The organism is Oceanospirillum linum (genome assembly GCF_001995095.2).
In the GTDB taxonomy this organism is placed as follows: Bacteria; Pseudomonadota; Gammaproteobacteria; order Pseudomonadales; family Halomonadaceae; genus Oceanospirillum; species Oceanospirillum linum.
In genome coordinates, this window is the sequence record NZ_MTSD02000001.1 from 865,072 (window position 1) to 922,742 (window position 57,671).

Below are 57,671 nucleotides of genomic sequence, written 5' to 3' on the forward strand. Positions count from 1 at the left end.
GATTGTGACGGGTTGAAAGACCTTCATTACGGAAGTTACGGTTGATCTCGAAAACCTTCTCAAAACCACCGACAACCAGACGCTTCAGGTATAACTCTGGTGCGATACGCAGGAACATATCACGATCCAGTGCATTGTGATGGGTAATAAACGGACGTGCCGTTGCACCACCCGGAATCACCTGCAGCATCGGAGTTTCTGCTTCCATATAACCACGCTGACTCAGGTAGTTACGGATACCACTAACCACTTTAGCGCGAATCTCAAACGCCTTGCGGGACTCCTGATTCATAATCAGGTCAACATAACGCTGACGGTAACGCATCTCCTGATCGGTCAGGCCATGGAATTTATCCGGCAGTGGGCGCAGAGACTTAGTCAGCAGCTCACACTTTTCAATGTAAACATACAGATCGCCTTTACCGGATTTATGAACCGGGCCGGATGCACCAACGATGTCACCAAAGTCCCAGCTCTTGATATCCGCACGAACCTCTTCCGGCAGATTCTTCTTATCCACATACAGCTGAATCTGGCTGCTCATATCCTGAATGACGATAAAAGGCCCACGCATACGCATAATGCGACCGGCAACAGACGCCTTACGGTTCAGCTCTTCAAGCTCACCCTTGTCCTTATCCCCCAGCTCAGCCTGTAGTTCAGATGCCAGAGCATCACGGCGAAAGGTATTCGGGAAGGCGTTGCCTTTCTCGCGACGCTCAGCCAGTTTGGCACGACGCTCTGCGATCAGCTTATTTTCTTCAGCTGCCGCTGCTGCGCTATCTAAGGGAGTGTCTTGCTGCTGTTCTGTAGCCATGGGTCTTTATCATCCAAAACATAGGTCAATCGAATTATGCAGCACCGGCAGAGCGGTGCTCTCATCTTTTGCGGCAAAGGCTGTAACCCGTGTTACAGTCCCTGCTTCAGGCTCGCTTCGATAAAGCGATCCAGGTCACCATCAAGAACGGCCTGAGTATTACGGTTTTCAACACCAGTACGCAGATCCTTAATGCGGGAATCATCCAATACATAGGAGCGAATCTGGCTGCCCCAGCCAATATCAGACTTGGTATCTTCCAGAGCCTGCTTCTCAGCATTACGCTTCTGCATCTCCAGCTCATACAGTTTTGCCTTCAGCTGCTTCATCGCACGGTCTTTGTTCGCGTGCTGTGAGCGTTCAGTCTGACAGGACACCACGACATTGGTGGGCTCATGGGTGATACGTACGGCTGAATCAGTGGTGTTAACATGCTGGCCACCGGCACCGGAGGAGCGGTAGGTATCGATCCGCAGATCTGCCGGATTGATATCGACTTCAAAACTGTCATCAATTTCCGGCGCCACAAACACTGAAGAGAAAGAGGTATGACGGCGGCCACCGGAATCAAACGGTGATTTACGAACCAGGCGATGCACACCGGTTTCCGTACGTAACCAGCCATAAGCGTATTCACCTTCAAAGCGCACCGTTGCACTCTTAATACCTGCAACTTCTCCGGCAGACACTTCAATCAGCTCAGTCTTAAAACCATGGGCATCACCCCAACGCAGGAACATACGCAGCATCATATTGGCCCAGTCCTGGGCTTCAGTACCGCCTGAACCGGACTGGATATCCAGATATGCGTTGCTTTCATCCATCTCACCGGAGAACATTCGGCGAAACTCTAATTTTTCGAGCTGAGCCTTCAGGTCGTCCAGCTCACTCTGAACCTCTTCTGCGGTAGCTTCATCATCCTCTTCAACCGCCATATCCAGCAAATCACGGGCATCCACAAGCCCTGTATCCAGATTATCGATCGTCTCAACCACCAACTCCAGACCTGCCCGCTCTTTACCCAAAGCCTGAGCCCGTTCCGGCTCATTCCAGACTTCTGGCTGCTCCAGCTCGCGGTTTACCTCTTCTAAACGGTCTTTCTTCTCAGCGTAGTCAAAGATACCCCCTAAGAACATCTGTCCGCTCAGACAGGTCCTTAATGAGATTATTGATCGGGTTGATTTCTAACATAGTACTTAAAATCCGCAAATAGATACGCGCAGTGAAAACAGGGCGCGTTGAAAACTGTGTGTTAAAAAAACAAGGGCGTAATTCTAACGAATCCCCCTCTGACCTACCAGTAATACCCTCCCCGATACGCGCAGGCACTTGTAAATTGCCAAAATTCACCATTAATTTGCGGCCGATAAAGCGAATAAAACACCCGCACAACACAGAACACCGTTACGAAGAGTGCAGAAATGATAAGATGCCCTTAAGATGAAGTGATTAGCAGATGCATGTCTGGCTATCTCCATGGCAAAATAAGTCCAACGACTCAGCGGTAGGAAGAAACAGATGCAGATCAAGGTGAAACCTGTGTCCGGACACAGATTAGAGATTCAGCTGGCAGAAAGTCAGTTACTCCTCTCGGAACAATTCTGTCAGGAAATGCGTGACGCCCTGGTGGCCCAGGTTGAACAGTTTGCCCTGCACCCAAAATCGCGCTGGGAGGAAGCTCGTGCTCAGTTCCAAAAACTGCAGCCTGCTTTAGCCCATCTTGAGCAGTTCAACGACAACGAGCTTGCACTGCTTTTGCGGGAGTTTGACTTCACTCTGCTTTATCGTGTGGCCCAAAATAAACACATGGACAGCTTGCTGACTAAGCTTGAAAGCGCCCTGGGGCGCAGAGAGATTGACCGTCTGACCCAGAGTGCTGAAAAGCTGCCGCTGAAGCCCCTATGGGAAGTCAACGAGCGAATTGAGGGGTTAATACGTACGATCGAGCGTATGGCCGATGAGGGTGAGATCCGCCCTCCACGCATGAATATCAAGGATAACGCTGATGAGGCACCTGCAGCACTTCCTTCAAGTACCGATGCCGCCTTTATCCGCCAGCTCCTGAAAAAACTGGACAGTTTTCCTGAAAAAGCGTTGTTCGCCGTCTTTAAGCAAGTTCCTCCCCGTCAGCTGGCTAAGCTCTGGTTTATATGTGAAGAGATGTCTGAAACCAACCTGCTGACTAAATTTAATAAGTTAGTGCCTGCGCCTATGCGGGAAAAACTAAAGCCTGCCAAACCGCAACAGATTACGCCTGCCGATGCACGTAAAACAGCTCAACTGGTCATCGAAGTGGTCAAAGCACTGCAGAAAAAGAAGACCTCTGCACCCACAAAAACCTCTGGCCCAATCCTTGTTTAATTGAGCTGTACTGGTTTTATCAGGAGTAACCGCATGAGTTTTGAAGTATTCACACTGGGTGAACATCGCTATAAAGTCAGTAAAGATTTCTACTCTGTTCAGCTGGAACTGATCCATGCTATAGAACTGATTTCCAAACTGGATGAACAACTGGGTCTGAATCCGCCCCAGTCACAGGGTGAGCCGAACTTTATCCACCTTGGCCGAAAACTTCTGTCCACGCTAACCCATATGGATAGCAAAAGTATGCAAATGCTGATGCATACTGCCTCACGTGATCAATTAGTGGATATTATGCGTACAGTTAAGGGCAGCAAACTGGAAAACCGCCTGATGACTCATACCACCAAGCGCAACCGACAGGCAATCCAAACTGACGTACTCTACAACCAGCCCATCAAACCGGTAGAAGCCCTGCGCGCTTATACTGATTTCTTTGCACTGGTGGAACGCCTGATTGAAGCGGAGCAAATCACTCTGGTTGATCCTGATGGCGAATATTACTGAGTTTAAAGCTGAGGCTAAAAATAACCCCTAATACTGGATATCCAATGATTAGGGGTCTCTCGGAAATTACCTTTTCCCAGCTACAAACACGTACCTTTTCTTACCGCACGAACACGTAAAGTATCAGCGACGGCTCTTACGTTCGGTACGTGCTTCTTTTGTCAGATTCAACTGACGATCTTTCGCTTTCTGACGATCATCCTTATCGCTGTTATCGTAAGGGTTGTGGCCTGAACGGAACTCAAAACGAATCGGCGTCCCTTTAACCTTTAAAACCTTACGGAAAGTGTTGGTCAGATAACGCTTATAACTTTCAGGGATAGAGTCCGTCTGGCTACCATGCACAACAATAATTGGCGGGTTTTTGCCACCCTGGTGCGCATAACGCAACTTGATACGACGACCACGAACAATCGGGGGCTGATGCTCCTTAACCACATCTTCCAAAATTGTGGTCAGACGATTAGTCTGCCAGTGGCTCATGGCAGATTTAAAGGCGTTATTGATCGACTTATACAGATGTCCAACACCAGTACCGTGCAATGCTGAGATAAAGTGCACATCAGCATAGTTCACAAAACCAAGACGACGATCTACATCCTCTTTGATTTTGTCTTTTACATCGACGTCCAGACCGTCCCACTTATTCACCGCAATGACCAGAGCCCGTCCACTTTGCAGCACAAAGTCCAGCAAATGCAGGTCCTGCTCCACAATCCCGGTACGGGCATCAATGACCATTACAGCGACATTACACTCCCGAACAGCTTCCAATGTCTTGATAATAGAAAATTTTTCAGCTATCTCGGTCACATTTTTACGGCGCCGGATACCCGCTGTATCAATAAGAGTATATTCCTGCCCATCCCTTTCGAACGGGATAGAGATCGCATCCCGTGTTGTTCCAGGCTGGTCATAAACAACCACCCGTTCCTCACCCAGAATGCGATTAACCAATGTCGATTTACCTACATTCGGGCGACCAATCACCCCAATGCGCACACCTTTATGTTTAAGCTGATCATGCAGCTCATCCTCTTCCTCATTTGGCTCGGGGAAGGGTTCAAGAATATGCTGGATCATTGCTGTGACGTTACGACCATGGGCCGCTGCAATTGCAATCGGACTGCGCTCCATTCCCAGAGCATAGAACTCAGCAACAATTACATCAGGGTCAGCACCATCGGTCTTGTTGACGATCAGCCAGGCGTCCTTACCCTTTTCACGTAAATGCTGCGCGATCATCTGGTCTGCAACGGTTAAGCCCGCGCGTCCATCCACCAGAAACAAGACGATATCGGCCTCTTCAATCGCCAGTAAGGACTGACCGGCCATCGCCGAGTCGATACCATTTTCATCGCCACTGATACCGCCTGTATCAATTACAATATAAGGCTTACCACCGACTTTACCCTCACCATATTTGCGGTCACGGGTCAGGCCTGCAAAGTCAGCAACCAGTGCATCACGGCTACGGGTCAGACGGTTAAACAGTGTTGATTTGCCCACATTAGGGCGGCCCACCAGGGCAATAACAGGATTCATTCAGGTATCTTCAGTTCTTCAACAAGTGTGCCAGGCACACAAAAAATGTCACGCTGCTGCGCTATAAGCCACAGCCAGGGAAGGCCCGAAGCCTCCCGTTTTTACTGGCGTTCAATCGCCATAAGGCGACCGTTAACCGCTACAGCGTATAATGTTTTTTCTGTGGCAACCAGAGGCTGCTCAATACCGCTGGCATCGGCCGCAATACGCCCGACTACATGACCTTTTGTCAGGGAGATAAGATGAATATAGCCATCATAATCTCCTACAGCCAGGGTATCCCCCCAGATGACAGGCGCTGTCAGTCTGCGGCCACTCAGCGCATCCTGATTCCAAAGTACACCACCAGTACGTGCGTCCAGTGCGACAATATTACTGCCTTCATCAACATAGAGAACATTACCAAAGCCCTCTACGGCCGGATAAAAGCTTGAGTCTTTCCGCTCCCAGATGCCGCGACCACTGGACGGATCCAGTGCAATCAGACGCCCCTGGTAGCTGGTCACCACCAACATTCCCTTACTTGTCAGCAGTGGCTGAGCATCAACATCAACCAGGCGTTCAATATCGGTGCGCCCGGTTGGCACTGCCGCCCGAACATCCCAGGCTAACTGGCCATTGCGATTATCCAGTGCGACAACACGCCCATTTGCGAAACCCGCAAACGTTGCGGAAGGCACAACTAAAGGGGTCGCTGTACCATGGAGCGTCAGCAGGGGTTCCGAGCTTTCGTAGTTCCAAAGAATACGCCCTGTCAGCTCATCCAAAGCTGAAACCTTGCCACCGGCGGTCTGAACAATCAGTTGTCGGCTGGCGTTATTCACCTGCGGCGGTGTCATAATCTGCGTAGTAAGGCGAGTACGCCACAATACCTCACCGCCACTAGCCGAAAGTGCAATGACCTCACCATTCTGAGTGCCAAAATAAAGCTGCCCCTGATTGTAACTCAGACCAGAGCTGGCCCCCGCATCAAGGTCTGCGGCCCAAAGGAGTGTTCCTGTCTCAGCCTCCCAGGCCTTAAGGTTACCCTCACGGTCAATCGCATAAATATTTCCACCGGAAACAACAGGTGGCAGCATATAACCCAGCTCACCGGGCCCCTTCCCCGCAAAGTCTTGCCAGACAATATCCAGCTCAACCTGCTCATCAAAATCAGTCAGATCCTTAGGTGGGTACTGAGGCTCAGGCAAACTGCCGCAAGCAGTCAGGAGTAAAGCCAGAACCGGTGTCAGCCAGCGCAACATATCAGGCTCCCAGATCTGCCAGTTTCATATCAATAACCGGGCGTGCAACACCAGATGCATTGAAAGCAGCTTTAGCTTTCTCATAAGCAATCCGGGCCGCATCTTTGTCATCCATTTCGGTCAGAATATCGCCTTTCAACTCTTCAGCATTACCCGTATAAGCCTCTGTTTTCAGCGTGCTCAGAAGATCCAGGGCTTGCTGGTTTTCGCCTTGCTGCCAAAGAACCTGGGCCTGGCGAACACCTGAGATTTCCTTAATCAGCACACTTTCAGTTTCAGTATTCAGCTTTCTCAATACAGCCGCTGCCGCATCATACTGCTGATCATCAACCAGAATTTTGGCTTCAAAAAGAGCCGCGTAATCAGCATACAGAGAGCCATCATGTTCTGCCTGCAGAGTGACAGCCAAATGCTTAGCAGTGGCACGCTCCTCATCTGTCATTTCAGGCTTGTTCATCACATCAATCAACTGTTCATAGGCAGAAGATGCAGCCTCAGCTTTTGACTGCTGATCCGCTTGCCACCACTTCCAGCCACCAACTACTGCAACGGCCAGAACCAGGCCGGCAATGAGGGATTTTCCATTATCCGCCCACCATCTTTTCATCAATTCAATCTGTTCTTCTTCGGTACGTAATTCAGACACCGGATATCTCCTGTGACAATGTCATCCTGAAATCAACTCCAAACCCAACGGGTTCAGACTAGGTCGAAAATTATTAGCAGGGAATTACAGCCCGGCTCCCTGCAAAAACTCAATCAGACCTGAAAGGCTAACGGTTTCCTGATCCCGGGCTTCGCGCATAAACTTAACAGCCACTTCGCCGTTGGCAACCTCACTCTCACCAAGAATCAGTGCAATCACGGCGCCGCTCTTGTCTGCTTTTTTGATTTGACTCTTAAAGCTACCACCACCGCAGTGCATCTGGGTGCGATAGCCCGTTTTTTCCCGCAGCATTTCACCCAACAGAAGACCGTGAGTTGCCATGCCTTCCCCAACAGCCGCAATAAAGATCTGTGGCTGACTACTGACATGATCCGGGATTACATCCAGAGTCTGCAACATCAGAATCAGACGCTCGATACCCATGGCGAAACCAACTGCAGGGGTCGCACGACCACCCAGCTGTTCAACCAAACCATCGTAACGCCCACCTGCACAGACAGTACCCTGCGAGCCCAGTTCCGTTGTTGTCCATTCAAATACGGTTTTACAGTAGTAATCCAGGCCACGAACCAGACGTGGGTTCAGCTTATATTCAATGCCTGCGGCATTCAGCATGCTACAGAGCTGCTCAAAATGTTCTTTCGATTCCTGATCGATGTAATCATCGAATACAGGCGCACCATTCAATAACTCCTGGGTATTTGGATCTTTACTATCCAAAATACGCATCGGATTGCTTTCCAGGCGACGCTGACTATCATCATCCAGCTGGTCTTTACGGGCTGACAGGAACTCAACCAGCGCAGCCCGGTACTCCGAGCGGGCCTCGGCAGACCCCAGAGAGTTCAGCTCCAGGGTTACTGAGTCATAGATACCCAGCTCTTTCCACAAGCGGGCACTGAGAATAATCAGTTCAGCATCAATATCGGGGCCTGCCATACCAAAGGTTTCCACACCGACCTGATGAAACTGACGATAACGGCCTTTTTGCGGACGCTCATGCCTGAACATCGGCCCTTGATACCAAAGACGTTGTATCTGGTTATACAGCAAGCCATGCTCTTCCCCGGCCCGCACACAACTAGCCGTACCTTCGGGGCGAAGCGTCAGACTGTCGCCATTTCGGTCATCAAAGGTATACATCTCCTTTTCGACAATATCTGTTACTTCACCGATGGAACGTTTAAACAGAGCCGTTTGCTCAACAATCGGCATACGGATCTCCTGATAGCTATAACGCTTCAGGAGACTCTCGACGGTGGATTCCAGATACTGCCAGATGGCACTTTGCTCCGGCAGAATGTCATTCATCCCACGGATAGCCTGAATTTTCTTAGCCAAAATCGTTTCCTAAATACTGTCTTTTATCTTTAAAAGGGTCTGACAACGTGTTGAATCAGAGACTACGTCATCAGGATATTGGTTTGCTCTCCCAGAGCATTTCTTTAGCTGATGCCAAAAGAGGCTACGTACACAACTTAAACTCTCATTCAGACAGAAATCAGCTTTTGGCGATCAGCTGCGCATCGGCCTCTTCTTTGAGGCGGGCCTGCTCACGAATCATCTGTTCAAGCTCAGCCGCAAGATTATCATTACTTAATTTCTGCGCAGGTTTACCATCGATATAAACCAGGTTTGGCGAGCCGCCGGTCAGCCCCAGGGATACTTCTTTGGCTTCACCCGGGCCATTAACCACACAACCAATCACCGCAACATCAATCGGAGTTCGTACATCTTCCAGCCGGGTTTCCAGTTCGTTCATTACGCCAATCACATCAAAGTTCTGGCGGGAACAGCTCGGGCAGGCGATAAAGTTAATGCCATTGCTGCGCAGTTTAAGACTTTTCAGAATATCAAAGCCGACTTTAATCTCTTCAACAGGGTCCGCTGCCAGAGAAACACGCACAGTATCTCCGATACCATCCATCAGCAGCATCCCCAAACCAACGGAAGACTTGACAGTTCCCGACCGCAAACCACCAGCCTCAGTAATCCCCAGGTGCAATGGCTGCTCAATCTGGCTGGCAATTTTACGATATGCGGCCACGGTCATAAAGACATCGGAAGCTTTCAGGCTCAGTTTAAACTCCTGAAAGTTAAGCCGATCCAGAATATCAATATGGCGCATAGCCGATTCCACCAACGCATCCGGTGTTGGCTCACCGTATTTTTTCTGCAGCTCTTTCTCCAAAGACCCGGCATTCACACCAATGCGGATTGGAATGCCATGATGACGGGCAGCATCAACCACCTGGCGAACACGGTCATCGCTGCCAATATTGCCCGGATTAATTCGTAGGCAATCTACTCCCAGTTCAGCTACTTTTAGCGCAATACGGTAGTCAAAATGGATATCTGCCACCAAAGGCAAATTAACCTGTTGACGGATTTTACCGAAGGCCTCTGCTGCCTCCATCGAGGGTACAGAGACACGCACAATATCTGCACCAGCCTCTTCAAGGCGACGAATTTGTCCGACAGTAGCGTTCACATCACAGGTTTCTGTGTTCGTCATACTCTGAACGGAGATCGGTGCATCACCACCAACGGGGACATTACCCACCATAATCTGGCGGGACTTACGGCGCTTGATCGGGGATTCAAAATGCACGAAATTGCCTCTCTCTTTAACAAATGGCCGTACTCAATACTCTAAGCCGCACTCAACACTCTATACTGCCTTACAAAACGGATAAGGCCTGCTCTACAAACAGCAAAGCTCCGGCCAATAAATTGACCAGAGCCTGACCGGAAAAGGAGCACAAGTGCCCCTATTTTAGATCTGATATCGCTCGTTCTGCACTCAGCATTTACTCGCCTAAGGTGAAACGCGCAATATTGTTGCGATTGGTGTGAGGTTTAAGATCAACCTCTTCACCCTGGTAACTCACCACAGCACCGGTAGCATTGCCGATCATCAGTTTAAACGGCGGAACCCCTTCAACCAGGGATTCATCACCAGCCTGTTTGAGATTTGAAACAACCTGAATACCTCGGCCATCAGTTATCTCAACCCAGCACTCTTCCGTATAAGTGATCATCAGCCGCGCCTGAACTGAAACAGCCTGACCAATTTCCTCTGGCGTTGGTTCGACGGAAACAGCCTCGGGCTCAGGCTCAGAAACACCACCGTCAGTAACTGATTCCTGAGTCAAAGGAAGCTCTTCAGCTGTCTCTTCAGCTGTATTTTCAGTGATAACCGGAGCCTCTTCCGATATAGCCCCATCGCTTGTATCACCCGGTTCTTCTGTCAGCCCTTCATCCTCGGTATCTGACAGATCCATCTGGGCAATAATCGTTTCTCCCTCGGACGTCTCAACTGTGACCGTATCACTCTGCACCAGACTCAGCGGTTCAGAACCATTTCGGCTTTGCCACCAAATAATTGACAGGGCAATCAGTGCAGCGACAACCGCGATGGTCGTATATTTAATCAGAGGGTCAGATGAGCTTCTCTGAGGTTTAATAACCTCAACTGGCTTATAACGCTCCTCAGGCTTAGGCTCTTCATTGAAATGTGTATTATAAATATCTATCAGAGCCTCAGCGTCAACCCCAACCAGTTTTGCGTATGCACGCAGATAACCGCGAATAAAGGTTGTACCAGGTAAAGCGCTGTAATTGTCTTCTTCAATCTGAGTAACAAAGGAGTGCTTCAGATTAAGTTTTTCAGATACTTCACGGGTTGTGAGCTGCATACGCTCACGGCCTTTTTTTAGCTGTTCTCCGGGCATATTCTCCGGAAGCTGGGCATCAGACTGAGTATCATCATGAGTGGCAACGGTATCGGTCATGATCGGATAAGTTCCTTGCGGTCTCGGTTCTGTATCGGTGTTTTAGCGTTTTGGTCTTTTAGTCCGCTTCTTTCAGCCGGGATAACTCAAGTAAAAAACGGCTGTGTTCTGCGCTTTCGCCCAACTGCTCGGCCAGTCGGATGCCTAACATTAAACTCCGCCCAGATGCTTTGGCAACTTTCAAATGTTGCTTTAAGTAACCCCAAGCACCTTGTGGGTGATTTTGCATCTCTTTAATAGATGCTAACTCTAACAGGGCTCGCGCGGAGTTACGATCTAATTGCAGAGCTCTTTTAAAAGAAGTTTCCGCTTGAGTGACCTGATTCAGCTGAAGCTGGCACAACCCCAGATTCTCAAATGCCAATCGCCGTTTTACATACAGGGTATCTTCTACGGTGATTTCAAGCTGATGACAGGCTTCAGAATAACGCTGTTGGCTGTAAAGAAAAGCCGCATAGTTATTCCTCGCCACTGAAAACGAGCCACCCGCCCTTAATGCCGTTTTAAAATACTCTTCAGCCAGCTCAAATTCACCTTCCTTCTGATAGATAAGCGCCATTCCATGCACCGCATCATAGGCTTTATCATCAAAGTTAAGGGCTTTTAAAAAAGCGCGCTTGGATCGCTCAATATTGTCACGTTCAAGATAAGCAAAGCCAAGCTGGGTATAAGAATAGACACTTTGCTGAATAGCAGATGGACTCGATCTGGGCTGTTCCGGTTGCGCGGAACAGCCCTGCAATGACCACATAAATATCATCATCCAATAAGCAGAAAAACAAACTCTGCTCTTTAGCTTCAGCACAAACTGCAATGCCATGGCCTTCCCTATGCCTGCCAATGATAGAGCCTAAAACAGTCCAAATTTCACACAAAACTCAATACTAGCTGAATATATGTTCAAATCTATCAGACAGCGTCCTGATTCTGACCCGCGTCAACAATCTGGACCGAATCAATCAGATTTTCTGCATATTTCGCACTACGGCGCGTTCTATCCATCACCTGCCCAACCAGCTGACCACAGGCAGCGTCAATATCATCACCACGGGTACTGCGCACAGTGACCACATAGCCGGAATCGATCAGGGCATCCCGAAAACGCATGATAGCATTGCGACTTGGGCGCATATAATCGTTGTTAGGGAAAGGGTTAAATGGGATCAGATTGATTTTGCAGTCCAGCTTACGCAGCACTTTGGCTAACTGAGCCGCCTGCTGCGGCTGATCATTAACACCGGCAATCAGAGTGTACTCAATCGTTATAGACCGGTTATCCCCCAGGGTATCCAGATAGCGCTGACAGGTATCCAGCAGCATATGAATCGGATACTTTTTGTTGATGGGCACCAGTTCGTTACGCAGCTCGTCATTTGGCGCATGCAGTGAAATGGCCAAGGCAACATCAATTTGACCGATCATCTTCTCCAGCTGAGGCACCACACCGGAGGTACTTAACGTCACACGACGCTTAGACAGGCCGTAACCCATATCATCAAGCATCAGGCGCATAGAGGACATTACCGGCTCAAAATTCATCAGCGGTTCGCCCATGCCCATCATCACAACATTCGTCACAGGGCGCTGTTTAGTGTCGGTCCGTGGGCCGAAGGAGCGCTGGGCCACCCAAACCTGGCCAATAATTTCTGCCGGAGTCAAATTTCGTTGAAAGCCCTGCTTACCGGTAGAGCAAAAACTACAATCCAAAGAGCAGCCTACCTGGGAAGAGACACACAAAGTACGGCGTTTCTCATCCATTGGAATCAGCACAGTTTCAATGCAGCTGCCACCATCAACCTTCAGAACCCATTTCCGGGTGCCATCATCAGAGAAGTCCTGGTAAACAATTTCCGGTCCACGCACTTCTGCAACATCTTTCAGCTTTGCCCGCAGGGCTTTGCTCAAATTAGTCATCTCATCAAAGTTATCCACACCGTAATGGTGAATCCACTTCATCACCTGAGCGGTACGGAAACGCTTCTCACCGATAGAATCGAAAAAAGCCTCCATCTGAGGTGTTGTTAAACCCAGTAGATTGGTTTTTGTTTGCTCGCTCATATCGTTATACCGGTAAAAAAAGAGAAGGGGTTATCTGGCGAAGGTTTCTGTCAGTTACTCATCAGTATAACTAGCAGCAAACATCACAGAAAAACCTGAAAGACGTTAAAATTCCTTTGTAAACAATGACCTGAAACACCGAATACAAAACCACAAACAGCCACTCTAGGTGGCTGTTTGTGTTTGGCCTGATCTGCACGGCAACACCGCTCAGTTCAGTCCCGCATCAGAAATTAACCCCGTGGGCAGATTTCATCAGCGTTGAAGAAGTAAGCTACTTCACGCTCTGCAGAAGCTGCAGAATCAGAACCGTGAACGGCGTTCGCATCGATAGACTCAGCGAAGTCACGACGGATAGTGCCTTCAGCCGCTTCTTTAGGGTTAGTTGCACCCATCAGGTCACGGTTAGTCAGAATTGCGTTTTCACCTTCCAGAACCTGTACAACAACAGGGCCAGAAGTCATAAATGCAACCAGGTCGCCGAAGAAAGGACGCTCTTTATGCTCAGCATAGAAGCCCTCAGCCTGCTCTTGAGACAGGTGAACCATTTTAGCTGCAACAACCTGCAGACCTGCGTTTTCAAAACGTGCAATGATCTGACCAACAACATTCTTAGCGACTGCATCAGGCTTGATAATAGAAAGAGTACGTTCAACTGCCATTGGATATTTCTCCAGCATATGTTCTGTGAAAAGTGTGAACAGTGAAAAAAGTGAACATTACTACGTAAGACATTTTTCATGTTCTGCCATAAAAACCCGCGAAGTATACGCAGATTGTTGGCAAATTAGTATGTCAAGCCGTGATTTTCTGGCAAAAAAACGTAAAAAAACCAACGTATATTTTAACACTGATCAAATCGACAATGATTCATCAACCCCACACGGGCAAACATGTCATCAGACATTAAAGCTTTCGCCACAACCACACTCATCTTTCACATTTGGGTTGTTAAAACGGAAAAAACTGTTCAGACCCTGAGTGACATAATCAACCTCACTGCCATCCAGAATATCGAGCGCCTCAGCATCGACAATCACCTTTACATCATGCTGCTCGAATACATGATCTTCAGAGGCCACTTCATCGGCAAAATCCAGTACATAAGAGTAACCGGAGCAACCGCTTGGTTTTACCTTAACCCGAAGGCCTTCGCCTTTGCCACGATCAGCCAGGCACTTACGAATATGACCCGCTGCTGATTCTGTAATTGTAACCGCCATAACGGACTCCTTAATAATCACCTCTGCCTTACGACAGAAACAGGTTCATAAATTTCAAAAAAATAACACTCTGTCTGCTTAACCGCCAAAATATCCACAACCACCTAAGGCTTGGACAAGGCTCAGGCCAACAGGTTCTGTCTCGCCACAGCCTTACCTATCATACCTAACTGCGCAGCGCTGAAACCGCACGTTTAACACTGGTCACCGCCTGTCCGATCTCATCCAAAGTGCTAAAGCGCCCCCAGCTAAATCGCAGAGAACTCAGTGCCAGATTCCGGCTTAACCCTATACCACTCAACACATAGGAAGGGTCAACACTGGCTGAGTTACAGGCAGAACCCGTAGATACCGCCACATCTTTTAAAGCCATTAGCAGTGACTCACCATCGACACCAGAAAAACAAACATTGAGAATACCTGGGTAACCGGACTCCAGGTCGCCATTAACCGAAACACCATCCAGTTCAGATATCCCCTGCCAGAACTGCAAACGAAGACGGGTCAAATGCTCATGGTCCTTTTCCAAACGATCAACGGCAATCTTCATCGCTTCTGCCATACCGATAATCTGATGAGTCGGCAGAGTACCTGACCGCATACCTCTTTCATGCCCACCGCCATGCATCTGCGCAGCAACTTTCAGCGCCGGATCACGCCGGACATAAAGAGCCCCCATTCCTTTCGGGCCATAAAACTTATGCGCACTGAAAGAGATCAGGTCTATCGGCATGTGAGCAAGATCCATTGCTATTTTCCCGCCCGCCTGGGCTGCATCAACATGAAATATTACGCCGTTTTCACGCAGCAGACTGCCGATCTCCAGCACCGGATTAATACTTCCCAGTTCATTATTCACCCACATAAAAGAAGCCAGGATCGTATCATCACGCAGGGCATCAGCAACCTGACCAACAGAGATCACCCCCTTGCTGTCCGGCTTAAGGTAGGTTACGTCAAAGCCCTGAGTTTCAAGCCAGCCACAGGTATCCAGTACAGCTTTATGCTCAATGGCAGAGGTAATAATATGACGCCCCTGAGACTGACGCGCCTCAGCGACCCCTTTCAGTGCCAGATTGTTCGACTCCGTAGCACCAGATGTCCAGACAATCTCTCTCAGATCACAACCAATCGACTTAGCAATAACCTGCCGCGCCTCTTCAACGGCCTGCTCTGCAAACCAACCCAGCATATGCGCGCGGGAGGCCGGATTGGCAAAACAACCGTCAGGGGTCAGATACTGCATCATTTTTTCTGCAACAAGAGGGTCAACCGGTGTGGTTGCAGCATAATCCATATATAAGGTTTGCATTGTTTCGATACCAGTTCATGCCACGACAGCAGTGGCTGATTAGCAACAAAAAAGAGAGAAAGGCTTATGTAAGCTGAGCTGTCGAAGACCCGCATTATATAGCGCTCAGACGACAAAGCCAGACCGAGGTCTGGCTTATCAGGCGCGGCCTCAATGCCGGATTACATCATCGCAATCTGGATTTTATTGCTGTCCTCTTCACCTTTAAGGCCACAAGCCTCACGCCCGGAATCTTCATGCTGACGCACCAGCTCACCCAGGCTGATACCATTCAGGAAGTTGTGGATCTGATCACTCAGCTGGCACCACAAATGATGGGTCAGACACTCGCGACCATCTTTACAGTCACCCTGTCCCTGACAGCGGGTTGCATCGACCGATTCATTAACAGCATCAATTACCTGAGCAACGAAGATATCATCACTTGCGCGACTTAACTGATAACCGCCACCCGGACCCCGAACACTACTGACCAGCTCATTACGGCGCAACTTGGCAAAAAGCTGTTCAAGATAGGAAAGTGAAATTTCCTGCCGCTTTGAAATATCAGCCAGGCTCACCGGCCCCTCAGTAGCATGTAACGCCAGATCCAGCATCGCTGTTACTGCATAACGCCCTTTGGTCGTTAGCCGCATTGTGTTATCCCCAATAGTTCAGATAAGTCCCAGGCAACTGCAGCCTGCTATCCGACATCAAACAAACCCTGACATCAAACAAATAAATCAGCAGTAAAGACTTTAGTTTACCCTTGTTGTTCAGGCATTATGATAACACCTACTGTTTTGGTCAAGTATTGAACAGTAAAAGCAGACCGATCTCAGCCAGAGCCTGAAACAAGCTTGATAAGCGACCTGATCATCCGATGCTATTTTTTCTGTTGCAGTCCGGCTGCTTTTTCTGTTGCCGTCAGAATGCCACGCAGAATATTCAGCTCTGTCTGATCCAGCCGGGCACGCTGATAAAGCCTGCGTAAACGCTGCATCAGATTACGGGGATTATCCGGGTCATAGAAATCCAGACCCATCAGAACCTGTTCCAGATGAAGATAGAAACGCTCAACATCGGCTGCATCTGCCCAGTCCACATCCCAGTCATCCCTCCAGTCAGGTAAGGTTTTGTTCTGCAGCTCAAGCCATTTAACTCTTAACTCGTAAACTAAAACCTGAACCGCCGCTGCAACATTCAATGAACTAAAGCTCTCATCTGTCGGGATATTGACATGAAAGTGGCAAAGAGCCAGTTCTTCATTGGTTAAGCCTCGATCCTCCCGCCCAAATACCAGAGCGATCTGTGCGCCCGGTTGCGTGATAACGGCCTGAGCCACTTCATCTGCCATCTGCCTTGGAGTGATCAGTGGCCAGCATAGATTACGCTGGCGAGCACTGGTTCCAATCACTAACTGGCACCCCGAGATTGCCGACTCCAGATTCTCAAAGGTAACGGCCTGATCCAGAATCTCATCAGCCCGGGAGCTTCGGGCATAGGCATCTTCATCAGGTTGTTTTTTTGGTGCGACCAGTGCCAGGTTCGATAATCCCATATTTTTCATCGCACGGGCTGCGGCACCAATATTGCCGGTATGAGTGGTATTGACCAATACAATACGAACATTCTGCAACAGCCCCTGAACACCTTCTGCCAGATCATTTACATTTGTCGGCATGACTCCAATCATCTCCATTATTTCAATTATCCGGACCCTGTTGACACCCAGCTCCGATCGAAGCTGACGACAAAGGTGCTACCGCTAAAACAGGAAAGCGTAAAAATTTCATTCCAGAATCATGCGGCCCATTTGTTGGGAGGGGTACTCTGCAAAGGAGCAACATCCGGCGAATATTTTACTTTAAACTCAATAAACTAGGGCTACCTTATCATCTGTTTAAAGCTGACAACATCTCCCCTCTGTGAGCCAGGCATAAGACTGACACAACCCTGCCTCCCTTGCTCTAAAGAAAACAGCCCTCGATTTCCGCTTTTTTTCTGGTATCATGCGCGCCTTCGTTCTTTAACAATGTTTCATCTGACGGTAATCGCATGCATCCAATGGTTCAATTGGCGCTGCGCACTGCGCGTAGTGCTGTGCAAAATTTTCAGCGTATCAACGAGCGTCTTGAATTTGCTCGTGAAGACAACAAAATCGAACAACTCCTTGATGATACAGCCCGCTCTGTAGAAGGCTACATCATCAATCAACTGCGTCGAGCTCATCCCGAACACAGCTTCAAAGGCCAATATGAACGGCTAAGCTCCGGTGAAGGAGAGGGAAAAGACGTACTTTGGAATGTACAGCCGACTCACGGATGGAACAACCTGGCTCGCTCTATCCCTCAGAGTGCGGTCTCTATCAGTATTGAAATCAAAGAAAAAATTGAGCACGTGGTTGTTATCAACCCGTTTACCGGTGATGAGTTCTACGCATCCCGTGGACGCGGTGCTCAGTTAAATGGCCGCCGTATGCGCGCCAGCAACCAGCGCTCCCTTGATGCCGGAAAATACGCACTACCTCTTCCGGGTCTGAGCACGCGCGCACGCAATTTCCCTATTTACATGGCGATGACACAACAGCTGGGCCAGGTAGCTGAAAGCTTCCACGCCAGTGGCTGTGTCTTACTTGACCTGCTAAGCACTGTGTCCGGCCACACTGATGCCTGTGTTGCCTTTGGTGCTAAAGATCAGGAGATGCGCATCGCAGCCGTCTTCGCAAAAGAAGCAGGCTCACTCATTGGAGCCATTGACGGCAGCCCTAACCTGCCGCAGGATGGTAACCTTATCGTTGCCAATCCTAAGATGTATAAGGTTCTGTTGCAGATTACTAAAGCACACCTGTAACCGCACTCTCATCACGGTTTAGCTTTCTTTCTCTACGAAAGCCAACGCCCCGGCCTGATAAGGCCGGGGCGTTTTTTATTGCCCTGCATTCTATTGAGCTATTGAGGAAAACTTCTCCTCCGGGAAAACCTCACTCATTGCACAGAAACCAAAAAACCGGCCACTTCACTCATTTAAGAAAAGTGCCGGCTTACAAAACAAAGACCCGGAAGCGGTGCTAGCTAAGGGCGATCATCCTCAACTTCACCTTCTTTCTCCGGCGCCATGAGATCTTCGCGGTCAACCTTCAAGGCCAGCAGTACATTCGCCGCGACATAGATCGATGAGTAGGTACCGACCAGCACGCCAGCGAGTAAAGCGATGGCAAAATTGTGGATCAACTCACCACCAAAGAAAAAGAGTGCAAGCAGCACTAACAAGGTAGTCAAAGAGGTGATCAGGGTACGGCCTAGCGTCTGATTCAGAGAAACATTGACGATATCCTCCGGTGTGCCCGTACGCAAACGGCGGAAATTCTCACGAATACGATCCGAAACCACAATCGTATCATTCAGGGAATAACCAATTACAGCCAGGACAGCAGCCAGAACAGTCAGGTCAAAATCCAGCTGAAGAATAGAAAACAATCCCAGCATAATGATCACATCATGCGCCAGCGCCGTAACCGAAGCGACAGAGAACTTCAGCTGGAAACGAAACGCAACGTAAACCATTACCAGTCCCAGCGCCAACAACATGCCAAGACCGCCCTGATCGCGTAGCTCTTCACCCACCTGCGCACCAACAAACTCTGCACGCTTCAGCTCCACATCGTAAGATGAATTGCTTTGAATAGCGGCCAGAACATCATTCCCGACAGTAGGGGAGAAACCCTGCGCCAGCCTGACCAAAATATCCAGATCGCTACCGAAGTTCTGTACGGTAACATCCTCAAAGCCAGCATTTTCCAGCTCACTGCGCAGATCATTCAGTACAGGCGGTTGCTGAAAGCTGACTTCCACCAATGTACCACCAGTAAAGTCCAAGCCCAGTTTGAGTTGATTTACTGCCAACGATGCCAACGACAGCAGCACCAGTGCAACAGAGATAAATCCAGCAATTTTACGCTTGGCCATAAAATCGATGGAGCGATTGATCCGTGACATACGTATTCCCACTTTATAGGGTTTTCCACTTTATCAGGCGGCGAATACCGCCCGACACGATCAGAGACTTCTGATACAACAAAAGACGCTCAAATCGTCAGATCGATAACTTTTTCACCTGGCGGCCACCATAAACAATATTCACCAGCGCACGGGTCACCATAATTGCGGTAAACATAGAGGTGATGATCCCCAGTGACAGCGTCACTGCAAAGCCTTTAACCGGGCCAGTCCCGACGGCAAACAGAATGACCGCTACCAGTAGCGTTGTCAGATTGGCATCAAAAATGGTGACAAAGGCACGCTCAAAACCTGCATGAATCGCCATCTGAGGCGAGGCGCCATTCTGCATCTCTTCTTTAATACGTGAGAAGATCAACACATTAGCATCCACAGCCATCCCGAGAGTCAGGACGATACCTGCAATACCCGGCAAGGTCAGCGTAGCAGACATCAACGACATCAGGGCAGCCAATAAAACCAGGTTCGCCGTTAACGCCACATTAGCGATAAGACCAAATACCCGATAGAACGCCAGCATAAAGATTACAACCATCGCCATACCAATCTGGACAGAAGTAACCCCTAACTCGATATTTTCTTTACCCAGGCTCGGGCCGATAGTGCGTTCTTCGACAAAGTAGATAGGCGCTGCCAAAGAACCCGCACGCAGCAGCAGTGCCAGCTCAGAGGATTCACTGGGTGAGTCCAGACCGGTAATACGGAAGCTGTTACCCAGTGCGCTCTGAATAGTCGCAAGCGAGATAATATGCTTTTCAACAAAAGGCACACGTTTCTCGATCCTTTCGCCCTCGGCCTCAACGATATGCGTCTTAACCTTATGCTCCACAAACAACACAGCCATACGGCGACGGATGTTGTTACGGGTTGCACGATTCATCAGCTTACCGCCCTGGGTATCCAGATCGATATTTACCTGAGGACGACCGTTCTCATCAAAAGCAGACTGCGCATTAGAAACACTGTTACCTGTGATAATGATGTCACGCTCAAGTGTTGCCCGACGGGCCTCATTATCACGGAACGGATACTCTTCGGTATCGAGAACGCCAGCATCTGAACTCGCTTCCAGACGAAATTCAAGATTCGCGGTTGCCCCCAGAATACGTTTGGCTGCAGCGGTGTCCTGAACACCCGGCAACTCAATCACAATACGGTTACGCCCCTGGCGCTGAACCAGAGGCTCAGAGACACCCAGCTCATTCACACGATTACGCAGCGTTGTTAAGTTCTGTTTAACAGCATAATCTTCAATATCACGGGCTGCTTGCTCCGACAATGTCAGGTCAAGAAACAGATCATCGCCTTCCGAGCGCTCTGTCTGAACAAAATCAACAAACTCTTTTCGCAAAAGAGATTTTGCTTTATCCAGGTACTCGTCATTAGTAAAACGAATACTGATCACACCCTCATCACGGGTGATACGGCGATAACGCAAACGCTCACTACGCAGCAAGGTTTTCATTTCGCTGATATAAACTTCATTACGCTGAGCCAGTGCTTCTTTCATATCCACTTCCATCAGGAAGTGCACACCACCGCGCAGATCCAGCCCAAGTTTCATAGGGCCAGCCCCCAGATCCATCAGCCATTGCGGTGTGGTCGGGGCAAGATTCAAAGCAACAACAAAGTCCTGACCCAGAGTACCCTGAATCAAAGTCTTCGCTTTCAGCTGATCTTCATCATGTTTAAAACGAATGATACCGTTATTGTTCTCAATCTCTTCACCAAAGTATTCGATACCCGCTTTATCAAGAGCACGGGTAACCTGGCTAAGATGTCGTTCGCTAACCTGTACTGAGCCGCGTTGGGGCGTCAGCTGCACTGCAGGATCATCCGGATACAGGTTTGGCAACGCGTAAACAACGCCCATTGCCACAACCACAAGAATCAGCAGATATTTCCAGAGAGGATATTTATTGATCATGAGCTGTTACGTTCCTTAAAACACCCGCTCGCAAAACCAACACTGCCGGCAAATGCCGGCAGTATCTGGATCTACTTAGATGGACTTGATGGTGCCTTTAGGCAATACCGCTACGACAGAGGCTTTCTGTACGTTAACTTCGGTGCCTTCTGCGATTTCCATCACAACAAACTCATCAGCGACTTTTGTGATACGGCCCACCAGGCCACCACCAACAACAACTTCATCACCTTTTGAGATACCTGCTACCAGTTCACGATGCTCTTTGGCACGCTTACTTTGCGGACGCCATAACATAAAGTAGAAAATGACAACAAAACCGACCAGAAGGAAAATCTGGCTCATTGCGCTTGGATCAGCGGCTGCGCCACCTTCAGCAAAAGCTGGAGAGATAAAAAAGCTCATTGATGAGTCCTCTATTATTTTTTCAAATGTTTAGAATTGCTAACGTTCAGATTACTAACGTTTTCAAACTGTTTACAGGCAACTGACTGGTAATATCCACATACTTGCAAGAGATGCGGTCAATTTCAGCAATTACAAGGGAATGCCCTTACCACCGCTACGGGCCGCATGCCGGGTATACCAAACTGCGACCTTGCCAGATGAAATACCAACATAGCTAATATAAAGTACCAACATATGGCTCAACCGGTATCGGACACGACACTTGACGACGAGTTCCTGCAGACTTGCCGTCACCAGAGAATTACTCTGCTAATTCAGGTACTTCCCGCCCCAAACGGGCATAGAAGTCACTGACAAAGTCGTCCAATTTACCCTGTTCAATAGCATCGCGCAAACCGGCCATCAGGCGCTGATAATAGCGAAGGTTATGGATCGTATTCAGCTGAGCGCCCAACATCTCCTTACACTTATCCAGGTGATGCAGATAGCTACGGCTAAAATTCTGACAGGTGTAACAATCACACTCTTTTTCCAGCGGGCCATCATCGTGACGGTGCACCGCATTACGAATCTTGATCACACCATCTGCAGTAAACAGATGGCCATTGCGGGCATTACGGGTTGGCATTACGCAATCAAACATATCCACACCCCGGCGCACACCTTCCACCAGATCTTCCGGCTTACCAACACCCATCAGATAGCGTGGGCGATCTTCCGGCATCATCGCCGGCAGGTAGTCCAGTACCTGGATCATTTCATCTTTTGGCTCACCAACCGACAGCCCACCAATGGCGTAACCATCAAAGCCGATGTCCGTTAAACCTTTCAGAGAAACATCACGTAAGTCTTTAAACATGCCACCCTGAATAATCCCAAACAATGCGGAAGGGTTATCGCCATGGGCATCCTTAGAGCGTTTCGCCCAGCGCAGTGACATCTCCATGGATTCTTTAGCCTCTTTGTGAGTCGCCGGGTATGGCGTACACTCATCAAAGATCATCACAACATCAGACCCCAGATCCCGCTGCACCTGCATGGAACGCTCAGGATCGATAAAAACTTTCTCACCATTGACCGGTGAGCGGAATTCCACGCCCTTCTCCGTAATCTTACGCATCGCACCTAAACTGAATACCTGAAAACCGCCGGAATCCGTCAGGATTGGCCCCTTCCACTGGATAAAGTCATGCAGGTCACCATGCTTTTTCACCACTTCGGTGCCCGGGCGCAGCATCAGGTGAAAAGTATTACCCAAAATAATCTCAGCACCGATCTCTTCTATATCACGGGGCAACATACCTTTCACTGTGCCATAGGTGCCTACCGGCATAAATGCGGGAGTCTGAACCTTACCGCGCGGAAAAGTCAGTTCGCCACGGCGCGCCTTGCCGTCAGTAGCTTTCAGCTCGTATTTCATAAAACATTCGCGGGACATAAAAAATCCAAGGGGCGTCACGCCCATCTGTTACTGGGTGTCCGGCTGGTTTTAAACACCAACCGCAAAGCGCTGGCTTAGCTGCTATGTCACCTCGCAGAAAGCCAGTCGCAGCTAAAATTTGCTACGCAACACAATCAACCTTACCGCTTAAGCAGCACTTGGCGGCAGATCGGGCTGAGTATTTTGAGAAATAAACATAGCATCGCCATAACTAAAAAAACGATACTCCTGTTCCACAGCTTCTTTATAAGCCTGCATCATAGTGCTATAGCCAGCTAAGGCACTGACCAGCATCAAAAGCGTGGATTCCGGCAAATGAAAGTTCGTCAGCAGTGAATCAACCACCTGAAAACGATAACCCGGATAAATAAAAATATTAGTATCAGTCTGAACCGGCTCAATCTCACCGGGTATACTGCTTAACTTCGCTGCAGTTTCCAGGCAACGGACACTGGTTGTGCCCACAGCAATCACTCGATTACCACGCGCCTTAGTCTCTTTAACCTGCTGGCAAACAGCAGCACTCACCTGCACAAATTCCGAGTGCATGTGATGTTCGAAAATATTGTCAGCCTTTACCGGCTGAAACGTACCGGCACCAACGTGTAGTGTCACAAAGGCCGTTTTGACCCCTTTATCTGCCAGAGACTGCAGTAACGCTTCATCAAAGTGTAAACCAGCCGTTGGGGCTGCCACAGCTCCAGCATTTTTGCCATAAACCGTCTGATAACGTTCACGGTCTTCCAGCTCATCTTCCCGGTCTATATAAGGAGGCAACGGCATATGACCAATTTTCTCCAACAGCTCCAGTAGATCAGCCTGCGGATCAAATTGAATCTCAAACAAAGCATCCTGGCGACCCAGCACTTCAACCTCAGAGTCATCCTGCAGAATCAGTTTTGCTCCCGCTTTGGGCGAACGACTGGATCTTATATGCGCCAACGCCCTGTTATCTTCCTGCAGGCGCTCCAGCAGAATTTCTATTTTTCCACCGGACTCCTTACGACCAAACAAGCGCGCCGGTATCACACGGGTATCATTAAACACCATGAGATCTCCCGGCTGAACCAGATCCAGAATATCGGTAAACTGACCATGGCTTAGGACACCGGACTCACCATCAACCTGTAGTAAACGACTGGCAGTGCGTTCTTTTGTGGGGTAACGGGCGATCAGGGATTCGGGCAGATTAAAAGTAAAATCAGTTCGTAGCATTGGGAGTCTTAGGTTATCTGCAGGGAAAAGAAGACAGGAATATTATCGGAAACTAGCAATGAAGTCATTGACGGCGCAGGAGATTCTTTTATAATGCGCCTCACGTTTGTACAGATACTTCTACACACGAGTGTGTCACCTGTATTACAAACTGTGCCAGTGTGGTGAAATTGGTAGACACGTCGGATTCAAAATCCGATTCCTTCGGGAGTGCCGGTTCGATTCCGGCCACTGGTACCACTTATTCTTTCAACAAAAGCTCACAGAGATGTGGGCTTTTGTTGTTTTTACCTCTCATAAATGCTCTCTCCCTGATCTCCTGTCTATTTCCGGGTCATCTGTGCCTTTTTTGTGCGCATTGATATCCTTAAATCCGGTACTAATATCCAGAACTCTCAAAGACTTAACTCATCAACACAGCATTGCCAGCAGACCGGAAACTCCGGTTTTCCGGGTCGTCTCCGTGTCGTTTCCTGATTTTTAGGGTGTACCGAAGCTGAATGCGTCAACTTGCATTAGCAATAAGAAGTGTTAATAAGTTAGAATTAAACTGGTAATTTTAAGGTGAGACATGGAAGGTCGAACTCTTCTTACAAAGGGACTAAATCACTCCCCCTCTATAGAAGTTCGCTTTCCCTTGCTGGCATCGTGTTTATGACATCAGGGCTGAACAATGGATAGTGACAAACGCTTTACAAAGATCTCTTCAGGTATTGTTTCCGACAATCAAACTGGTCTGCAGTGGACAACATTTGTTATCGGCCAAAAGAAAAATGAGTCAGGTGTCTTTTCTGGTGATGCAAAAGCCTTCTCTTGGCGGCAACTTAATGCACTACTTAAAAAGCTCAATACCGAAAAAGGATATGCAGGCTACCAAGACTGGCGTATTCCCTCTGCTAAAGAAGTTCAAGAACTGTTTACAGCGGACTGTAACTCGGAGGTAATCTCTAGTGATGATGATTCAGTATTCTGGACGTCCACCCGTGACAGCGAAGGCATGGCCTTCTCCGCCCAAAAGTCTTTGGTAAGAATTCAAAGTATGCCGTCTACGGAAAAGTTAGCCGTTAGACTCGTCAGGTTGCAGCAAAGTAAAACTGCAGATTCAAATAATGTTAGGATTCCGCAAGTTGAAGGGACAGATGTTATTTCGAGTCTAAAGAGCAATGTAAATCAGGCTATCAAACAAACGGCAGTTGATGCAGAAGCACTTCGCGATAGAGGAGTCGCGAAGTTTAAAGAAGCAGGGCTGGATCAAAAGTTACAGAAGGCTCGGGATAAGGTCGATGAGTTAGCCCCTAAAGGGCAGAAAATCCTTAAAGACAAGATCGCACAGCTTACAGAGGATACCGAGGAACAATCAGGGTTTCTTGCGCGATACGATAAAAAAACGAAGCGGATACTTTACTTATATCTCGCGATGGTTTTCCTGTCTGGTTTCTTCTTTATCTATATCTTACAGATCATCCTCTACATCATAAGCTTGTTCAGTGACAGTTCTCAGGGCATGAGTTTCTTCGGCACAGTATTCCCCTTCTTTGACTGGGAATACTACAAAGCCTCGTATTACACGACCCTGTTCCTAACACCTGTCATCCTGCTTGGTTCTCTTTTTGCTTGGTTCCGTAACTCAAACGGTCGTGCTGTAGCAAAAGCCTTTAATGGCAAGGAGTTAATACCAGGTCACATCAAGAACAAGAAGCTCCAAAAACTTGATCTGATGGTTGAGAAAATGGCAAAGCAGGCCAATATACGAAAACCCGCTGTGTTCATCATTAAAGACTCTTCAGTAAATGCCTTTGCAGCAGGGAAGTCTGAAGATGACTCTATCATTGGTGTTACAACAGGACTGCTTCAACGATTTGATCAGCAAGAAATTCAAGCTGTCGTTGCCCATGAGTTCGGTCATATCATCAACAAAGACGTCAAAATTAGTATGCTTGCTATGGCTGCCGTATTTGGCTTTTCATCAATCGCTGTTGTTGCCTTAGCAATTTGGATGTCTCGTAACCTATTATCCGATGGCAGTACACAAGCCCGAGCACAACTTGCATTATGGTTTGGGGTGCTAGCACTTCTTGTTCTTCTAGTGGGAGGCATCATGGCTCTCTGTGGGTTCTTAATGCAGAAAGCAATTTCTAGGCAGCGTGAATTTTTTGCAGATGCAGAGTCTGTAAAGCTTACAGGGTCGAATAAGGGCTTAATATCAGCATTAGAGAAAATAAGGGATAACACCTACCCAACAGCAGTCGAAAATAAGATGAGCCTACAGTTTTCACATGCCTTCATTTTCGGCAGTAAGATTTTCAATCTGCTTGATACTCACCCTCCGCTTGATGAGCGAATTGAAAGGCTCAAGTCTGAAGATGCCCAAAACGACTTATAGATAATCCCGTAACTAACCGCTTTTCAAACATACATTATTTCTCTGATATCCATTCTGTCGGAGAAGGAGTATGAAAAAACGGTTTCGTTTCACCAATGACAAAATTCGCGCCTTACCCCCGAACCCGCCGGATGCCCGTGGTACGGATTTGGAGTTCTCGGACACCGACGTCATGGGGCTGAAGTGTCTGGTGGGCAAGTCGGGTAACAAGCGTTGGTTGCTGCGCTATCGAAGTCCATCTGGTAAACGTCGAAGCATTGCTTTAGGTCGGTTCCCGGATATGGATGTGGCGTTAGTGCGTAAAGCCACCCGAAAGTTATCTTCCTATGTCAGCTCTTTTATGCTTCCGATTACAGATAATCCTCCCTCACCTTTACCCTACTCATCCAGCGGACAGCCCCCAGAAGCAAGCGGCCACGTCGCCCGTTGAGTGCAGCGTATGGGAGGAGGCTGCAGGTGCTGTGCTGCGAATAAGTGGTATGAAATCTTCTTAAAAGATTTACCGGTATGCACCCCAATCTAATGATCATGATGTCAGCTGCCTGCACAACGGTAATCCTAGATATTTTGGATCGCCAAAATACGACAAAATTGTTTTTCGGCTAAAATAACCACTGTTAGACTGTTAGTTATGTTGAAATTCCATCTGTACCTTAAGGTTCTCTAAAATGGCTATAGCAAATATTAATACAGAAATGCTGATTTGGGCGCGTGAGCGCTCAGGCTTCTCTGTATCTGAGTTCGCTAGGAAGTGCCAGGTTACAGAGGAAAAGCTTGTAGAGTGGGAGTCTGGTGCAAAAGAGATTACATTTAATCAGGCTATGACGTATGCCAACAAAGCTCATATTCCCTTTGGCTACCTCTTTCTGGATAAACCACCTATCGAAGAGCTGCCAATACCGGATTTACGCACCGTCGAAAGCCGGGCACTTGATAAAGCAAGTCCAGAGTTGATCGAAGTGACAAAACTAATGTTGCAAAGGCAAGAGTGGTACAAGGAGTATCTCAGGCAACATTTCTCTGCCCCATGTCAGGTTGTAGGGCGCTTTTCTGTTGAAGATAGTGTTATGAAGATCGTTTCTGATATGAGAAGTAAACTTTCAGTCGGAGCCCATCCTGATAGAGGGACATGGGAAGATTACTATCGTGATTTAGTAAAGCGCATAGAAGAGAATGGGATTCTTGTTATGCGCCAAGCAGATCTTGGGCATCATACCAGACCGTTAAAAGTGGAAGAGTTCAGAGGTTTCGCAATTGTAGATGAACTGGCTCCAATTATTTTTGTTAACCATGCTGACTCCCCTGGAGCCAGGCTTTTTACATTAATACACGAACTATGTCACATCTGGATTGGACAGTCTGGTATTTCTGACGGAAATCCATCTACTCACAGGAAAGAAGAAGTGCTCTGCAATAGTGTCGCGGCAGAGTTTCTGGTCCCTGAAGCTGAGTTCAGTGATTTGTGGTCACATGCTGTTGATGACTGGACTGAAAATTTAGTGATTTTGGAAGGGCACTTCCATGTTAGCCGATGGGTTCTCGCTCGCAGAGCATTAACTCTCAGCTATATCCATAGTGATGAGTATGCAAGCTTTATTGCAGAAGAAAAAGCCAGGTATACAAAGCAGACTGGCAACGGTGGGCCCACATATTACAAAACAAAAAAGTCTCAAATTAGCCAGCTCTTCTCAAAAGCAGTTGTCAGTCAAGCTATGGCTGGACAGCTCCTCTTACGTGAAGCAGGCCAGTTATTGGGTGGAATGAAGCCGGGAAACATCGCTAACTTTGCTGAGGAGCTGGGCATTTGAGATATTTGTTGGATGCAAATACTTATATTCAGGCAAAAAACCAGTATTACGGTATGGATATCTGTCCCGCATATTGGGAGTGGTTAGATCAGCAGTGTGATGCCGGTATTGTTGGTAGTGTGGACATGATTGGCCGAGAACTGAAAGACGGAAATGATGAGCTTGCACAGTGGGCCAAAGACCGCTCGCAGCACTTTATAGAAAATGATGATCAGGCGACCCAAGCAGAGTTTATGAATATTCTTCAGTTTGTAATGGCTGGAGATTATAACCAAAAGAACAGGGATGATTTTCTCGCCAAGGCCGATCCTTGGATTATTGCTAAAGCAAAAACCATTGGTGCAACAGTTGTTACTCATGAGGCATTACTCGCTCCTCAAACCAGAAAAGTGAAAGTTCCCAATATCTGCAATCGATTCGGAGTTCCGTGTATAGATACCTTCAGCTTTTTGAGAAAACTAAAAGCGAAGTTTGTTCTATCCGCTGGGATCTGAATAAATTATGCGGGTTTTAGCTATCAGGCTATCCAACAACAACCAAAGCTCTACAGCACAAACCAAGACCAAAAAAGAATCAATACCTGTATATTCAAAGAGTTACCAATGATAGCCACCACCCTTCCAAAGATTCAGAATCCGATTCCTTCGGGAGTGCCGGTTCGATTCCGGCTGGCACCAACGAAAAAAGCCGGAAACAGACATATCCATTTCCGGCTTGCAGTTTTTTTCTTAACCCTGGCTTAGTGTTGTTCAATCATAAAATGATCGAAGAACTTAGCCAGTTCATCATGGGCGGTGACCGGCAGGATGGTGGCGACATGCTGGTCAGGGCGCACCACGACTACACAGCCATTTTTACGATCTACGCCGCGCAGATCAAAAATGTCATTGCCAACCTGAGACTGAAAAACTTTCTCGTAATCGTGCAGGCCATACTTGCCTTTAGCCGGCCACAAGTATGGGTGCAGGTCGTGCATGGACAGATCCTGCTGCTGGAAGACAGCATAGGTATCAATGACAGAATCAATATCGGTGCCTTTTGGGGTGTATCTCTGCACCGGGGAGGCGGCATCATTGGCCAGAAAATCGATCAGTTTATAAACATCTGATGATGCCTCGGCGGGGTTTTGCTCTCCGCCAAAGACAAACAGTCGCCAACGGCCATCGGCTTTGACCAGATGCCCCAGGTGCTGAATACGGCCATCAGCTGTGCGCTGAGCCTCAGCAGAGTGAAAGCGCTGACCAATTTTAAAGCCCGGAGCCAGACTCTGATGCACCTGTCCCGTACAGATATAGGATGGGAAATATTCAATTGCAGTACCTGATACAAAGCCGCTCTGTCGCTTCATAAAGGCTTCAATCTTAGCGGTATCGACCCGAGCCTGATCAGAGCTATCCTCTGTAGCAGGACGTGTTGCCACCAGTTTCGACAGTTCGCGATCAGCATCAATCAGCTGCTGAGCAACTTTACGGCGCTCTGTTTCATAGGTGTGCAACAGCTTAGGATCGGACTTGCCTTGCAGAACAGAAGCCAGCTTCCAACCCAGATTAAAGGTATCCGGCAGAGAGGTATTCAGCCCCCAACCACCTTTCGGGCTATGGGTATGGCAGGCATCACCGGCGACAAAAGCCCGAGGGATCACACTCTCAGGACTGCCTGCAGGTCGATTATCAAAGCGTTCAGCGATACGTTGACCTACTTCGTAGATTGACCACCAGGCCACTTCTTTAACATCCAGTGTGTAGGGATGGAAAATCTGTTGCGCTTTAGCCACAAGGTCTTTTTCGGTCAGTTTGACATCTCTGGCACGTTTATCTTTAGCCAGCTGATCCAGTTCAACATAAAAACGGCACAGATAACCGCCTTCACGGGGAATGGTCATAACGGCGCCATGATCTTTGGATTGAATAAAGCTCTTCACGCGGATATCAGGAAAATCAGTGTTGAGCAGAATATCCATGACACCCCAGGCCTTATTCGCAGAGTCGCCCTGCAGCTCAATCCCCATGCTTTTTCGTACGCGACTGCGGCCACCATCACAACCCACCACATAGCGGGCTTTAACGGTTTCAACCTTGCCGTTGCCCTCATCATCTGAGCGCTTAAAGGTCGCCGTAATCGGGTAAGCAGCCGGGTCCTGCGTCAGGTTGTCATCGATTTCAAGATCGACCAACTCACGGCTGTAGTGGGGTTCGAGATTGGTGATCGAATGTCTCATGCCATCGATCAGTAGCTCATGCAGACGTGCCTGATTGACAATACTATGGGTAAACTCTGACAGCCCACCACGGGCATCCGATATTTTCTCTGTCCGCTTGATGTTTTGCGGGTTATCCGCATCAGGTTCCCAGAAGGTGTTCTGCTTCAGCTGGTAGGCTTCTTTCACGACCATCTCACCGCTATTGAACGCCTCCATAATTTCTATCGTGCGGCAGGAGATACCGTCAGCACGACCAAAAAGCAGCGGACCCGGGGCCATGTCAACAATACAGGTTTTAATATCATCGAACTCGGACATTTGCCGCGCCATGGTCAAACCTGCGGGGCCTGTACCAATGATCAGGACATCAACCTGAGTGGGCAGATCCAAAACAGGAGGGTTCGGATAAGGTTTCCGTGCCGCGTCAGGAATCTGATAGTTACCGGGCTTAAAGCCATTGAGGTGATATTGCACGATATGCTCCTTTTAGAGGCACTTGATCGGTATTATTATTTTAAAGTAGTTAACATGTTAATTTGATTCAAGTCAACCAGGTTAAGATCTATGCCCTGGCGAAGCGCCAGCTATCGCGGATACAGCAGAAGAACCGCCAACCTATAAGTTTTCCTCATAGATTAATGAATTATTACCATTTTTTTTCATTAATGAATCTCAGTATAACTGCACCTGTTATCAACTTAATTCCACTTCGCCTCTGGCACCCGGCACCCGGAAGATGCGAAGTACACCCAAAAAATAGCCTGACTGAAGGCGTCTGATAAGAGCATCGACCGCTCCGGACAAAACCAAATATTCAGATCATCTTTCAACGCATTCGGATACCAGACTGACATGAACAACGTATTCAAATTTGATATCAACAGAATTACTTTCGACGAGAATTATCACCCTTCGGAAGGCACACGTTTAACCACGAATTTTGCCAATTTAGCCCGGGGTGAAAGCCGCAAAGAGAACCTGAGCAATGCCCTTGAGATGATTAATAATCGTTTTAATGCGCTGGCTGATTGGGATAACCCGCAGGGCAATCGCTTCTCAGTGGAACTGGAGATTGTTTCTGTTGATATGGATATCAACCATCCGGAGTCCGGAGAAAAATTCCCGGCTATTGAGATTTTAAAAACCAGCATTGTGGATCATAAGACCAACAAACGTATTGAAGGCCTGGCGGGCAACAACTTCTCATCGTACGTGCGCGATTATGATTTCAGTGTTTTGCTTCTCGATCACAATAAGGGCCGAAGTGAATTTTCTGTTCCTGACAATTTCGGCGACCTGCACGGCAAGCTTTTCCAGAGTTTTATCCATTCAGAAGCTTACCAAGCTCAGTTCGAAAAGCCACCGGTCATCTGCCTGAGTGTCTCCGATAGCAAAACCTACTACCGTACTGACAACCAGCATCCGGTGCTGGGCTTTGAATATACCCCCAACGAATCCTCTTTAACTGAACAGTATTTTAAGAAAATGGGTATGGAGGTGCGCTACTTTATGCCGCCTAAGAGTGTGGCTCCACTCGCTTTCTATTTTTTTGGCGACTTGCTGAATGATTACAGCAATCTTGAGCTGATCGGCACCATCAGCACCATGGAAACATTCCAGAAGATCTATCGCCCAGAGATTTACAACGCCAACGCCGCAGCGGGTCAGCATTACAAACCTAACCTGAAAAACAGGGATCACTCATTAACTCAGATCGTTTATGACCGAGAAGAACGGGGCCAACTGGCCGTTAAACAGGGCCACTTCACTGAAGAGAGCTTTATCAAGCCCTATGGTGATCTGCTTGAGAAGTGGGCAGATCAATACGCCCTGTAATGCCACAAATAATATAATTAAGAGATAAACATCAGCTATGAAACAACTATTACCTACATCCACTGCGGGCAGTCTGCCTAAACCTTCCTGGCTTGCGGAGCCGGAAAAGCTCTGGTCCCCCTGGAAGCTTCAGGGTGAAACACTAACCGAAGGTAAAGAAGATGCACTGCGTGTGGCCTTACAGGAACAGCAGCAGGCCGGTATCGATATTGTCAGTGATGGTGAACAAACACGTCAGCACTTCGTCACAACCTTTATCGAGCACCTGAGTGGTGTCGATTTTGAAAACCGCAAAACGGTCAGAATCCGTGATCGCTACGATGCAAGTGTACCAACGGTTATCGGCCCGGTGGCTCGTCAGAAACCTGTGTTTGTTGATGATGCAAAATTTCTTCGCCAACAGACCGACAAACCGATCAAGTGGGCTCTGCCCGGCCCGATGACTATGATCGATACACTCTACGATGATCATTACAAAAGCCGGGAAAAGCTGGCCTGGGAGTTTGCCAAAATTCTGAATCAGGAAGCAAAAGAACTGGAAGCAGCGGGTGTGAATATTATCCAGTTTGACGAACCCGCCTTTAACGTCTTCTTCGATGAGGTGAACGCCTGGGGAATCGCTTGCCTGGAAAGAGCCATTGAAGGGCTGAAATGCGAAACAGTGGTCCACATCTGTTACGGCTACGGTATTAAAGCGAATACAGACTGGAAGAAAACACTGGGCTCTGAGTGGCGTCAGTACGAAGAGGTCTTCCCTAAACTGCAGCAATCCAGTATCGACATTATCTCTCTGGAGTGTCAAAACTCGCACGTTCCCATCGAGCTACTGGAACTGATTCGGGGTAAGAAAGTGATGGTGGGGGCCATTGATGTTGCCACCAACCGGATAGAAACAGCGGAAGAGGTTGCCGATACGTTGCGAAAAGCCCTGCAGTTCGTTGATGCAGACAAGCTTTACCCCTGCACAAACTGCGGTATGGCTCCTCTATCCAGAAAAGTAGCACGAGGTAAACTTAAGGCCTTAAGCGCAGGGGCAGACATTATCCGCAAAGAGCTGGCCGCGGGCAAATAGCCATCCGCTCAATGGCGCTTTTTTTAGAAACACGCCTTTATAAGCAAATCCCCCTCTGCAAACAAAGAGAGCCCTCATCAGGGGGCTCTTTGTTTATCAGTGGTACTGGTTTATCAGTGGTGCTATTTTCAGCCCAACAGGTGCTGGCAAAACCGAACAACCTGCATTAATACAGCGCTTTCTGCTCAGCTTCCTGCCAGGTCAGCATAAGCCTCAGATCGAGTTCCAGCTGAAAATAATCCGGCTCCATATGTTGGCAAAGCTGATAAAAGCTCTTGTTGTGCTCCCGCTCCTTCAGGTGGGCCAGTTCATGTACCAGAATCATTCTGAGAAAAGCTTCAGGACACCGCTTAAAGCAAGGGTCGATGCGAATCTCATGGCTGGCTTTTAACTTGCCACCATGGGCGCGGGTGATATGTGCATTTAACCCCAAGGCATGATGAATCACACTTACCTTGGGGTCGAAGGTAATTCTTTTTAAAGGTGGAGACTTCTTCATGTAGCGCTGTTTAAGCTCCAGCCCATACCGATAGAGCTGATCATTGCTGCTGTACTGATGGCACTTAGGGTAGCGCTGTAACAGATGCTTATGCAGGCACTTTTGTTCCAGCAGCTCTTTAGCCCTCTGCTGGATACCTGCTGGGTAGCCTTTCAGATAGATCATAGACGGGGGTTAACCTCTGGCCGTTACCACCTGCTCATTTCAGGCTATAACCGGGTTGATTCCATAGCCTGCCGGAGCTTCCGGTCCGGCCAGGGTTTTGCGGCAGGTGGTGCTATTCTTTCCTGCACAGTTACTCCATAGCCTTTCTGGGTGATCTCTGTCATCCCGAGGGCATTACGGATGTAAACACCTTTACCTCTGAACATGGCTACATCCAGATCGCCGTTAAAGATAAAGCCACCCCAGAAGTCTGTCCCCCGAATACCTATGGTTGCAACAGGAGTTTCAACCTCAAACTGCGGATCAGACTGCTGACCAATCGCCCCGGTAATCGCCCTGAACGCCCCTGTTACCAGCTTAAACTGAGCATCTGACGTTCCGGCAACCGGATCAAACCGATAACGTTTAATCTCAAACTCTGTTGTATTCGCCAGTAGAATTCTTGAGTTATCTCTCATTCTCAAGCCAACGCGGCCAGAAGAGGCCGTTATTACACGATCCCCCTCCTGCAGAATAGTGTGCTCTTTGAGCTGCTCTATCTTGCCTGACCTGAACAACTGAACACGCCCCTGAATCTGAATGATATTGCCAACCATAGGTTGAGAATCATCCTCCGCATAGGCCACAGGATCAAAGCAACAGCAAACCAGCAAAATTAAACTAAGGTACTTTAAGGAGTGCACACGGAGCCCCCTCTGTTGGCAAAGTGACAGCCTGAGATTAAACAGACTCACTCTGTATGATTATGATTGACTCAATATTTACCCTTATTTAATCAGAAGGCGATGGCGCCGGCTATCATTAGTCTGACGAATAGCCCTATGGGTCGAGCCGGAACTGCCCCACCAGGCCCTGAAGTTTCTCAGCCTGACCCCGCAATGCACTACTCTCCTCTGCAAGCAAAGATGCGGCCTGGGTATTCTGTTCAGAGCTGTCGCTGATTTGGACAATATGCGAGTTAATTTCCCTGGTGACACTGGACTGCTCTTCCGTCGCCGTCGCCACCTGAATATTGAGTTCAGAGATCTGTCGTATATCAACCTGAATCGCTTCCAGTGCCTGGCAGGCCTGCTCAGCAGCCTCGACACTCTGTCGGGTATATCGCCCGGACTGCTCAACTTTATCTACAGCACTTTTAGCTTCATGTTGCAGCTCATCAATCATAATCTGGATTTCATCTGTCGAGTCACTGGTTCGCTGAGCTAAGTTACGTACCTCGTCAGCAACAACCGCAAAACCCCGGCCCTGCTCACCTGCCCGAGCAGCTTCAATGGCAGCATTCAGAGCCAGAAGGTTTGTCTGCTCTGAAATACCCCGTATCACTTCCAGGACAGAACCAATGCTGTCACTCTTTTCTGCCAAGCGGGCAATAACCTGGGCCACACCTTCCATCTCCCCTTCCATAGAAGAGCTTTGTTGCTGAGCCTGGCTAACAACATGGCGCGCAAGATCCGTATGCTCCACCACCTTCTCAGTTGCACCTGCTGCTGCCGCAGCATTCTGAGCAATTTCGGCCGTGGCAGCACCCATTTCATGAATCGCCGAAGCAACCCAAGTGGTCTTATCCTGCTGGGATTGGCTGGAGTTTCGGGTCTGCTCAGAGTTGGCGGAAACGTCCACTGAGGTCTGTTTCACGCCCTGAGCCGTAACGGAGACCTCACTCAAAACGTTATGAATATTGCCAATGAAGGCATTAAAACCTCTGCCCACACGGGAGATTTCTGAATCACCTTTATCATCTAACCTCTGACAAAGATCACCGCCGCTATCACCCATCTTCTGAAAAAGTGCAGCCAGATCATTCAGTGGCCGAGAAAGAGAGCGGGCCAACCAGATACCAATAACACCAAAAATCACGACGATAATCAGGATCGTCGCCATCGCCTTATATTCAGCGCGGTCAAGCTGAGCATAAAGCTCCGACTCAGGCACCTGTGCAATGACGTACCATTTCAGGCTGGGGATATAACTTGCTGCAACCAGATAGTCACCAGAGCGGATAAAAGCAAAGTCCTGCTGCTGCAGCAATGACTGGACATTGGCCTGAGGATACATTTGCGCAAGCCGGCGCGAGTTATTGTATGACGCATCAAAATGGATCTGTACAACACCATCCCCATCCGCCAGATAAACAAAGCCGCTATTCTCTAACCGGAACTCCTTTAAATAGGCCGCCAACTCATCAAAAGAACGTGACGCTCCGGAGGAGCCGCGCCCATTCACCTGTTGATAGTTAACAAAAACATCTATATTGCCTTCCGGATAGGTATAAGTGCTGGCAGACTCTGCCTGGCCACTGTCTCTGAAACGAAAAAACCAGCCATCGAGCTGCCCCTCTTGCAAGACCCGCAAAAAGCCATCCTGATTCCAGTAACGGGCTGTGTCCCGGTCAACAAAAGAGGCATTGCTGAGGTTATTCTGTTCAGCCACATTCCTCAGATACTGAATCAGCTCCTGCTCTCCCTCCGCATCAGCTCCTTTCTCAAGCCAGCTAAGCACAAAGCTGTTTTCTGCAATACTGCGAGTCAGTACCTGCATGCTGGTAATTTCTTTATCGATCGCATTACGGATTCGCTTTACCACATTAGGCAGTTCAGAGGACTCAAGGCGATCCACCAGCACTTTTCGCGCCTCGGTATGCCCAATCCAGCCGGTGATACAGGCTGAGGCCAGAACAGCAATGATCAGAGTCATCAACAGACGATTCTGGATTGACAATTGACGGAAGGTCTTCATGGTCGCAGCATCTCAAAGTTAAACTAAAGGTTAATAGATAAATTATTCTAGACCTTTTACTCAAATTACCAAAGAAAAAACTCAGTGAGTTACACACTAAAAGAACAGTTATCTTTCTTTACAAAAATATTTAAGTTTATTAAAAACAAGCCGATATCAGGTCTGCTACAGCTCAGTACGAATGGAACTCGAACTTTCTACTTTACGGATTAATTTCTTCTCAAGGATGTCGACATGGCCCTGTTTGTAAACACTAACATCGCCGCTTTAAGTGGCCAGAAGCATCTGTCTAACGTTGTTTCGCGCATAAACAGCTCTTATGAAAAGTTATCTTCCGGCAGCCGTATCAATAGCGCCAAAGATGACGCTGCAGGTCTACAGATATCCAATCGTCTGGAAACCCAAATTACAGGTCTGAATCAGGCAACCCGGAATGCCAATGATGCGATCTCCATTGCGCAGATTGCAGAAGGTGCCATGGGAGAGATTACCAATAATTTTCAAAGGGTCCGTCAGCTGGCTGTCCAGGGGGGTAACCGTACGCTCTCTTCGGATGATCGTATTTCCCTCGGCCAGGAATTTGGAGAACTACTCACCACGAATGACGAGATCGCTGAGCGTACGTCCTTTGGTAAGATTAAGCTGCTGAATAGTGAATCCCCTACTTCAGGTTTTCAGATTCAGACAGGGGCAAATGCAGGCGAGCAGAGTGAAATTACTACAGGTAACGCAACCCTTTCTGCACTTTTCGGAAAAATCCTTGAAAATGAGGGTGTTGGTGATCAGGTTTTTTCTGCCATGTCCAATACTAACCTTGATGACTACGGAACCTTAGGCAAAGTGGTTGCCGCCTATATCGGCACAGGTAACGCCTCAACGGTGGATAACGCAGTGCTGGAGCTTTTCGGAGCTAATGCTGGTATTAGTGCCGTTAAAAACCTGGGTGAGAAGGCCGTAGGGACGGTTCAGTTCAATGTTGAAAATTTCACAAAAATTTTAACGACCGAGTTACCGGACAACTCTGTCGGGGCCGCCATTCTGGATAATGCAGATCTGGATTGGGCAACGCTACTTCCGTCAGGCACACTGAACGAGGCCAGCATTGTTGCACGGGGCTTTACCGGCGATGAGATCAAGAGTCTTCACGGGTTTGCCACCGATACCCTTCTCGATTCCATGTCAGGTATGATCACACAGATTGGCCGCCAGCGCTCTAAATTAGGTGCAGAACAGAATGGCATCACCTCTCTGATCCGCAGTAACAATACGATGGCCATGAATGTCGCAGCATCCAGATCCCAGATAACAGACACTGATTTTGCTTACGAGACGGCGGAACTCACCCGTAACCAGATTATTCAGCAAGCATCATCGACTATTCTCTCCCAGACAAACCAGTTACCGCAGATTGCACTGTCGCTTCTGCGTTAACAAACCTCAGATACCGTAGCGCCTACACGGGTCGATACGGTATCTGTATTTCTGTCAGATACTCCTCCTGACGATCTGTTTCGTGAATATCCAACCTGTAAATCTCTATCGCCGGGCCTGACGCGATCAGCTGCTTTTCATCCATATACGCCTGCAGCCGCCGATACTCCTGCGTAATAGTTTCCGGACTTTCCCCCCGATAATAAAGGCAAAGATAATCACCTGCAGGCAAACACTCCTCCCCTTGCTCATCAAAAATAAAAACCTGTTTGTATGTTTGGTAATCTCCTTGCTCAAAAGCATCCTGCCCCAAAAAAACGCCCGCTTTACCCCAGGCAAAATAGGTAATTTTCTGATCAGCCATCTGACTCTCCAGCTCTTTGTGGATTCTGTCCACCTCCCAAAAGCTACTGGTTTCAGCCGATGAAATCCGCACCCGGCGTTCAGGTATCACCTGGTGACGAATCCCGCCACTAACATCAATCCTCCGAGTCTGCTGCAGGTAAGCACGACGCCTAGTAAGCTCGTCTTCAAGCAGCTCCAACTCACGTTTTTTCTCCGTGATCGTAGCTAATTGCAAATCCAATAAATCTGCACTGCTGTCCAGTGTACGATCCTGTATAAAGCGAGCGATATCGCTTAAGCCTATATCCAACTTACGCAGGGTTCTGATCAGATTCAGCCGCCAGATCTGGCGGCTGTCATAGTAACGGTAGCCACTATCCGTTACTTTGGATGGCAGCAGCAGCCCCTGTTTTTCATAGTGCCTCAGGGTTTCTACACTTATACCGTAAAGTTTGCTGACCTGACCGATGCGATACAGCTTCATCTTTGCCCCCTGTAAATCATTTTCTGAGTCTCTGCCTTATTTCTCTTACCTGCCACCGCATGCTCAACCCGATATGCACCAAGGGCATTGACTCTGTAATAGCTTGAGACTTTAAACTGTTAATACGACCCAAAACAAGAGTAAACATTGTGTTAACAGCGGAAACAACATCTGCCGATCAAGTGGGAAAAACCCTGCTTCGGTTCGCCCTACCCTCCATTGCATCCGTCTGGGTATTTAGTCTGTACGGCATTATTGATGGCATTTTTGTCGGCCAGGGTGTCGGTGCAGAGGCTTTGGCAGCCGTTAATTTAAGCCTGCCCTTTGTGGGAATTCTATTTGCTGTCTCTATTGTTATCAGCATCGGAGCTGCCACTGCAGCGGGAGTCCAGCGCGGGGCCGGTCGGCTCGGAGCCGCAAACCGTATTTTTTCATGTGCTGTTTACAGCCTACTGGCCTTCGGCCTTCTTGCCTGCTCTCTCAGCTTTATCTTTTTGGATCAGATCGCCTGGTTGCTGGGTGCCCGGGGCGAAATGGTTGATCGTGTCAGCGAATACCTGTCGGTACTCCTGTTTTTTAACACAGCCTACCTAGTCTCCTATGCCCTGGAAGTATTCTGCAAGGTAGACGGCTTTCCCGGCCGTGAACTGTTTGCCATCTGCCTTGCTGCATTAACCAACATCCTGCTGGATTACCTGTTTATTATTGAGCTGGAGATGGGGCTAACCGGGGCGGCACTGGCAACCGGCATCGCTCAGTCAACAAGCCTGCTTGTCTTGCTGCTGCATTTTATGGGCCTGCTAGGTAACCGCGGCAGCCTAAAATTGGTTGCAATGACTCCCCGCTGGTCACAACTGATCCGATTTATTCGCACAGGGCTGCCGGACGGCATTACCGAAATGTCGATGGGACTGATCTTATTGGCCTTTAACAATGCCATTGCACTTTATTTAGGAATCCCCGCACTGGCTGCTTTTAGCGTTATCGGCTATATCAGTATTATGATGCTGCAAACCTTTTTAGGCTTAACTCAGGGTATGCAGCCCTTAGTCAGTTTTTTAAATGGCCAGGGCGAAACTCAGCTATTGCGCCGGGTACTGCATTTAACCTTAGGCGCAGCGCTCATTTTAGGAATAAGCGCCTACAGCCTGATCTACTGTTTTGGTAACTCAGTGGCAGGTTTTTTTCTGGATGATACAGATCTCATCCACCTGTCACATCAGCTCATGATGCTCTTTTGCCTTGGCTTTATTGTCATGGGGCTCAATGTTGTCAGCGCGGGCTACTTCACCGCACTGGAAAAACCTCTGCTGGCAGGCAGTATCTCTCTGTCCCGTGGTGGAGTCCTGGTAGCCATTCTGCTGCTTATTATTCCACTGATCTGGAGTGTGGACAGTATCTGGTTGATTCCGCTGATCAGCGAAACGATAGTATTGATGCTAAGTATTGCACTGCTGAAGTACTACCAGCCTACAGGTGTCTAAAAAACACCTAAAAAGCACTCTCTTTTAGTCTTTTTTTTCAAAAAAGCGACCTGATTTAGCAATTTTTGTTTATATGACGCCCCTATAAATTGATATTGCCTAGACCAAGGATAATATACTCCTCCACCTTAAAATAATGCGGACTAATTCCGATAACAATAACGATTGAGGGTAACGCGTATGTCGAATGACGCCTTAGCAGCGGACGCGACGAAGAGAAAAAGCAGCATCTGGAAATTTATTATCCCATCTCTGCTCGGTCTGCTGCTCTTTATGACACCGGTAGCCTACGATGGTAGTGTTACAATCCCGGTGGCCGTATTGGCCGGCATGTTCAAGAGCTTGCTCGGTGATCAGGCCCCGTTAGTCGTCACGGGACTGATCTGTATTGCTGCAATCCTGTCTGTCGTAACGACATTTTTCAAACCTTTGCATAATCATAAACTGATAAAAACTTTATTCCTGACCAGTTATCCCTGGCTGGTAATGCGTGTACTCGGTGCTGTTTTTGCAATTATGACCATCAACGAGCTAGGTCCCGGTATGATCTGGCATGAGTACACAGGTGCTCTGGTTCTGAAAGAACTGATGCCAACCCTACTGGCTGTATTTCTCTTTGCAGGATTGTTGCTGCCGCTACTGCTGGATTTTGGTCTGCTTGAACTAACCGGAAGCCTGATGAGTAAGATAATGCGTCCGTTATTTAACCTACCCGGCCGCTCTGCAATTGACTGTACAACCTCATGGTTAGGCGATGGCACTGTAGGCGTCATGCTGACCAGTCAGCAATATGAGCAAAAAATGTACACCAAACGGGAAGCTGCAGTTATTGCCACGACCTTCTCAGCAGTATCCATCAGTTTCGCGCTGGTCGTTATTGCACAGGTAAAGCTGGAACACCTGTTTATTCCATTTTATCTGGCCGTTTCTCTGGCCGGTTTTGTTGCTGCATTAATTATCCCAAGACTCCCACCGCTACGCTGGAAGTCAAACCAATACGATGATGGCACAGAAGCAGAAAACTGCGAGCTTGCAAAGAAACCCATCTCTGAACTCTTTACCCTCGGCATAAGACAAGCCATTGCACGGGCAGAAAAAAGTAAAGGCTTTAAGGCTGTTCTGGCGGATGGTAGTAAAAATGCAGCGGAGATGGTGTTCTGTGTACTGCCAGTCGTTATGGCGGTAGGTACGATTGCACTGGTAATTGCCGAGAATACATCTTTCTTCAGTATTCTGGGCACCCCTTATGTCCCTTTACTGGAGCTACTGCATATCCCTGAAGCGACAAAAGCATCGGAAACCCTGGTCGTAGGTTTTGCGGATATGTTCATCCCTTCAATCATGGCCACGTCCATTGAAAGCGAGATGACCCGGTTTGTGATTGCGGCGGTGTCCATCACCCAGTTAATCTACCTGTCAGAGGTCGGAGCCTTAATTCTGGGCAGCAAAATTCCGGTTAATATTTTTGAGCTATTTATCATCTTTATTTTGCGCACCCTTATCACGTTACCTGTGATTGCCGGCGTTGCGCATCTGGTATTCTGACCAGATAACCTCGCCCCTTAACTGCGGCGACTTTGTATCGCTGGGGTTAAAGGGGCTTTTCAGAAGTGGTGCTTGATAAGCTCACACTCAACAAGTTCGGCTTTACCCGAAAAAAGCTGCTGAGTCATTGCTGCGCAGGGCGCTCCCTGTGTCAGGCAAACACGACAGGGTATTTCTCCGCCCGCATCCTGCATCTGCTTTTTATTACGGCAAACAACCTCCGCTTTAGCCGCAGGCTTTTTCTGCTTCATCATGGCCGCTCTCAAATAAGCCAAGACTACAATGTTGAAACCGGCCTCACCAGCAATGAAATGGAACAATTTCTGACATGATGAAAGACAACAGGAAAAAAATTTAAAACCGTTTAATTATCTCACCCTGAATGCAGTACCAGGACACACCTCATTTCATTCACTTACATTTATCAGGGAAAAGCCTACAGAACAGATCCATATCCGCCTCTAGAATGCCCATAATTTTTTGACGGATATACCGCTCAAACATCATGGACTAAAAAGAGATCACACCATGCCCCACAGCACCACGAGCAAACGCCTGCAGAAAACATCTCTTCTTTGTGATGAACTTGCACTGACGATGGCTGAAATTCAGTCTCGCCTTGAAAACCGTCGTAGCAGGATGAGAGACAACATGGAGCGCATGGCAAAAGGTCTAAAAATCCAGGGGCGCTTTTAGCCCGCCAGACCTCTGCATGGCGCCGACCAACACATCAGAGTCTGCCTTTCTTTACAACTCAATACTCCGCAAGATCTGCAACACCATTCGCCCCCTCCTGAGAGAAAAACCAGAGCCTTCCTCAAAAGTATAAGGCTCTGCTCCTCCGAACAGAGCCACAATCCTGGAAAAAGCCCCCGAAAGCAAGCTATGGGAAAGTGCTGCTTGAGGCAGCACTCAGTCTCTCGCTTACCTTTAAAAAACAGGCAAAACATAAAGCGATACACTTTGATGTTTTGCATTTTAAAAAACGTGTCATATAATAAAGCATCTGAGATAAGAATTGGGTAATGCAGCTTTACTGCTTTGCCTATTATTCAAACTGGCACGCATCCTGTCGTATAGAAGGGGTGCGTTCTGATTTGCTGCAACCTGCCTGCACCAAAGACATGACTTGTTGAAACTTTAAGTTGATACATAAATCGTCTACCACTGAGTCAAATCAGTTACATGGCTTGGCAGATAATAAAAAGATCGGAGAGCATAGATATGACGCCCGAAGAACAAAATTTCATGCGTAAGATCGAAGCAGAAGAAAAGATCGAGCCAAAAGACTGGATGCCTGCGCAATACCGGAAAAACCTGATTCGTCAGATTTCGCAGCACGCACACTCTGAGGTGATCGGCATGCAGCCGGAAGGTAATTACATTACCCGCGCACCATCACTGCGTCGCAAGGCCGTACTGATCTCTAAAGTACAGGATGAAGCGGGTCATGGCCTGTACCTGTACAGTGCGGCAGAAACACTGGGCATATCACGCTCAGAGATGATCGAGCAGCTGCAAAGTGGTAAAGCCAAATACTCCTCCATCTTCAACTACCCGGTACTGACCTGGGCTGATGTTGCGGCGATTGGTTGGCTGGTTGATGGCGCCGCTATTGTCAATCAGGTATCCCTGCAGCGTACCTCCTATGGCCCTTATTCCCGGGGCATGATCCGTATCTGTAAAGAAGAGTCTTTCCACCAGCGTCAGGGTTATAAAGCGATGCTTTCCCTGGCCAAAGGCTCTCCTGAGCAAAAAGCGATGGCTCAGGATGCACTGAACCGTTTCTACTGGCCTGCACTGATGATGTTTGGCCCCCATGACTCTGACTCTGCACATTCCCAAAAATCGATGGAGTGGAAGATCAAGCGTGAAACCAACGACGACCTGCGTCAGAAGTTTGTAGACCAGACGGTTAAGCAGATCGAAGTACTGGGCCTTGAGCACCCGGATCAGGCGATCAAATGGAACGAAGAGCGTGGTCACTACGATAGCTCTGACCTCAACTGGGATGAGTTCTGGAGCGTTATCAACGGTAACGGTCACTGTAACCGTCAGCGCGTTGAACACCACATTGCTGCTCACGACGAAGGTGAGTGGGTACGTGATGCCATCACTGCATACAACGAAAAGAAAAGAGCTAAGAAAGCTCAGCACGCAGCGTAAAGGGGATATCAACCATGTCTGTTATTACTGAAAAACTTGAGTTATTCGAAGTATTCATCCGCTCCAAACGTGGCCTCGACCACAAGCATGTTGGTAGCCTGCACGCTGAAGATCAGGAACAGGCTCTGGAATACGCACGAGACTGTTACACCCGTCGCAGTGAAGGTGTCAGCATCTGGGTTGTTAAGTCTTCTGATATCTGTGCCTCCCAGGAAGACGATGCGGATAGCTTCTACGACCCTAACGATGACAAGCCATACCGTCATGCCACTTATTACGTTCTGCCTGACCCTGTGAACAATATGTAATCACGTCTACGTACCAGTACGTGAACATAACCGGGTAAAAGGTGAGGAGAAAAAAATAATGAGTGAAGCAATAAAAGCGGCAACGCTTGAATACACCACCCGCCTGGGTGACGACTCAGTGGTACTGGGTCACCGCATTTCAGAGTGGATCAGCTATGGTCCTTTCCTGGAAGAAGATATCGCCTACGGCAACGTATCCCTCGACTACATCGGTCGTGCGCGCATGTTCTACACCTATGCGGCAGAGCTGGCTAACGATGGCCGTGACGAAGACGATTTCGCTTACATGCGTAATGATCGTGAATACCGCAACCTGCTGCTGATGGAGATGCCGAAAGGTGACTTCGCCTATTCACAGGTTCGTCAGCTGTTCGCCGATGTCTACTACACCTATCTGCTGCCTGAGCTGCTGAAATCCAAAGACGAAACCCTGTCTGCGATTGCAGCTAAAGCGATCAAGGAAACCAAATATCACCTGCGCCGCAGCCGTGATTGGGTTCTGCGTCTGGGTGACGGCACTGAAGAGAGCCACAAGCGCACTCAGAAAGCGGTTGATGCTCTGTGGGGCTACACCCATGAGCTGTTCGATATGGACGAAACTGAACAGCTGCTGGCTGACGCAGGTATCGGCGTTGACGTATCTAGGTTGCGTGATGCGTGGCTGGCAAAAGTAACCGAAATCCTGACGGAAGCAACCCTGACGTTACCAACTGAAGAGTGGGCCGTCCGTGGGGGACGTATCGGTTATCACACTGAGAACCTGGGCCATATGCTGACCGAAATGCAGATCGTGCATCGTTCCTTCCCAGGCTGCAAGTGGTAACAACGGCTGCACCTGTTCGTGGATAAATTGCCACGAAACTGTGACAACTGAGTCTCTGATGCCTGCCTGAAGGCAGCGCATCAGCCCATTTGAGGTACTCGTGCCATGACAGAAATCCCATTAATGCCGGTTGAGCAGTACGAGCGACTACAGCTGCGCAGCGATGAAGCGGTTAAGGATCTCTGGGATCTGCTGGATGCAGTGAAAGACCCGGAAGTTCCGGCACTCAGTCTCTGGGATCTGGGCGTGCTGCGTGATATCAAGCGTAACGGTAAACAGATTGTCGTGACCATCACGCCAACCTACTCCGGCTGCCCTGCCATGAACGCGATGGCAGAAGATATCACTCAGGCACTGAATGATGCCGGTTTTTCGGATGTCGAGATCAAAACCAGTCTGGCCCCAGCCTGGAGTTCAGAATGGATGACTCAGGAAGGCCGTCGTAAGCTCAGAAATTATGGTATAGCGCCTCCGGAAGATGCTGAGCTGGACGAAGATGGCTTAACACCGGATGCCCATGCCCTGTGCCCGCATTGCAGTTCACGAAATACCCGCCGGATCAGTGAGTTTGGCTCTACCGCCTGTAAAGCCCTGTTCCAGTGCAACGACTGCAATGAGCCTTTTGACTACTTTAAGAAGATCTGAAACAAGAACCCTGAGACAAAACACGCTGATTCAGGATGATCTGGCCGGTCAAAAACAGCACAGAGTGTGGAACTACAAAAATAATCAGAGAACCCGCACCGGATATCTCATTTCCAGTGCCGGTTCCGGCGAGGCTCCCACTGAGTCAGCCAACAGGATATAGGTGACATCATGTCTGACACCCAGTTTTACACACTAAAAATCGCGGATGTACAGCCGGAAACGGACACCGCGATCTGTGTAACCTTCGATGTTCCTGCGGAACTGAAAGAGAAATTTAATTTCATTCAGGGTCAGTTCCTGACTCTGCGCGCCATGATCAATGGTGAAGACGTTCGTCGTTCTTACTCCATCTGCTCCGGCGTAACGGATGGTCACATGCGTGTGGGCATCAAGCGTGTTGATGGCGGTCGTTTCTCTAACTACGCCAACGACGCGTTCAAGCCGGGTATGGATATTGAAGTGATGCCACCTCAGGGTAGCTTCTACTCCGAGCTGAAGGCAGATAACGCCAAAAATTATATGTGCATCGCGGCAGGTTCCGGTATCACGCCGATGATCTCCATCATGAAGTCCGTACTGGATATCGAGCCAAACAGTAAAGTTACCCTGATCTATGGTAACCAGCGCAGTAACACTGTGATGTTTAAAGATGAGCTGAACTTCATCAAAAACCGTTACATGAGCCGCTTCCAGTGGATTAACGTCATGGATTATGAAGATCAGGGTGCCGACCTACTGAACGGTCGAATCGACAACAAGAAAGGCTATGCCCTGCAGAAAGCCGGCCTGATCGATATTAAGAGCACCGACGAAGCCTTCATCTGTGGCCCTGAAGCCATGATGACTGAAGTTTCCCGCGGCTTCCGGATGGAAGGTCTGAGTGATGATCAGATCCACTATGAACTGTTCGCCAGCTCCTCTGCCGATGCAGAAGCAACCCTGGCTAAAGCACACGCCCGTGTTGAACAGTATGGCGAAAACAAAACCTCTAAAGTAACCGTTATCGCCGATGGGCGTTCAGTGATGTTTGACCTGGCAACTGTGGGTCAGAATATTCTGGATGCCGGAATGGAGGTGGGCATGGATCTGCCATATTCATGTAAAGGCGGCGTTTGCTCCACCTGCAAATGTAAGCTGACAAAAGGTGAAGTGGAGATGGATATCTCCCACGGCCTGGAACAACACGAGATAGATGCCGGTTATGTTCTGAGCTGTCAGGCGCACCCGATCTCTGACGAAGTGGTACTGGATTTCGATCAACGTTAACCTCGTACCGGGTTCGTTCACTAAAAAGCCCTGATTTTATCAGGGCTTTTTAGTATTTGAGATCTGAGATAATCGCGTCAGCATATTCTGCCGATCACTCAATACTCAGCATTGTGGTAAACATTCTGTACATCATCCAGGAAGTTCAGCATATCCAGGAATTTGTCCATGGTTTCCACATCGTCACCGGAGATAGCGGTCATGTTGTGCGGTACAAACTGGATCTCATCCACTTCCAGCTCAACATCTTCACCAACCAGAGCGGTTATAGCCGTCTTAGCTTTAGCATAGTCCGTGTGTGGAGCAAATACCGTCAGCTTACCATCCTCATTCTCGATATCGGTCACATCAACATCGGCTTCCATAAGGGCTTCCAGCACCGCTTCTTCGTCTTCATAAGCGAAAACAAAGATCGCGCTGTGGTCGAACATATGACTGACACTGCCCTGACCACCAATTTTGCATTTGGCTTTGTTAAAGCATGTGCGCACATCACCAAAGGTACGGTTTGGGTTATCGGTCAGACAATCGACAATCACCATAGTGCCGCCCGGACCAAAGCCTTCGTAGCGTGCCGTTGAAAAATCTTCTCCGCCGCCGCCTTTTGCTTTATCCAGAGCTTTATCGATAACGTGTCCGGGTACCTGATCTTTCTTTGCCCGATCAATCAGGCTCCGCAGAGACAAGTTACCATCAGGCTCAACGCCACCAGCTTTGGCACAGACATAGATCTCACGGCCATATTTACTGTACAGCTTAGCTTTGGCGTCCGACGTTTTAGCCATGGACTCTTTTCGGTTTTGAAAGGCTCTGCCCATACCATTATCCCGTTTTATTGGTTTAAAACACGGATTTTACCCCTAAGCGCGAAGCGTTAAAACTATCGGCTGAGATTCCTGCCCAAGATAAGGGCTCAACCTGCAATGTTTCTGTGAACAGCAACACCTTAACCAGCGATAAGCCAGATAGAAAAATTAAGTATAGCGACTCCACTAAAGCACACCTCAATGTAAAACTCTGCAATATCCTGTAACATTAGCGTTACCAATAAAAAAAATAGATCTTATTACTCCCCTATTCAATGTAAGGGTACAGATATGTGGTTTAACAACGGACTGAAAACAGAAAATGAGGCTCTGAAACAGGAGCTTATGCAGCTTAAACAGCAGTACAAAAGCGAAGTACAACAGCTGCAGGAAGTCATTGAAGAGAAAGAGAGTCATATCCGCTATATTCAACAGGCATCAGAAGATTTTTCCAACATTATGCCCTGTGTTCTTCAGGGCGGAGATATGCTGGATACCATACGGGATGGACTGGCTTCCAGCGCTGAAGCGCTTATTGAAGAACGTAAAGCCCAGAAGCAGATGAACGATGTTTTTGCTGAAACCCGGGATGCCTTAGCTCGCCTTGAAAGTCGGGCTCACTTTATCAGTGAACATGCCGGTAAAAGTATGACTGCGGTTTCCGTGCTGGATAAAACCGCTGTAGGAATCAGTAAACTGGTTTCAGCTATTCAGGAGATCTCAGATCAGACTAATTTATTAGCCCTGAATGCAGCAATTGAAGCCGCCAGAGCCGGTGAGGCAGGTCGTGGCTTTGCAGTAGTCGCCGATGAGGTGCGCCAGTTAGCAGCCAAGGCCCATGAGGCCAGCAGTCAGATTGAATCTCTGATCAGCCAGGTTATCTCTCAGACCAATAGTATTAAGATCATGGTAAGTGAGAACCAGCAAAGCACTGAAGAGATCTCAGCATCGTCATCTCAAATTGATCATGTGGTTGAGCACGTTCTGGAGCGCTCCACACATATGCAAACCGTGATCAGCCAGTCCACAACGTCAGCGTTCCTGAACACAGTGAAACTGGATCATGCAGTCTGGAAGAATCATGTCTATCGACTGATCGACAAGCAACAGTTCAGCAGCAGCGTAAACGCCCATACAGAATGCCGTTTAGGTAACTGGTATTTTAACGGCTATGGGGCAAAACATTACAGCCATCTGCAAAGTTTTAAAGACCTGGATCGTCCACATAAGCAGGTACATGACTGTGGCAGATCCGCTTTAAAAGCCGGGGCCGATGGTGATACCCATGCAATGCTGAAGCACCTTCAGTGTATGGAGGATGCCAGTCTTGAAGTAACTCAATGCCTTGACCGGCTGATGCAGGACGCCAATAAGCTTTAACTGATGATCATCCCCACCTGAAAAAATACCGTTGGAGCTTATCTCTGCAACGGTATTTTTATCCCAACACCAGATATCATTCAGCTCAGATAACGACTATGGAACCTGAGATGCTCTTCAATAAAGCTAGCGATAAAGTAATAGCTATGGTCATAGCCTTCCTGCATACGTAACTGCAGTGGATAACCTGACGCTTTCGCCGCCGCGACAAGATTCTCTGGCTTTAACTGACTCTGTAGAAAATCATCCCCATCACCCTGATCAACTAAGATAGGCAGATGCTCCTTCGCCTGTCGGATTAGCTCACAGCTATCATAAGCTTTCCAGGCCTCTCGATTATCCCCTAAATATGCGGTAAAGGCTTTCTCACCCCACGGCACATTGACAGGATTAACGATAGGGCTGAACGCTGAAACCGAGCAAAAATGCCCTGTGTTTTTCAGTGCCAGTGTTAGAGCACCATGTCCGCCCATCGAATGCCCGGAAATAGCACGTTTGTTCGTCACAGGAAAAACCGACTCAATCAACTCCGGCAACTCTTTGAGTACGTAGTCTTCCATGCGGTAATGCTGCGCCCAGGGTTCCCGGGTTGCATTCAGATAAAAGCCGGCCCCTTGGCCCAGATCATAGCCATCATCATCGGCAACGCCTTCCCCCCGAGGACTCGTATCCGGTGCCACAATAGCGATGCCCAGTTCTGCCGCCATACGTTGAGCACCGGCTTTTTGCATAAAGTTTTCATCGGTACAGGTCAGACCCGACAACCAATAGAGTACAGGTACGGGCTCTGTTGCTGCCTGGGGTGGTAAATAGATGGCAAAACGCATATCGCAGCCTAAGGCATCAGAACGGTGACGATACTGCTTGTGCCAACCGCCAAAACTGCGGTTACGGCTGATATTTTCCAAAGGTTCCATAAAACTCTCCTACTGAAAGCCGGGCAACCTCCCTTTAAAACAAGGGGCCCGACTTTGTCATAACATCAGCTCAATCGCTTTTGAGATTCCGTTTAGTAGTGAATGACACTACGAATCGATTTGCCTTCGTGCATCAGATCAAAGGCTTCATTAATCTGCTCCAGCGGCAGGGTATGGGTGATAAAGTCATTAAGAGCAAACTTACCCGCCAGATAATCCTCCACAATGCCCGGCAGCTCAGAGCGACCTTTTACACCACCAAAAGCGGAACCACGCCATACACGCCCCGTCACCAGCTGGAACGGACGGGTAGAGATCTCCTGACCCGCACCGGCAACACCGATAATCACGGACTCACCCCAGCCTTTGTGACAGCACTCAAGTGCAGAGCGCATGACATCAACATTACCGATACACTCAAATGAGTAATCCACACCACCATCGGTCAACTCAACAATCACATCCTGAATCGGCTTGTCATAATCTTTTGGATTGATGCAATCGGTTGCCCCCAGTTTCTGCGCCAACTCAAACTTGGACTCATTGATATCAATGCAGATAATGCGACTGGCCTTAGCCATAGTGGCACCAATAATCGCCGACAGACCAATGCCACCCAGACCAAAAATGGCAACGCTTGCCCCTTCTTCGACCTTGGCGGTATTCATCACCGCCCCCATACCTGTCGTCACACCACAACCCAGCAGGCAGATCTCTTCCAGCGGTGCGTCTTTGTTTACTTTTGCCAAAGAGATTTCCGGCAGTACGGTGTATTCCGAGAAGGTAGAACAGCCCATATAGTGATAGATCGGCTGACCATCTTTGTAGAAACGGGTGGTGCCGTCCGGCATCAGGCCTTTACCCTGAGTCTCACGCACCGCCTGACACAGGTTCGTTTTACCTGATTTACAGAACTTACACTCACCACACTCAGCGGTGTACAGAGGAATCACATGGTCGCCGACGGCAACACTGGTGACACCTTCACCCACCGCTTCAACAATACCACCACCTTCATGGCCCAGAATTGCAGGAAAGATCCCTTCAGGGTCATCGCCAGACAGTGTAAACGCATCTGTATGACACACGCCTGTTGCAATAATTTTTACCAGTACCTCACCTTTCTGAGGTGGCATCACATCCACTTCTTCAATAGACAGCGGCTGATTCGGGCCCCAGGCAATCGCGGCACGGGATTTGATCATAGGTTGGGTCATCGTGTTCTCCGATAAAAGTAAAATAAGGCATTGCGTCAAGTTTAGCTGTTACAGAGAAAAGCATAATCACTAAAAATATAAAATCACTCTTACCAGTATGTAATAATCAGATATTCATCTAAGACGGAAAAAAGAAGGGCTGCCGAATGAACTGGGAAGGCGTGAATGAATTTGTTGCCGTTTATGAAACCGGAGGCTTTACCTCCGCAGCCCAACAGTTGAGCTGCTCGACGGCACAGGTCAGCCGACAGATTGGAAAGTTAGAAAATCGTCTGGGCAGTAAGCTTTTCTATCGAACAACCCGCAAGGTTTCCGCCACTGAAGCAGGTCAGATCTACTACCAGCACTGCCGCCAGATTCTGGATGCCCTGGACGATGCGGAACGTGCTCTTACGGATCTGCAGGCCAGCCCCAGAGGCAGGCTGAAAATCACGGCACCTGTAGCCTATGGCGAGAGTCATATCACGCCCTTGCTTAATAATTTTATGCAACACTACCCGGAACTGGAGCTACAGTGCCTGCTGACAAACCAGACGATAGACCTGATTACCGACAGCTACGATCTGGCAATTCGGTTGGGACGATTGAGTGACTCCAGCATGATCGCCCGGCGCCTCTCAAGTCGCAGGCTCTATGTATGTGCATCACCAGACTATATCCATCGACATGGCGAACCCCATACCTTATCTGAACTCAGTCATCACATCTGTTTGCAGGGCACCCTGGATTACTGGCGCTTCCGAACAGATGGTCAGGAGCGCAGTCTGCGTATTCAGGGTCGTATTCGCTGCAACAGTGGCCACGCTTTACTGGATGCCGCGCTGAAAGGACTGGGCATCGTCCAGCTACCAGATTATTACGTTGAACACGCCTTGAAAGAGAAGACCCTGGTTAGCTTACTGGAAAGCTATCAGTGTGAAGATGAAGGTATCTGGGCGCTTTACCCGCAAAACCGACTGCTATCACCAAAGGTTCGACTGTTAGTGGACTACCTGATAGAAAATTTCTGAAGCCCTGCGAACGCCTGTCACCCGGCTGGAACCCAGTATGAACGAGCATCTGGCCGGATAGGTATCAAAAAAATAGAACTTTTAATGTATAGAGTTTCAAATAAACATTTAAAAGTAATATATTTTAGCTACACTGATACTAACTGTTACAGTCATGCCCTAGACAAATAAATACAGCTATATCCGGGATGACAATTACTCAGGCAAAGCCACCTTTACGTATACGATGGGCCTGATTTTTCAGATTTTTGACATCGCCAGGATGCACTTGCATGAAAAAACTCTTTGCCACTCTTCGTACCTCAACGCTGATATCGCGCGTCCTGTCTTCTGTAATTCGCAGACAGGTTTCCCTGGTGCTGGTATGCAGCACACTACTGATCAGCCAGTTTGGACTGGCAGCCACAAAAGATGATGTGGTCAGAAACGGTGATCTCAATTGTGGCGTATTCCCGGATGACCCGGGCCGGAGTGCTATTAATGACAAGGGTCGCTGGGAAGGTTTTTATGTTGACTTCTGCCGGGCAACGGCAGCTGCAGTACTGGGCAACCCAGAGTTTGTAAATTTCATTGAGGTTGGTGCCAAAACCCGCTTCACAACACTAATGAAACGACAAACAGATGTCGTGATGTACAGTTCTACCTGGACCCTGGGACGGGAGAATAAATACCAGATTGAGTTTCCGGCAATTTATCTGCTGGATGGGCAAGGTTTTATGGTACGCAGAAGCTCAGGTATACGCAGGCTTTCTGACCTCCAGGGCAAACGGATCTGCGTCACGGCAAATACCACTACCCACAATAACCTGGTCGATACGTTTAACGCTATGGGCTACGACAGCCATATTATCTTTGCAAATGGTGATAGCTTCTTTCGCGGCAGTTGTGATGCCTACACCGCTGACCGTATGAACCTCGCCACGAATCGTGCTAACCGGGCAGACAACCCTAAAGACTATATCGTATTACCTGAAATGATCTCCCGTGAACCAATCGGCCCAAAGGTCCGTAACGATGACCCCGAGTGGTCCCGAATCATTCGCTCTGTCGTTCATGCGGTTATTCTGGCTGAAGAGAAGGGTATTACCTCCGGGAACATTGACCAGGTACTAAAAACCACCACGGATGTAGAAGTCATGAACCTGCTGGGTAAAACCAGCAACATTGGCACTGAACTCGGCCTGGACCAGCAGTGGGCGTACCGGGTGATTAAAGCTGTTGGCAACTATGGCGAAATTTACAATCGCCACTTTGGCCTGGGAACCCCCATCAATATGGAACGTGGACTAAACCGTCTCTGGAACCAGGGTGGCGCACTGTTTGCACCACCATTTAAATAGTACAGATTCCAGACGTTAACTTAAGCCCACAGATTAAGAGTTCTTTTATGGGTCATCTTGGACGTTTTTCCGGCAAAATCATCAGAAGCATCGGCTTTCGCCTAACTCTGTTTCTGGTTATTGGTCTTGCATTATATCTGGTAATGGCAGCACTGAGCATTCAGGCTCTGGTCCAGCAGACAGATGGCCTGAAAGAGTTAAGCGGCCTGCACTATGAACGGGCATTAACCGCAGCAGAGCTTTCCCGTGATGCAGAAGTGATCGCAGCTCAGACCTTCGAAAGTATTCTAAGTACCAACCGAAGTGTCAGCCAGGAAGGTGCCATCGATCAGGATCTGATGGAGCTCTATCATTACGTCCGCAAACAGCTGACCGCCACCAATGAAGAGGAGCAAGGCTACCTGGATGAGATAGACCTCTGGCAGAAGCCTTTCTTCGCTAGCCTGGAGAAGCTGGCACAGCGCATGGAAGAAGAGCGTTTGTTAATGGGGCAAGAGCAAGCGCTACTTAACCAGCTGCAAAGTGCAGCCCAGGAACGGCCACCGGGAACTGCGCCCCTCAAGGCACAGCTGATTAGCCAGCAGGTGATCAGTACTCTGCTGATTGCTTTAAAATCGGAAAGAAATGGTCAGCTACATCGCCTGCAGAGAAGTGCAGAAAGCTCCCTGGAGCAGCTGGTAGACTACCCTAAACAACTGGCAAAGCTGCAGCCATTAGTCAGCCGAACCTTTGAACTGCGCAGACCGGTCATTTTAAGTCACCGGGCAACACTTGCTTCAGCAAGAAAATCAAGGCTCTACTCACAGCGACTGACCACCAGTGGTTATAATTATTTCCAGAGCCTTAAAAAAACGGCTCATCATGCTGCCAAAGCCTATGAGGCATCTGCGCAACAAGCCGTTATTGTAGTCGGTGTTTTCAGTATCGTTTTCCTATCCAGTATTCTTGCCATGGTGATATTCATTCGCCGCCAATTAGTAGAGCGCCTGAATCATCTGAGTGATGTCATGAGCGCCCATGTTGCCGGTAGTCCAAGAAAAATCCCCACCAACGGTGATGATGAAATTTCTGTCATTGGCCAGGCCTTTGAAGTTTTTGTCGATGCCCGTAATACGGCAGAGCAGCGATTAAATCAGGCTCAGGAAGAAACCGAGCAAGCCAATCAGCAGCTGCGCAAACTGAACCGTCAACTATTGGTTCTGAGTGAAACGGATCCCCTGACCGAAGTTGCTAATCGTCGCTATTTCGACCAGAAACTACAGGACTACTGGCAGATGTGCATGAATTTGGAGCAACCTTTGGCCCTGATCATGTGCGATATTGACCATTTCAAAACCTATAACGACCGTTTTGGGCATCAGGCTGGCGATCTTTGTCTGAAAAAAGTAGCATCCGCGCTCGATAAAACCGTCCACCGCTTATCTGATACCTTGCTCGGGCGCTATGGAGGGGAGGAGTTTATTCTGCTCCAGGCTAATACCTCTCAGGAACAGATTTATGAACTGGCAGAAACAATGAGACAAGCAGTTGCAAAAATGCAGCTAAAACACCCGGATTCAGAGCAAGGTATTATTACTCTGAGCCTTGGGATTGCAGTGCTTCTGCCAGATGGTAAAAACTCCGTTGATCAGCTGATCAGAATAGCAGATGACATGCTCTACAAGGCTAAAGATCAGGGGCGTAACTGCACATTACAGACAGTCCCTTCCGAAGATATCAAGCTCAGGCCCAGTGATTGAAGTCATCAGCTGTCGACAAATTCAAATCATTGTCAAAAGCTAACAAAAGTCCGGAATAGCAATAGAGCATGCCTATCATAACAATCAGCGTAATCAATTATCTCACCCTGATGTAACCCCCTATAATTCTCCTGACTTGAAAGAAAAGGGCTGACAAAAAGCTCTTTTTAAAACATTAAATTGTTCACCAACTTTTTATATGAATATCAGGAGCACTAAGATGCCACAAGCAATCAATACTGAGATCAAACCATTTGCAGCAACCGCTTTTAAACAAGGCGAGTTCGTAGAGATCACAGAAGCAGACGTTAAAGGCAAATGGGCGGTATTCTTCTTCTACCCTGCAGACTTCACTTTCGTATGCCCGACTGAGTTGGGTGACGTTGCAGACAAATATGAAGAACTGCAAAAGCTGGGTGTTGAAGTATTCTCTGTTTCCACAGACACCCACTTCACACACAAAGCATGGCACGATAGTTCTGACACCATCGGCAAGATCAACTACTACATGGTTGGCGATCAGTCTGGCAACATCACCAACAACTTCGATGTTATGCGTGAAGGTGTTGGCCTGGCAGACCGCGCTACTTTCCTGATCGACCCTGAAGGTGTGATTCAGGCGATGGAGATCACCGCTGAAGGTATCGGCCGTGACGCTGACGACCTGCTGCGTAAAATCAAAGCGGCTCAGTATGTTGCAGCACACCCGGGCGAAGTTTGCCCTGCGAAGTGGAAAGAAGGTGAAGCGACTCTGGCTCCTTCTCTGGATCTGGTTGGCAAAATCTAAGTCTTCCGACCCAAAGCACTTGGTTTATGGAGTGCCACCCTGACACTCCATATCCTTCAGAATCTGCCATCCGGCAGGTTCTGAACGCCTGATCCATCAGCGATACAGGCACAGGCAGACCGAATACCCTGTTCTGACATTTAACCCTCAGTTCTGCTTTAACCATCAAAAGCAGACTACGGTGCCCTTATGCCTGAATGTTCACTCAGCGTAACGCCAAAGGGATCGATAACAGACGAATCAGAACAGATCACCGTAAACAAGACGGATAACTTTTTAACTAAGTGGGTGAAATAACCATGCTTGAAGCGAATCTGAAACAACAGCTGGATGCCTATCTGCAACGCCTCGTTAATCCGATCGAGTTGACGGTATCCGTAAATGGCACAGCAAAATCCGATGAATTGCTGGACCTGGCCCGTGACATTGAAGGCCTGAATGACAAGATTTCTCTGACGGTCGATGAAACCTCAACGGGCCGTGCGCCCCAGATGGTCATCGCCCCTGAAGGTGAAAAAGGCCGCGTAACCTTTGCCGGCATCCCTATGGGCCACGAGTTTACCTCCCTCGTTTTGGCGCTGCTGCAGGCCGGGGGTTACCCGTCTAAAGAAGAGCAAGCCCTGCAGGAACAGGCAAAAGGCCTGACCCGAGAACTGAACTTTGAAGTTTATGTATCCCTTTCCTGCCATAACTGCCCGGACGTGGTTCAGGCAGTTAATCTGATGGCGATCCTGAACCCGAACATTACCGCCACCATGA

The 57,671-nt window shown here is 48.5% G+C and carries 53 protein-coding genes and 1 tRNA gene (2 of these 54 only partly in view); 25 read left to right on the forward strand and 29 right to left on the reverse strand.

What is annotated here, in order from left to right:
* Positions 1 to 817: the 5' portion of a lysine--tRNA ligase gene (gene lysS / locus BTA35_RS04070; RefSeq protein ID WP_077243112.1), read on the reverse strand. Its footprint begins 710 nt before the window's first position; the window shows 817 of its 1,527 coding nt (coding positions 1–817); the start codon lies at positions 815 to 817; its stop codon lies beyond the left edge, outside the window.
* A 92-nt stretch (positions 818 to 909) separates the two neighbouring features.
* Positions 910 to 2,008 (reverse strand): peptide chain release factor 2 gene (gene prfB, locus BTA35_RS04075; protein ID WP_103989702.1). Its coding sequence is split into 2 segments (ribosomal slippage): positions 910 to 1,932 and positions 1,934 to 2,008, totalling 1,098 coding nucleotides; the frame shifts between segments, so codons are not numbered across the junction.
* A gap of 348 nt (positions 2,009 to 2,356) precedes the next feature.
* Here prfB and BTA35_RS04080 point away from each other — a divergent pair.
* Together BTA35_RS04080 and BTA35_RS04085 are read left to right on the forward strand one after the other, a co-directional pair.
* Entirely contained in the window at positions 2,357 to 3,178 is an 822-nt protein-coding gene (locus tag BTA35_RS04080; RefSeq protein ID WP_139363610.1) for a hypothetical protein, read from the forward strand.
* A 33-nt stretch (positions 3,179 to 3,211) separates the two neighbouring features.
* The gene (locus BTA35_RS04085; protein ID WP_077243115.1) at positions 3,212 to 3,685 is read left to right on the forward strand and encodes a FliG C-terminal domain-containing protein; all 474 of its coding nucleotides are present in this window, start codon (positions 3,212 to 3,214) and stop codon (positions 3,683 to 3,685) included.
* A gap of 123 nt (positions 3,686 to 3,808) precedes the next feature.
* On the opposite strand, the gene der is transcribed toward BTA35_RS04085, so the two are convergent.
* The 13 genes from der to BTA35_RS04150 all read right to left on the reverse strand — a co-directional run bounded on the left by der (position 3,809) and on the right by BTA35_RS04150 (position 17,191).
* Entirely contained in the window at positions 3,809 to 5,230 is a 1,422-nt protein-coding gene (gene der, locus BTA35_RS04090; protein WP_077243116.1) for a ribosome biogenesis GTPase Der, read from the reverse strand.
* A 101-nt stretch (positions 5,231 to 5,331) separates the two neighbouring features.
* Positions 5,332 to 6,474: an outer membrane protein assembly factor BamB gene (bamB, locus tag BTA35_RS04095; protein WP_077243117.1), complete on the reverse strand. Its 1,143-nt coding sequence runs from the start codon at positions 6,472 to 6,474 to the stop codon at positions 5,332 to 5,334.
* A 1-nt stretch (position 6,475) separates the two neighbouring features.
* On the reverse strand, positions 6,476 to 7,120 hold the full coding sequence (locus tag BTA35_RS04100; protein ID WP_077243118.1) for a YfgM family protein: 645 nt from the start codon (positions 7,118 to 7,120) through the stop codon (positions 6,476 to 6,478).
* A gap of 84 nt (positions 7,121 to 7,204) precedes the next feature.
* On the reverse strand, positions 7,205 to 8,482 hold the full coding sequence (gene hisS, locus BTA35_RS04105; protein WP_077243119.1) for a histidine--tRNA ligase: 1,278 nt from the start codon (positions 8,480 to 8,482) through the stop codon (positions 7,205 to 7,207).
* A gap of 160 nt (positions 8,483 to 8,642) precedes the next feature.
* Positions 8,643 to 9,752, reverse strand: coding sequence for a flavodoxin-dependent (E)-4-hydroxy-3-methylbut-2-enyl-diphosphate synthase (ispG, locus tag BTA35_RS04110; RefSeq protein WP_077243120.1), 1,110 nt, complete (start codon positions 9,750 to 9,752; stop codon positions 8,643 to 8,645).
* Between the two features lie 199 nt (positions 9,753 to 9,951).
* Positions 9,952 to 10,935, reverse strand: coding sequence for a RodZ domain-containing protein (locus BTA35_RS04115; protein ID WP_077243121.1), 984 nt, complete (start codon positions 10,933 to 10,935; stop codon positions 9,952 to 9,954).
* 58 nt (positions 10,936 to 10,993) lie between these two features.
* The gene (gene pilW, locus BTA35_RS04120) at positions 10,994 to 11,686 is read right to left on the reverse strand and encodes a type IV pilus biogenesis/stability protein PilW (RefSeq protein WP_160055099.1); all 693 of its coding nucleotides are present in this window, start codon (positions 11,684 to 11,686) and stop codon (positions 10,994 to 10,996) included.
* A gap of 158 nt (positions 11,687 to 11,844) precedes the next feature.
* A complete protein-coding gene (gene rlmN / locus BTA35_RS04125) occupies positions 11,845 to 12,993 on the reverse strand; it encodes a dual-specificity RNA methyltransferase RlmN (protein ID WP_077243123.1) in 1,149 nt (382 codons plus the stop codon).
* 233 nt (positions 12,994 to 13,226) lie between these two features.
* Positions 13,227 to 13,655, reverse strand: coding sequence for a nucleoside-diphosphate kinase (gene ndk, locus BTA35_RS04130; RefSeq protein ID WP_077243124.1), 429 nt, complete (start codon positions 13,653 to 13,655; stop codon positions 13,227 to 13,229).
* Positions 13,656 to 13,892: 237 nt separating this feature from the next.
* The gene (locus BTA35_RS04135) at positions 13,893 to 14,216 is read right to left on the reverse strand and encodes a HesB/IscA family protein (RefSeq protein ID WP_077243125.1); all 324 of its coding nucleotides are present in this window, start codon (positions 14,214 to 14,216) and stop codon (positions 13,893 to 13,895) included.
* Positions 14,217 to 14,382: 166 nt separating this feature from the next.
* A complete protein-coding gene (locus tag BTA35_RS04140) occupies positions 14,383 to 15,528 on the reverse strand; it encodes an IscS subfamily cysteine desulfurase (RefSeq protein WP_077243126.1) in 1,146 nt (381 codons plus the stop codon).
* A 161-nt stretch (positions 15,529 to 15,689) separates the two neighbouring features.
* Positions 15,690 to 16,163, reverse strand: coding sequence for a Fe-S cluster assembly transcriptional regulator IscR (gene iscR, locus BTA35_RS04145; protein WP_077243127.1), 474 nt, complete (start codon positions 16,161 to 16,163; stop codon positions 15,690 to 15,692).
* A gap of 230 nt (positions 16,164 to 16,393) precedes the next feature.
* Complete coding sequence (locus tag BTA35_RS04150) at positions 16,394 to 17,191, reverse strand: RNA methyltransferase (RefSeq protein WP_238377476.1); 798 nt, start codon at positions 17,189 to 17,191, stop codon at positions 16,394 to 16,396.
* A 374-nt stretch (positions 17,192 to 17,565) separates the two neighbouring features.
* Between BTA35_RS04150 and BTA35_RS04155 the strand changes: the two genes are divergently transcribed.
* Positions 17,566 to 18,360 carry an inositol monophosphatase family protein gene (locus tag BTA35_RS04155; RefSeq protein ID WP_077243128.1) on the forward strand — a complete coding sequence of 265 codons (795 nt, stop codon included), beginning with the start codon at positions 17,566 to 17,568 and terminating at the stop codon, positions 18,358 to 18,360.
* A 221-nt stretch (positions 18,361 to 18,581) separates the two neighbouring features.
* Here BTA35_RS04155 and secF read toward each other — a convergent pair whose 3' ends face one another.
* From secF to queA, 5 genes are all read right to left on the reverse strand, one after another.
* Entirely contained in the window at positions 18,582 to 19,505 is a 924-nt protein-coding gene (gene secF / locus BTA35_RS04160; RefSeq protein WP_077243129.1) for a protein translocase subunit SecF, read from the reverse strand.
* A gap of 97 nt (positions 19,506 to 19,602) precedes the next feature.
* Entirely contained in the window at positions 19,603 to 21,453 is a 1,851-nt protein-coding gene (secD, locus tag BTA35_RS04165) for a protein translocase subunit SecD (protein ID WP_077243130.1), read from the reverse strand.
* 75 nt (positions 21,454 to 21,528) lie between these two features.
* A complete protein-coding gene (yajC, locus tag BTA35_RS04170; RefSeq protein ID WP_077243131.1) occupies positions 21,529 to 21,858 on the reverse strand; it encodes a preprotein translocase subunit YajC in 330 nt (109 codons plus the stop codon).
* 304 nt (positions 21,859 to 22,162) lie between these two features.
* Positions 22,163 to 23,281, reverse strand: coding sequence for a tRNA guanosine(34) transglycosylase Tgt (tgt, locus tag BTA35_RS04175; RefSeq protein ID WP_430522265.1), 1,119 nt, complete (start codon positions 23,279 to 23,281; stop codon positions 22,163 to 22,165).
* 168 nt (positions 23,282 to 23,449) lie between these two features.
* Positions 23,450 to 24,517 (reverse strand): tRNA preQ1(34) S-adenosylmethionine ribosyltransferase-isomerase QueA, encoded by a 1,068-nt coding sequence (gene queA, locus BTA35_RS04180; RefSeq protein ID WP_077243133.1) that lies wholly within the window; start codon positions 24,515 to 24,517, stop codon positions 23,450 to 23,452.
* 155 nt (positions 24,518 to 24,672) lie between these two features.
* Between queA and BTA35_RS04185 the strand changes: the two genes are divergently transcribed.
* The 5 genes from BTA35_RS04185 to BTA35_RS04205 all read left to right on the forward strand — a co-directional run bounded on the left by BTA35_RS04185 (position 24,673) and on the right by BTA35_RS04205 (position 29,202).
* Positions 24,673 to 24,757: transfer RNA gene (locus tag BTA35_RS04185), tRNA-Leu, on the forward strand.
* 433 nt (positions 24,758 to 25,190) lie between these two features.
* A complete protein-coding gene (locus BTA35_RS04190; protein WP_077243134.1) occupies positions 25,191 to 26,900 on the forward strand; it encodes a M48 family metalloprotease in 1,710 nt (569 codons plus the stop codon).
* A gap of 70 nt (positions 26,901 to 26,970) precedes the next feature.
* Entirely contained in the window at positions 26,971 to 27,330 is a 360-nt protein-coding gene (locus BTA35_RS04195) for an Arm DNA-binding domain-containing protein (protein WP_077243135.1), read from the forward strand.
* 238 nt (positions 27,331 to 27,568) lie between these two features.
* On the forward strand, positions 27,569 to 28,708 hold the full coding sequence (locus BTA35_RS04200; RefSeq protein WP_077243136.1) for an XRE family transcriptional regulator: 1,140 nt from the start codon (positions 27,569 to 27,571) through the stop codon (positions 28,706 to 28,708).
* The gene (locus BTA35_RS04205) at positions 28,705 to 29,202 is read left to right on the forward strand and encodes a DUF4411 family protein (protein WP_077243137.1); all 498 of its coding nucleotides are present in this window, start codon (positions 28,705 to 28,707) and stop codon (positions 29,200 to 29,202) included. Before BTA35_RS04200 ends, BTA35_RS04205 begins: the two co-directional genes overlap by 4 nt.
* Positions 29,203 to 29,447: 245 nt before the next feature.
* On the opposite strand, the gene BTA35_RS04210 is transcribed toward BTA35_RS04205, so the two are convergent.
* A complete protein-coding gene (locus BTA35_RS04210) occupies positions 29,448 to 31,382 on the reverse strand; it encodes an FAD-dependent monooxygenase (RefSeq protein ID WP_077243138.1) in 1,935 nt (644 codons plus the stop codon).
* A 378-nt stretch (positions 31,383 to 31,760) separates the two neighbouring features.
* Between BTA35_RS04210 and BTA35_RS04215 the strand changes: the two genes are divergently transcribed.
* Both BTA35_RS04215 and BTA35_RS04220 read left to right on the forward strand, forming a co-directional pair.
* Positions 31,761 to 32,744, forward strand: coding sequence for a DUF1852 domain-containing protein (locus tag BTA35_RS04215; RefSeq protein ID WP_077243139.1), 984 nt, complete (start codon positions 31,761 to 31,763; stop codon positions 32,742 to 32,744).
* Between the two features lie 37 nt (positions 32,745 to 32,781).
* On the forward strand, positions 32,782 to 33,816 hold the full coding sequence (locus BTA35_RS04220) for a methionine synthase (protein ID WP_077243140.1): 1,035 nt from the start codon (positions 32,782 to 32,784) through the stop codon (positions 33,814 to 33,816).
* Positions 33,817 to 33,982: 166 nt separating this feature from the next.
* Here the strand turns inward: BTA35_RS04220 and BTA35_RS04225 are convergent, their stop codons facing one another.
* The 3 genes from BTA35_RS04225 to BTA35_RS04235 all read right to left on the reverse strand — a co-directional run bounded on the left by BTA35_RS04225 (position 33,983) and on the right by BTA35_RS04235 (position 37,216).
* Positions 33,983 to 34,480 carry a YgjP-like metallopeptidase domain-containing protein gene (locus tag BTA35_RS04225; protein ID WP_077243141.1) on the reverse strand — a complete coding sequence of 166 codons (498 nt, stop codon included), beginning with the start codon at positions 34,478 to 34,480 and terminating at the stop codon, positions 33,983 to 33,985.
* Positions 34,481 to 34,524: 44 nt separating this feature from the next.
* Positions 34,525 to 35,163 (reverse strand): FecR family protein, encoded by a 639-nt coding sequence (locus tag BTA35_RS04230; protein WP_077243142.1) that lies wholly within the window; start codon positions 35,161 to 35,163, stop codon positions 34,525 to 34,527.
* Between the two features lie 136 nt (positions 35,164 to 35,299).
* Positions 35,300 to 37,216 (reverse strand): methyl-accepting chemotaxis protein, encoded by a 1,917-nt coding sequence (locus tag BTA35_RS04235; RefSeq protein ID WP_077243143.1) that lies wholly within the window; start codon positions 37,214 to 37,216, stop codon positions 35,300 to 35,302.
* 234 nt (positions 37,217 to 37,450) lie between these two features.
* Here BTA35_RS04235 and BTA35_RS04240 point away from each other — a divergent pair, with 234 nt between their 5' ends.
* Complete coding sequence (locus BTA35_RS04240) at positions 37,451 to 38,647, forward strand: flagellin N-terminal helical domain-containing protein (protein ID WP_077243144.1); 1,197 nt, start codon at positions 37,451 to 37,453, stop codon at positions 38,645 to 38,647.
* Positions 38,648 to 38,669: 22 nt separating this feature from the next.
* On the opposite strand, the gene BTA35_RS04245 is transcribed toward BTA35_RS04240, so the two are convergent.
* Complete coding sequence (locus BTA35_RS04245; RefSeq protein ID WP_077243145.1) at positions 38,670 to 39,476, reverse strand: MerR family transcriptional regulator; 807 nt, start codon at positions 39,474 to 39,476, stop codon at positions 38,670 to 38,672.
* A gap of 149 nt (positions 39,477 to 39,625) precedes the next feature.
* Between BTA35_RS04245 and BTA35_RS04250 the strand changes: the two genes are divergently transcribed.
* The gene (locus BTA35_RS04250; protein ID WP_077243146.1) at positions 39,626 to 40,960 is read left to right on the forward strand and encodes an MATE family efflux transporter; all 1,335 of its coding nucleotides are present in this window, start codon (positions 39,626 to 39,628) and stop codon (positions 40,958 to 40,960) included.
* 180 nt (positions 40,961 to 41,140) lie between these two features.
* On the forward strand, positions 41,141 to 42,505 hold the full coding sequence (locus BTA35_RS04255) for a YjiH family protein (protein WP_077243147.1): 1,365 nt from the start codon (positions 41,141 to 41,143) through the stop codon (positions 42,503 to 42,505).
* Between the two features lie 59 nt (positions 42,506 to 42,564).
* Here BTA35_RS04255 and BTA35_RS04260 read toward each other — a convergent pair whose 3' ends face one another.
* On the reverse strand, positions 42,565 to 42,759 hold the full coding sequence (locus BTA35_RS04260) for a hypothetical protein (protein WP_139363611.1): 195 nt from the start codon (positions 42,757 to 42,759) through the stop codon (positions 42,565 to 42,567).
* A gap of 274 nt (positions 42,760 to 43,033) precedes the next feature.
* Here BTA35_RS04260 and BTA35_RS17885 point away from each other — a divergent pair, with 274 nt between their 5' ends.
* The 6 genes from BTA35_RS17885 to paaE all read left to right on the forward strand — a co-directional run bounded on the left by BTA35_RS17885 (position 43,034) and on the right by paaE (position 47,716).
* Entirely contained in the window at positions 43,034 to 43,201 is a 168-nt protein-coding gene (locus BTA35_RS17885) for a hypothetical protein (protein WP_160055096.1), read from the forward strand.
* A gap of 528 nt (positions 43,202 to 43,729) precedes the next feature.
* On the forward strand, positions 43,730 to 44,671 hold the full coding sequence (gene paaA / locus BTA35_RS04265) for a 1,2-phenylacetyl-CoA epoxidase subunit PaaA (RefSeq protein WP_238377477.1): 942 nt from the start codon (positions 43,730 to 43,732) through the stop codon (positions 44,669 to 44,671).
* Positions 44,672 to 44,685: 14 nt separating this feature from the next.
* Positions 44,686 to 44,979, forward strand: coding sequence for a 1,2-phenylacetyl-CoA epoxidase subunit PaaB (gene paaB / locus BTA35_RS04270; RefSeq protein WP_077243150.1), 294 nt, complete (start codon positions 44,686 to 44,688; stop codon positions 44,977 to 44,979).
* A gap of 55 nt (positions 44,980 to 45,034) precedes the next feature.
* On the forward strand, positions 45,035 to 45,802 hold the full coding sequence (gene paaC, locus BTA35_RS04275; RefSeq protein ID WP_274378415.1) for a 1,2-phenylacetyl-CoA epoxidase subunit PaaC: 768 nt from the start codon (positions 45,035 to 45,037) through the stop codon (positions 45,800 to 45,802).
* A gap of 105 nt (positions 45,803 to 45,907) precedes the next feature.
* Positions 45,908 to 46,447, forward strand: coding sequence for a 1,2-phenylacetyl-CoA epoxidase subunit PaaD (paaD, locus tag BTA35_RS04280; RefSeq protein WP_077243152.1), 540 nt, complete (start codon positions 45,908 to 45,910; stop codon positions 46,445 to 46,447).
* 171 nt (positions 46,448 to 46,618) lie between these two features.
* Complete coding sequence (paaE, locus tag BTA35_RS04285) at positions 46,619 to 47,716, forward strand: 1,2-phenylacetyl-CoA epoxidase subunit PaaE (RefSeq protein WP_077243153.1); 1,098 nt, start codon at positions 46,619 to 46,621, stop codon at positions 47,714 to 47,716.
* A 98-nt stretch (positions 47,717 to 47,814) separates the two neighbouring features.
* Here paaE and BTA35_RS04290 read toward each other — a convergent pair whose 3' ends face one another.
* The gene (locus BTA35_RS04290) at positions 47,815 to 48,534 is read right to left on the reverse strand and encodes a YebC/PmpR family DNA-binding transcriptional regulator (protein WP_077243154.1); all 720 of its coding nucleotides are present in this window, start codon (positions 48,532 to 48,534) and stop codon (positions 47,815 to 47,817) included.
* A gap of 279 nt (positions 48,535 to 48,813) precedes the next feature.
* Here BTA35_RS04290 and BTA35_RS04295 point away from each other — a divergent pair, with 279 nt between their 5' ends.
* A complete protein-coding gene (locus BTA35_RS04295) occupies positions 48,814 to 49,902 on the forward strand; it encodes a methyl-accepting chemotaxis protein (RefSeq protein WP_077243155.1) in 1,089 nt (362 codons plus the stop codon).
* Between the two features lie 80 nt (positions 49,903 to 49,982).
* Here the strand turns inward: BTA35_RS04295 and fghA are convergent, their stop codons facing one another.
* Both fghA and BTA35_RS04305 read right to left on the reverse strand, forming a co-directional pair.
* Complete coding sequence (gene fghA, locus BTA35_RS04300; RefSeq protein WP_077243156.1) at positions 49,983 to 50,819, reverse strand: S-formylglutathione hydrolase; 837 nt, start codon at positions 50,817 to 50,819, stop codon at positions 49,983 to 49,985.
* A 92-nt stretch (positions 50,820 to 50,911) separates the two neighbouring features.
* Positions 50,912 to 52,036 carry an S-(hydroxymethyl)glutathione dehydrogenase/class III alcohol dehydrogenase gene (locus BTA35_RS04305; RefSeq protein WP_077243157.1) on the reverse strand — a complete coding sequence of 375 codons (1,125 nt, stop codon included), beginning with the start codon at positions 52,034 to 52,036 and terminating at the stop codon, positions 50,912 to 50,914.
* Between the two features lie 146 nt (positions 52,037 to 52,182).
* Between BTA35_RS04305 and BTA35_RS04310 the strand changes: the two genes are divergently transcribed.
* The 5 genes from BTA35_RS04310 to ahpF form a co-directional block, all read left to right on the forward strand.
* Positions 52,183 to 53,046 carry a LysR substrate-binding domain-containing protein gene (locus tag BTA35_RS04310; RefSeq protein ID WP_077243158.1) on the forward strand — a complete coding sequence of 288 codons (864 nt, stop codon included), beginning with the start codon at positions 52,183 to 52,185 and terminating at the stop codon, positions 53,044 to 53,046.
* Between the two features lie 272 nt (positions 53,047 to 53,318).
* Positions 53,319 to 54,386, forward strand: a complete 1,068-nt coding sequence (locus tag BTA35_RS04315) for an amino acid ABC transporter substrate-binding protein (protein WP_077243159.1) — start codon at positions 53,319 to 53,321, stop codon at positions 54,384 to 54,386.
* Between the two features lie 47 nt (positions 54,387 to 54,433).
* Positions 54,434 to 56,125: a GGDEF domain-containing protein gene (locus tag BTA35_RS04320; protein ID WP_077243160.1), complete on the forward strand. Its 1,692-nt coding sequence runs from the start codon at positions 54,434 to 54,436 to the stop codon at positions 56,123 to 56,125.
* Between the two features lie 220 nt (positions 56,126 to 56,345).
* Positions 56,346 to 56,912, forward strand: coding sequence for an alkyl hydroperoxide reductase subunit C (gene ahpC / locus BTA35_RS04325; RefSeq protein WP_077243161.1), 567 nt, complete (start codon positions 56,346 to 56,348; stop codon positions 56,910 to 56,912).
* A 299-nt stretch (positions 56,913 to 57,211) separates the two neighbouring features.
* Positions 57,212 to 57,671 carry the beginning of an alkyl hydroperoxide reductase subunit F gene (ahpF, locus tag BTA35_RS04330; RefSeq protein ID WP_077243162.1) on the forward strand. Its footprint extends 1,091 nt past the window's final position, so the window shows 460 of its 1,551 coding nt (coding positions 1–460); it begins with the start codon at positions 57,212 to 57,214; the stop codon falls past the right edge of the window.

Bases quoted from the DNA above. Each gene is read 5' to 3' on its own strand.
- BTA35_RS04085 (WP_077243115.1), top strand. From the start codon at position 3,212: ATGAGTTTTGAAGTATTCACACTGGGTGAACATCGCTATAAAGTCAGT.
- der (WP_077243116.1), bottom strand. From the start codon at position 5,230: ATGAATCCTGTTATTGCCCTGGTGGGCCGCCCTAATGTGGGCAAATCA.
- bamB (WP_077243117.1), bottom strand. From the start codon at position 6,474: ATGTTGCGCTGGCTGACACCGGTTCTGGCTTTACTCCTGACTGCTTGC.
- BTA35_RS04115 (WP_077243121.1), bottom strand. From the start codon at position 10,935: ATGACCGATACCGTTGCCACTCATGATGATACTCAGTCTGATGCCCAG.
- pilW (WP_160055099.1), bottom strand. From the start codon at position 11,686: ATGTGGTCATTGCAGGGCTGTTCCGCGCAACCGGAACAGCCCAGATCG.
- rlmN (WP_077243123.1), bottom strand. From the start codon at position 12,993: ATGAGCGAGCAAACAAAAACCAATCTACTGGGTTTAACAACACCTCAG.
- ndk (WP_077243124.1), bottom strand. From the start codon at position 13,655: ATGGCAGTTGAACGTACTCTTTCTATTATCAAGCCTGATGCAGTCGCT.
- BTA35_RS04135 (WP_077243125.1), bottom strand. From the start codon at position 14,216: ATGGCGGTTACAATTACAGAATCAGCAGCGGGTCATATTCGTAAGTGC.
- BTA35_RS04140 (WP_077243126.1), bottom strand. From the start codon at position 15,528: ATGCAAACCTTATATATGGATTATGCTGCAACCACACCGGTTGACCCT.
- iscR (WP_077243127.1), bottom strand. From the start codon at position 16,163: ATGCGGCTAACGACCAAAGGGCGTTATGCAGTAACAGCGATGCTGGAT.
- BTA35_RS04150 (WP_238377476.1), bottom strand. From the start codon at position 17,191: ATGCCGACAAATGTAAATGATCTGGCAGAAGGTGTTCAGGGGCTGTTG.
- BTA35_RS04155 (WP_077243128.1), top strand. From the start codon at position 17,566: ATGCATCCAATGGTTCAATTGGCGCTGCGCACTGCGCGTAGTGCTGTG.
- secF (WP_077243129.1), bottom strand. From the start codon at position 19,505: ATGTCACGGATCAATCGCTCCATCGATTTTATGGCCAAGCGTAAAATT.
- secD (WP_077243130.1), bottom strand. From the start codon at position 21,453: ATGATCAATAAATATCCTCTCTGGAAATATCTGCTGATTCTTGTGGTT.
- yajC (WP_077243131.1), bottom strand. From the start codon at position 21,858: ATGAGCTTTTTTATCTCTCCAGCTTTTGCTGAAGGTGGCGCAGCCGCT.
- tgt (WP_430522265.1), bottom strand. From the start codon at position 23,281: ATGAAATACGAGCTGAAAGCTACTGACGGCAAGGCGCGCCGTGGCGAA.
- queA (WP_077243133.1), bottom strand. From the start codon at position 24,517: ATGCTACGAACTGATTTTACTTTTAATCTGCCCGAATCCCTGATCGCC.
- BTA35_RS04190 (WP_077243134.1), top strand. From the start codon at position 25,191: ATGGATAGTGACAAACGCTTTACAAAGATCTCTTCAGGTATTGTTTCC.
- BTA35_RS04195 (WP_077243135.1), top strand. From the start codon at position 26,971: ATGAAAAAACGGTTTCGTTTCACCAATGACAAAATTCGCGCCTTACCC.
- BTA35_RS04200 (WP_077243136.1), top strand. From the start codon at position 27,569: ATGGCTATAGCAAATATTAATACAGAAATGCTGATTTGGGCGCGTGAG.
- BTA35_RS04215 (WP_077243139.1), top strand. From the start codon at position 31,761: ATGAACAACGTATTCAAATTTGATATCAACAGAATTACTTTCGACGAG.
- BTA35_RS04220 (WP_077243140.1), top strand. From the start codon at position 32,782: ATGAAACAACTATTACCTACATCCACTGCGGGCAGTCTGCCTAAACCT.
- BTA35_RS04225 (WP_077243141.1), bottom strand. From the start codon at position 34,480: ATGATCTATCTGAAAGGCTACCCAGCAGGTATCCAGCAGAGGGCTAAA.
- BTA35_RS04235 (WP_077243143.1), bottom strand. From the start codon at position 37,216: ATGAAGACCTTCCGTCAATTGTCAATCCAGAATCGTCTGTTGATGACT.
- BTA35_RS04240 (WP_077243144.1), top strand. From the start codon at position 37,451: ATGGCCCTGTTTGTAAACACTAACATCGCCGCTTTAAGTGGCCAGAAG.
- BTA35_RS04245 (WP_077243145.1), bottom strand. From the start codon at position 39,476: ATGAAGCTGTATCGCATCGGTCAGGTCAGCAAACTTTACGGTATAAGT.
- BTA35_RS04255 (WP_077243147.1), top strand. From the start codon at position 41,141: ATGTCGAATGACGCCTTAGCAGCGGACGCGACGAAGAGAAAAAGCAGC.
- BTA35_RS04260 (WP_139363611.1), bottom strand. From the start codon at position 42,759: ATGATGAAGCAGAAAAAGCCTGCGGCTAAAGCGGAGGTTGTTTGCCGT.
- BTA35_RS17885 (WP_160055096.1), top strand. From the start codon at position 43,034: ATGCCCCACAGCACCACGAGCAAACGCCTGCAGAAAACATCTCTTCTT.
- paaA (WP_238377477.1), top strand. From the start codon at position 43,730: ATGACGCCCGAAGAACAAAATTTCATGCGTAAGATCGAAGCAGAAGAA.
- paaB (WP_077243150.1), top strand. From the start codon at position 44,686: ATGTCTGTTATTACTGAAAAACTTGAGTTATTCGAAGTATTCATCCGC.
- paaD (WP_077243152.1), top strand. From the start codon at position 45,908: ATGACAGAAATCCCATTAATGCCGGTTGAGCAGTACGAGCGACTACAG.
- paaE (WP_077243153.1), top strand. From the start codon at position 46,619: ATGTCTGACACCCAGTTTTACACACTAAAAATCGCGGATGTACAGCCG.
- BTA35_RS04290 (WP_077243154.1), bottom strand. From the start codon at position 48,534: ATGGGCAGAGCCTTTCAAAACCGAAAAGAGTCCATGGCTAAAACGTCG.
- BTA35_RS04295 (WP_077243155.1), top strand. From the start codon at position 48,814: ATGTGGTTTAACAACGGACTGAAAACAGAAAATGAGGCTCTGAAACAG.
- fghA (WP_077243156.1), bottom strand. From the start codon at position 50,819: ATGGAACCTTTGGAAAATATCAGCCGTAACCGCAGTTTTGGCGGTTGG.
- BTA35_RS04305 (WP_077243157.1), bottom strand. From the start codon at position 52,036: ATGACCCAACCTATGATCAAATCCCGTGCCGCGATTGCCTGGGGCCCG.
- BTA35_RS04310 (WP_077243158.1), top strand. From the start codon at position 52,183: ATGAACTGGGAAGGCGTGAATGAATTTGTTGCCGTTTATGAAACCGGA.
- BTA35_RS04315 (WP_077243159.1), top strand. From the start codon at position 53,319: ATGAAAAAACTCTTTGCCACTCTTCGTACCTCAACGCTGATATCGCGC.
- BTA35_RS04320 (WP_077243160.1), top strand. From the start codon at position 54,434: ATGGGTCATCTTGGACGTTTTTCCGGCAAAATCATCAGAAGCATCGGC.
- ahpC (WP_077243161.1), top strand. From the start codon at position 56,346: ATGCCACAAGCAATCAATACTGAGATCAAACCATTTGCAGCAACCGCT.